We start from the raw sequence: 50315 nt of genomic DNA on the forward strand, positions 1-50315 counted from the left end.
AGTCGGACCGAGTTTCGGAGCAGAAGATATTTCTGCGCTTGGCGGAATGCGTCACAAGGTCTCTTCCTGGCCCATCGCGTCGATCCGGGGATCGATCAGGCCGCGATCGAGGAGTAACCGTACCACCCGGCGAAATTCGGAAGACAGCTGCTGCCTTTGAGGCGTAGCGAAAGATCACAGAGGATCCCGGATTATGCGGCGGGAGCGCGTGGTCGGCCATAGCATCATAGTGTCACGGCGAAGCACTAGTACCCACCTTCATCGGTCGTGTCGTGCGTTTTTGCGGCCCAGGTTTCAAGGACCGCCGGACCCGGTTAACCATGCGGGCTGGCGTACATGTCACCGCTCTTTCAACTCTCCACGATGACAGCTCTTCGGCCTGATTGGTGATGGTTGGCTGGGTGGCCTGCCTAAAACTGGAAAGAACGTCACCCTTCGGCGATTACATGCGCGATCGCCTCGCGCGCCGTATGCGTGATGCTCAAATGAAACACGCTGATGTTTTTCTTGCGCGCGAACGCCGCCGATTTCCCATGCAGCACGAGAGTGGGCGCTTTGCCGCGCTCGCGCACCACTTCGATTTCGCTCCAGCCGACGTTGCGGTTCCAACCGGTCCCCATCGCCTTCATCGCGGCTTCCTTTGCGGCAAACCGCGCCGCATAGCTCTGATAGCGTGGCACGCCGCGCGATTCGCAATACTTGATCTCGCCTTCGGTGAACACACGCGCACGAAAACGCTCACCGGTGGGCTCGCGTAAAAGCGCGCGCTCGATGCGATCGACTTCAATTGCGTCAATGCCGGTGCCCAAGATTTTCGCCATCAGCACATCCCGCCGAAAAGTATCGACTCCCGCGCCGCGCGTTTCAATCGGGGTTCGTGGCCTCGGTTCGCTTGCCGGCCGGCGACGCGCAATTCTAAGCTGCGGGTGAGTCGATCGCAGCATGGAGAACCTATGGCAAGCCTCAAAGTGACTGTAAATAAAACGCGCTGCATCAGTAGCGGAGATTGCGTCGAAACCGCGCCCGCGGTGTTCCAGCTCGATGCCGACGAAAAGTCCGAGGTGGTGAACCCGGGCGGTGCACCCGAGGCAACCATCCTGGCCGCGGCCCGTTCCTGCCCCGTGAAAGCCATCACGGTCGTGAATGAAGAAACCGGGGAGCAGCTCTTTCCCCCACCCAAAAAGTAGGCGGCGAGCGGATTGGCATTGAGAAAGCATCGTGCGGGTGAAATGACTATTGAGCAGACGCGCGACCTCAAGTGCGTCCGTAAACTGCTCGAGCAGGGCAAGATGCCCGCCGACGGCGTCGAATGGCCACCCGCCTGCTATCTGCTCGCCTTCGACGGGGATGCCGCGGTTGGAGTGGTGGGGGTCGAACCGATTCTCGACTCCGCGCTGCTGCGATCGCTTTACGTGGTAGAGCACCATCGCCACCGCGAGATTGGCCGACGGCTGGTCATGGCGGCCCGCCAGGCCGCCCACACTCGCGGAGCGCGCCAACTGTATCTGTTTGGCATCAGTGCGGAGAGTTTTTTTTCCCACTTGGGATTTAAGCGGGCGGCGCTAGAGGAGCTGACCGCGGCCCTGAAGGGCAGCCCTCAGACCGATTACTACCTGGCGCGACCGCAGGAGTTGGCCGGAGCGGTCGCATACTGGCTCGACATTTCGCGCGACGGCATCATCGAGCGATAGACATTAAAGTATTACTTTAGCTTTGCCGATTCCTGGCGCATTTCGGCCAAATTGGCGAGGGCCAGATGGACCAGCAGTTCGCCGCTGCCCTGGGCCACCCGGGAGGCTTCTACCTCGTATCCTCCGACCTCGTACGCCTCGCGAGTTGGAATGTAACCCACCAGATCATTGCAATAGCCCATCACAAAGGTGTGGCGGAAGTAGGGATTCGCTTTAATCGCGATTCCGAGCTCCGCGAACAATTCCCCCGGCACACCTACCAGGACAAGGTCGCCGATCGCGAGCAACGTCATATGGGTGTGTAGCTCTCCCCCGCCTTGATCAACGCGCCGGTCGCGACGATTCGCATCCGCGAGCGCTTCCACCGCGCCCAGCTCCTTGAGTGACAGCTGATGCTGATCGGTCAACCGCTTTTGCTGAATTCCGCCGACGCCCGCGTGGTTCTTAAGCGCGAGCTCGGTCTGTTGGGCATTGGCGCGCGCGATGGCGAGCCGCGCACTCAAGTCACGTAGTTTCATCGGAACTGGCAGGCGGCGCGTGACCACCCGGGCGGAACCGGTTCGCGGTGCGCGGGCGAGCGCCCCATTCGCAAGCGAGGCCGCGGCGTGCCCCCACTCGCAGCCGGTCGAGAAGTCGCCGCGGCGTACCGGATCGATGTTGCCGCCGGCTCCTTGCGTAAACAGCGCAATGGGAGATCTCGCGGAGTCCGATCTACCGGTGTCCTGTTGCAGCGCATCTATCGCGAACCCCGGCCAGTCACGCGAATAGAGCAGGTTGTCTTCACACAGCACCACCCCGTGACACGGGTAGTTGAGCATGAAAGCAATCGCGCCCGCCCCACGCATCGTGGTGAACAAGCCGAGGACCTTAAGCTCGTGATCGACGGCACCCGCATAGTTAGGCGCGAGCTGAATCGTTCCGTCCGCGCGCATGAGTCGTCGGTTGGTGCCCAGCCCGAACTGCGCGCCCGCCGCTGCCACGGCGGCCGGGCGCAGGTGCGCGTTCGCCTCAACCACCGCGCGCGCGATCCTGTCGGGCAGACTGCGTTCCCAATTCAGATCGCGCCCGGAAGCATCCGGCGACGAATCGCCGCGCGGCGTCGCGAAGATGTTGAAATGCGGACCTGAATGGGTATGGGTCGCGCAGACCATCACGGCTTCAGGCGGAATGTCGGTGTGCGCGGCGACCTGCTCCGCGATCGAATCGCAAATCCGGATTCCTAGCGCGAGTACCTCCACGCTCACGATCGCGGCCTTGCGGGTTCCGTCGGAAACCACTAGTGCGGCCGCGGTGAGGTCATCATGGATACCGGTCGAGCGCCCGGCGCGGCGGCCGTAACCTGCCATCGCGATGCCCACCGGCGGATCCAGCTTCACTCGCGCCGCGCCTGCGTGAAGGTGAGCCGACACCTCAGGATTCTCGCTCCAGGGTTGCGGTCGAAAGCTGCGCCGCGCACGAAGCAACTTTGGCCGCCGCGGCGATAATATCGTCAACGTCGGTGTCGTTGCCGAGCAACAGCTGATGTGGGAGCGCAACCTGTTGCTGCTCGAATAACCGCTCGGCGTTTGGGCACTCGTGCAGCTGTGCTGCCTCGGTACCCGCCAGGCGGCAGGCCGTGCGGTAGGTCGATGAAGCGATCGGAAAAAGGGCCGAGCGATAAACCGGCTCGTTAGCAACCCCGCAAGGAATTCCCTCCGCGCGCAGCGCGCGCAAGAAGCGATTGCGCGAGATACCCAGCCTCGCCTCGTCGACCTGGAAAAGAAACAGGTAAATGACCTCGCGCGTCACTCTGCGCTCGCGCGCAAGTACGATGATTCCCGGGATGGCGCGCAGCCCGGCGCGCAGGCGCTCGGCCTGACGGCTCTTGTGCTCGATCTGCTCAGGCAGCCGATCCAGCTGCGCCAGCAGAACCCCGCACTGCCACTCCGTCATCCGGTAGTTAGCGCCCAGCAAAGGTGCGTCGAAGGTGTCGCCGGGGCGCCGTCGCCCGCAATTGATCAGCGACTGGCAGCGCTGCTCGAGCTCTGGATCGTTGGTCGTGATCATTCCGCCTTCGCCCGCCGTCATCGGTTTGCTCGTCTGAAAGCTGAAACATCCGAGGTTCCCCCACGCGCCGGCTCCGCGTTCGCGCCATCGTGCTCCGGGAACGTGCGCGCAATCCTCGACAATTGCTATCGAGTGCTTGCGTCCTATCTCGGACAGGGCGTCGAGGTCCGCAAGCGTAGCGCCGTAATGCACCGGGATGATCGCCTTGGTGCGCGGGGTGATGAGCTGCTCGGCACGCTGTGGATCGATGCATGCGGTAGCAGGCTCGACATCGGCGAATACCGGACGTGCCAAAGCAGCAACCGCGGCATAGGCAGTCGCCGCAAAGGTGATGGCGGGGACGATAACTTCATCGCCAGGGCCGATCCCCAACGCTTTTATCGCCACTTCCAGAGCGCTGGTGCCCGACGAGGCCGGGATCGCGTAGCGGACCCCCTGGAAGGCTGCGAATCGACCCGCCAGTTCCGACGCTTTGCGATTGGGCGATGGGTGCCCGCCCCACGTGGTGGAGCACAGCACGTCTTCGAGTTGCGCCCGTTCGCGATCGTCGAATTGCGGCCAGCGCGTGAATGGCCGTTTGCGCAGCGGCTCACCGCCCAGCAATGCGAGAGAGGAGGCCATGAATCAGCTTCAAATCTACGCCGCTCGATTTGCCTGCGAAAGCTCTTCGATGGCTAGGATCGCCGCACGCAGGCCGTGCCTTTGACGAATTCCTTGCCGCTGTGAAATTCTTTCATTTTCCGAGCGAGGAGAGACGCCATGTATACCGAACTCAAATATGAACTGAACGATCACGTCGCAACTATCACTCTGCAGCGCCCCGAGGCGCGCAACGCGCTGACCTTTACCACCTATCGGGAGTTGGAGGATGCCATCCGGACTTCCACTGCGCGCTGTTTGATCATCACCGGCGCCGATCCCGCCTTTTGCTCCGGCGACGATGTGAAGCAGATCATGGCCAATGCCTCCGCCCGCCCCGCCGTCACAAATCTCGCGCCGCGCCTTACCCCCGCCGCGGATGCCTTATTGCATACCGACATTCCGATCATCGCCGCGGTCAACGGCGCGGCGATCGGATGGGGGATGGAACTCTCTTTGATGGCCGATCTTCGGGTCGCGTCGGAGAAAGCGCGCTTCGGTGAGCTGTTTATCAAGCGCGGCCTGTGCTGCGACGTGCCGGGCATCGGCCGGCTAGCGCAGGTGGTCGGGCGCGAGATGGCCGCCGAATTGCTCTTCACCGGCGATATCATCGACGCTCCTCGAGCGCATCAGATCGGCCTCGTGTCGCGCGTCGTTCCGCACGACCAGCTCCTGCCGGCGGCCGGCGAGCTCGCGCGCAAGATCGCATCAAATCCCCCCCTGGCGGTTCAGAAATTGAAAAACGGTTTGCGCCGTGCGCTCGATCCCGATTGGCGCGAACTCGGCGCATGGGTGAGCTCAAGCTTGGCAGAGCTATTTAAGACCGAAGACCACAAAGAAGGGGTGGCCTCATTCCTGGAAAAACGGGAACCGCATTTCGTGGGCCGCTGATCGTAGCTCTGCTTTCGCAACAATGATCGGCCCGGGCCCGACTACCAGCCCGGGTCGAATTTCCGGGATGTCCGCAGCAATGGGAAATTAAACCGGCAGCGCGTCGATCAACACCCCCGCCAGTAGCGCCGGCTCGTTACCGTTGTTTCTCCAGGCGTGATTCGTGCCTCGTTGCACGACCACTCGAACGGCTTCAGTCTCACCTCGTCCTGCTCGAGGACCTGGCTGGCATCGCCCTTAAGCAGGACAATGTAATCGACGGTCCGGGTCGTATGCATCGCAGGACCTCGTGTGGTATCCACCCGGCAATGCTCGCCGCCGATTGCTCTGAATCCCTCGGTGGCCTGTTCTTCCAGCTGCTGGCGCGAAAGCTGTTTGTTGGTCGGCGCCAGGATAAAGAACCCGAAAGATACTCGCGTTGACGGGCGGCTCTAGACGAACCGGGCGCGCGCCCGCATCGGCGGGATTTCGGTTGTCCGCGGGGGTCCGGTCGGCAATCCATATTTCACCAAGTCCAGCGCGTTCGGTTCCGACGATCGATCGCGGAGGTCCGTCGAGCGCGACGATGGACCTGCCTTCCGCGTTGTGTCCGGTGACGACCCTGCGGAATTTATCGATCATTGATGGTTCTCCTGCCGCATTTAACCTCGACTTGCTTCACCCGAGAGTGTAGGTGGTTTGCTCGCGAAGACCGCAGGAGCCATCAAGCGCCGATCCTTGCAACGGCGCTGTTTGCTCCCAACCTTAACGAGAAGCGGCAATGATCGGCGAGATTTTCGAGAACCCCTCGAGGACCTCGAAAGAAGTCTGCGAAGGCCCATTTGGTCGGAGGGGCACACGGTCATTCTCCCCCCGTGAGCGCCCCTGAGGGACGGTTACCAAGGCGGCTTGGTTCATCCCGCGCTGCGCATCGGCAATGGCCCAAGAGGGGAGCAGCCAGCAGCTAGCTCAGCAATCGATGCGTCGGCGCGGTAAGCCTGTCGATTGCGAGGCCGTGAGGGCAGGCGCCCGCGCAGGGTTTTGCGGTGCACGTGAGGCACGCTTCGGCATTGCGCTCCAGCAATGAATACTCAGCGCGCGCAAACCGCAGGTCGCCATAGTCTTTCGCATACATCCGCGTGCGCATCACGTCGGCAATCGGAACCTGCTTGGGACACGAATCCTCGCACGCGCTGCATGCCTGGCGGCAATATGAAGTACCGTTGATCTGCGCATAGCGCCGCAGAAGCCGCAGGTCGCCCACCGCGGTGCCTTGCCATCCCGAGGCGCCCAGGTACTCGTCGATCATTTCCTTGCTGGTCATCGAAACGATCAGCGCATTGACGTTCTGGTTCGACAACACCCAGCGAAACGCCGCCTGTGAGAAGGTCGCGCCGCCTTGTTCGTAGGGCCGCATGTCGTTGAGCCGTGCCCCCATCAGGGTCTTCATCACTACGACCCCGACATTTTTTTGCTTCGCCTTGGCCATGATGCGAGGCAGATCGGGCTGGCGCGCAACGAAATCGAAGCCACCGAGGAAGCGTTGGTAGAAACGGGGGTCCTGCCCGAAATTGTGCGCCGCCAGGAAGACATCGATTCCATCGGAATCGAGCGCGTAGTCGAGGCATTCCGCGAGATGCCCCGCGTGACCGGACATGCCGACGAAACGGAGCTTTCCCTGTTTACGCGCAGCGGCGGTGAATTCGAGCCACTCCGGATTCTTGAGTCGAGCCACATCGTTCACCGCGTGATTGAAGTAAACATCCACGTGGTCGGTCTGCAGTCGTCGCAGACTCCCCTCGAGCGCTTCCATCATCATCGCGCGACTATCGGTCGGGCTGGTGATTACCTTGGAAGTGACGAAGACCTTGTCGCGCTTGCCGCGTAGCGCATTGCCAATCGTCTGTTCAGACTCGTGGTCGGTATAGGTCTCCGCGGTATCGAAGTAATTGATTCCGCGGTCGTAGGCGTGAAGGACGATATCTTCCTCGCCGCTATGGAGCCGGCTGCCACCGAACGAGATGTCCGAAATCTTGAGCCCGCTCCGCCCCAGGGTGGTGTAGCGCCGCACCTGCGGGGGACCGGCTGGCGGCGTCGATGCGCTCACCTCTGCGAGCGGGATCAGTCCGACCCCGATTCCGGCCAGCGCGCCACGCTTGATAAATTCCCGCCGATTGAGAACCTCTCGTCGCGAATCAGCCATAGACCTTAGTCCTCCGGACTTGTGCGCGAGCTCGCAACAGGCGCTTTGAGTCTATCGAACTATCTGGTCGGGCGGAACCACGCTCGGTTTGTGCTTCCCGATTGAACCGACGAACCGCGCACAACCCCGCGGACGGGGGCTTGCCCCAACGCCGGACTGCTAACTACTCGGTTACGGAAGACAGCGGCTTGGCGATAGCTTCCAGCCCTGCGCGCTCGGCCGCCACCCCGAACCGCAATTCCACCCCGGCGGCTGCCAGCATCAGGCCCGACGCAATCAAGTAACCCACGTTGAGAGCCCTTCGCGATCCAGTATCGATGAGTACGCCGAAAAACCACGGCGCCGCGACCCCGCCCACGGCGGTTCCAATCGAGAAGAAGATTGCGATTGCCAGCGCGCGAACCTCGAGCGGAAAAATCTCACTGACGGTCAGGTATGCAGAGCTTGCTGCCGAAGATGCAAAGAAAAACATCACCGTCCACAGCACCGTCTGCGAGGTCGCCGTCAACGCACCTTTTTCAAAAAGATATCCGGTCACGATCAGGATCAGCGCCGACGCGGTAAAGGTTCCGGCGATCATCGGACGACGTCCCACCGTGTCAAAGAAGTGCCCGAGGACCATCGGACCAATAAAATTCGACAGCGCGAACGGCATCAGGTAAAGCCCGGTACTTTCGTACGAGACTCCATAGTAACGGTTGAGAACCAACGCGTAGGTAAAGAATATCGCGTTGTACAAAAACGCCTGCGCGGTCATCAGCGAGAGCCCCAGCACGCTGCGCTCGCGATATTCCTTGAGCAGAGGACGTACAATCACCTCGAGTCCAAAATCATGGCGTACCTTGATTCTCAGCGGCTCCACGCCCTCGAGCCCAGCCAGCCGGGCTCTCTCCACACTCCCCAGCTCCGCCTCAAAGTCGCGCACCAGTTCCTCGGCTTCCTCGCGTCGACCGTGCGTCATCAGCCATCGCGGACTCTCGGGTATGAATCGACGCAGGTACAGGATCACCAGGCCGATGATCGCACCGATGCCGAAGCCGAGGCGCCAGCCCAGGTCGATCGGGAAAATTCTGGTGTCGAGGATCAACCCGGTCGAGGCCGCCCCGGCCAGCGCGCCCAGCCAGAAGCTGCCGTTGATCATCAGACCGATTCGTCCGCGAAGGCGCGCTGGAATGAGCTCGTCGATCGCCGAATTCACCGCCGAATATTCGCCGCCAATTCCCGCCCCGGTCAGGAACCTAAACAGCGCAAAGCTAGTCAGGTTCCACGACAGCGCGGTCAGCGCCACGCCGATCAGGTAGGTCCCGAGGCTGACAAAAAAGAAGGTGCGACGCCCATAGCGATCGGTTAGATGGCCGAATACCAGCGCGCCAAGCACCGCCCCGACCAGATATGCCGAGCTGATCGAGCCGATCTGCGCCGCCGTAAAATGCAGTACGTCGTGCCTTTGCAAAACCGCGCTGATCGCGCCCATCAGAGTTACTTCGAGCCCATCGAGCACCCACGTGATCCCGAGCCCCACTACCAACAGCAAGTGGAAGCGGCTCCACGGCAGCCGATCGAGCCGGGCGGGAATCAGGGTCTCGAAAACCTCAGTGGCTTCCTGATTCGTGGGCGATGAAGAAGCGGAAGGCTCGGCCATAACGTTTCTCCAGGAGATCGGTTATCGTTGGCGACTGTTGGAATTACAGCCTATCGGGGTCGCGATCTCTAGCAGAAGATGAGCGCTGCGCGCCTCACGCGTGGAAACCACCGCGGTTGGCAGGGGGCATTTTCCACCCAAAAATGGGCGCTCGGTCGCGTTGTTGCGGTGCGCTGCGCGTCGCATGCGGGTATCGCCGGTTGGAAAGTGGGTGCGGGTCTTGGTCCGTGGGCCGCGTCACCGAGCAGTTACCGCCGAGTCGAAAATTCAACGCGCGGGCGCCTTGCTCGTATGGAGCAACTCCTGCGCGAGCTCCGCCAGTAGCCGCCGCACCTCGCTCGGGCTCGCTACCCGATAGCGGGCCCAACTGGGTCGCGCCGAACCCACCAGCACCCCGATACCGTCATCGCGAATTTCCTGAAACGCATCTTCGTCGGTGGTGTCATCGCCGAAATAAACCGGCACGGATTTGGGGTAAGCGCACTCCTGAAGAAGCGTGCGAATTGCCCTTCCCTTGCCGCCGACTCCTCGCGGAAGCAGTTCGTCGATCATCTTGCCTCGCAGGATCCGCAACCCGGGTGTTTTGGCTTCCACGAAGTTTCGCAGTGCGGCACACCGCTCGTGCGCAAGCGCCGGGTCTACCATGCGATAGTGCACCGCGATGGCGACCCGCTTGTCTTCGATAACGAAACCCTCAGTGGTCGCCACGTTGCGAGCGAGCCATGCACGCGCCGCGACGAGATCGGCTTCGGCAGCTTCGACGCCGGGCGCCAGGCGGCTGACTCCGTCGGCGCTCATGATCTCCAGACCGTGGGTCCCGGCGAAAAGGATTCCGCGCTCGACTCCGAGCATGCGGCGGACCTCTGCAATCTCGCGCCCGCTTATAATTGCGACTGTAATCCGCGCCGGGTCGCGCGCCAGGGCGCTCAATACTTCGCCGACTCCGCTTAGGGGACGTGCATCGGCCGGGTGGGGGACTATCTCGGAGAGCGTGCCATCAAAATCGAGACACAGGAGCAGCGAACCCCGCGCCAACACCGCCGTCAGCAATCCACGCGGAATCGGCTCTGGCTGTTCAGTCGGCGGTAAGCTCGGCGGCGGGCTGCTCAAGCGCGCGTCTTCCGATGAGCGAGTCGAGGAAGGTGGTCGACCAGCTTTCCAGGTCATTAGCTCGCAGCTTCGCGCGCAGCGAGCTCATCCGCGTGATCTGCTGTTTGGCCGGCATCTCCAGCGCTTCCTCGATCCGCGCTGCTATTTGATCGAGGTCGTATGGATTCACGAGCAGCGCTTCGGTCATTTCCTCGGCCGCTCCAGCGAATTCACTCAGGATCAGCACCCCATCGTTGCCGGGACGGGACGCGACGTATTCCTTGGCGACCAGGTTCATACCGTCGCGCAGGGGGGTCAGCAGAGCCACGTCGCTGGCCTGGTAGTAGGGCACCAGCTCCTCGGTTTCGAATTGCGTGTATAGATAGCGAATCGGCACCCAGCCTTCCGAAGAGAAGCGTCCGATGATGCGCCCAACCTGCTCGTCGACCTGGCGCTTTAGCTCGGAATAGTCCCGAATGCGGGTGCGCGAAGGTACCGCTATAAGGACCAGTGAGACGTTGCGGTGTGCGCTCGGATTGCGCTCCAGGAAGCGTTCAAAGCCCAGAATGCGCTGCAGCAAGCCCTTGGTGTAATCAAGCCGGTCCACGCCGAGGATGATTCGATGGTTCTCGCCGAAGCTACGACGCAGTCGCATCGCCCGATCGCGCACCCGCGGACTTTCTGCCAGTTCTTCGAAATAGCTGACCGCGATCCCGAGCGGAAATGCGCCGACTTTTACGGTCCTGCCGCCGAAATGGATTTCCTCGCGGTCGAAGTCGACCTTCGCTCCCAGGATGCGCTCGCACGAGCGCTCGAAGTGAGTCACATAGGCCGGCGTGTGAAACCCGATCAGATCGCTGCCCAGCATCCCCGCGAGCAACTCGCGACGCCAGGGAAACACGCGGAACAATTCCTGCGGCGGAAACGGCACGTGCCAGAACAGCCCGATCGGTAGCTCCGGGCGGCGCGCGCGAATCATCATCGGCGTGATCGCCAGGTGAAAATCCTGCACCCACACCACGCTCGACGACGAGGCCTCGGTCGCAGCCAGGCTGGCGAAGTTCATGTTGACCCGCTGATAGTTGTTCCACTGCGCGCGATTAAAGTGACAGATCGGCGCCATGTAGTGCATCAGCGGCCACAACCCCTGGTTACACATGCCATAGTAGAAGTTGGAAACGTCGCGCTCGCTCAAATCCGCAAACACCAGGTCAAAACTCGGGCGGTGCGGCGGCATCGCCACGCGCTTCTGCATGGTGCGGCCCCCTGGCCACGCGATCCAAGTCCCGCCGTGCTCCTCGAGCAGGCGCTGAAAGGTGCTGCCCACTCCGCCGACCGTCGGCTCGATACGCTCACCCGCGAGGTCCCGAACGATACGAATCGGGGCCCGGTTGGACATGACCACGAGGTTGTAGCCCCGCTGTGGGGTGTGGTGCGCGCGGGCGCGCACCGCATCGTGGAAAATAGTCCGCGGATGACGTGACGGAACGATTTTGTTTCCGGCGGACATCAGCAAACCTGATCGCGGCGCGACCTCGGTTGAATCGTTGGAGGAAATGTAGGAGTTAGATACTTGATACACCCGATCATCTCGCCTGAGCAACCGAGCGGGCGCGCGGGCTTCACCACATGGCTTCGACTGCTCAGCATACCGCCGATCCCTTTGAGTTCCGTTCGTTGCTGAATTTGACCCTCCTGACGGGCCTGCGGGCACGCGATCTAGCCGAATTGGTGCAACACATGCGCACCGTTCCGGGTGCTGTGATTTACCATCATACTCACCATTTTCTGGTTCAGCACCAATTTCTTTCGCCGGAACCGCCAAATGATTTCGCATATTGGGTCTCAAACATCCTGCTCGAGGAGCGTTTAGGCGAGGAATTAGCCGCGGTCGACCTGCTTCGGTTTCCTACCCTGCGTGACCTGCGGAATGCTTTGATCAAGGTCATCCAAGGCTTCCTTGACCGGAGCAGCAATCTCCGTACCGCCCCGCCCGGCGAGGAGTTTCACTTCATGGAGTCCGTATCCTACGTGATGCCAACCAGCGTGCGCGCCACCAATCTGGCGGAGTTCCGCGAGGGCCTGGCGCGCGTCTCGCTTAGCTCCATTGCCTACCACATGTTCGACGCACGACTGCGATTGGAGAGAGCTGACAACGACTTCTCAAGATGGCTCGAGCATTCGCTGGGTGAGGCGCAAATCGCGGAAGCGTTCCGCAAGGTCGATCCGTATACCTATACCTGGGATGGGTTGCGCCGCCGCTTGCTCGGGATGGTCGGTCAAAAGCTAGAAGAGAACAGCCGTGGCCGGGCTTGAGGAGTACCGCCCCATCGTCGGCGAGGGCGTCGTCGCCGAGCTGAGACTCTTGGGCGAGCGCCTAAGCGGTCGGAGCATTCTGAACGTCAACTCGACCCGCGTCGGCGGTGGGGTCGCCGAGATTCTCAATCGGCTGGTACCGCTCCTCCAGGAAGTTGGGGTCGATGCGCGCTGGGACGTCATTCGTGGGACCCAGGAGTTCTTCGATCTCACCAAGCGCATGCACAATGCGCTCCACGGCAAGCACGACGTCTTCAGCGCGCAGGACCGCGAGATTTTCAATCACGCCACCGAGCAGAATCTTGCTTCGCTCGACCTGGGGGCGGACATCGTCTTCATTCACGACCCCCAGCCCGCGGGCCTGATTCGCGCCAAGCGTGACCTTTCCAACAAGTGGATCTGGCGATGCCATATCGACGTTTCGGCACCCGCCCCCGGGGCGTGGGAGTTTATCGCGCCCATGGTCGAAAAATACGACCTCAGTGTGTTTTCGGCGCCGCAGTTCAGCCGCGAGCTGCCGATCCCGGAGGTACTGATCGCACCCTCCATCGATCCGCTCTCGGACAAGAATCGGGAGCTGCGCGATTCGGAGATCGAACAGGTCCTCAAGCGAATTGGGATCCGCAGCGATAAGCCGATCGTCACCCAAGTTTCGCGCTTCGACCGCTTCAAGGACCCGATGGGGGTGATCGATGCATTCCGCCTGGCGCGTGAGCGCGTCGACTGTCAATTGATTCTGGCCGGGGGCGGCGCCACCGACGATCCCGAGGGCGCCCAGGTGCTCAGGGAGGCCCGAGAACGCGCGTCCGACGACAACGACATTCATATCGTCGATTTGCCGCCAACCTCCAATGTCGAGATCAATGCAATTCAGCGCGCGTCGACCGTAGTGATTCAAAAGTCGCTTAAAGAAGGCTTCGGCCTGACGGTTTCGGAAGCGCTCTGGAAGGGAAAGCCCGTGATTGCCGGGGCGGTGGGAGGTATTCCCCTCCAGATCACGCACAAATACTCAGGCATTCTGACCCACACGGTAGAAGGCACCGCGTTCTGGATCAAAATGCTGCTCTCGGCCCCGGAGTTCGCGGCCAAGCTCGGCGAGAACGGCCGCGAACACGTGCGTAACAACTTTCTGCTCACGCGTCACATGCGCGACTACCTGCTGGCGTTTCTCTATCTGGAAAGTCCGCATGAGAGCGTGGTCGAACTCTAGGGCGCACCGCCATCCGGCACGCCTTGACAATCAGCGCAGCAGAGAAGTTCACTCGTTCTCAGCCTGTTAGGGAGGTCATCCCGGTCATGCCGCGAATAATCGATTCGGACGGTCACATCGTGGAGCCGCCCGCGCTCTGGAAGGATTACACCGAGTCTGCCTATCGGGAGCAGATGATCCAGATTCGCCGCAACCGGGACGGGCAGGACGAATTGTTCATCATGGGTGAAAACCGCAGCCGTCCAAACCTGCCGGTTGCGGCCTCGGTGATCCCCGGCGGACTGTCCGATCTGAAGCAGGCGCGCCAACTCACCTGGGACGATGTACCGCCCGGCGGCTTCGATCCGCACGCCCGCATCAAGGTCATGGACGCCGAGGGCATCGATGTCGCGGTTCTCTATCCTTCGATGTGGCTGCTTTACGGTGATTTAACCGAACCAAAACTACAGGCTGCGGCGTGCCGCGCCTACAACAACTGGATGGCCGACTTCTGCAGAGCCTACCCGAACCGGCTTTACGGCGTCGCCCCGATGCCGCTGCTGGAGGTTGGTGAAGCAGTGCGCGAGCTGCGTCGCGTGGTCCACGAGCTCGGCTACAAGGCGGTGTTCGTCAGACCCAATCCCTTCGGCGGACGTCGACTCAACGATCGCGCCTACGATCCCTTCTGGCGCGAGGCCGAGGAACTCGATGTTCCGGTCGCCGTCCACTCGAGCTTCGGTACCCGGATGCCGACCATGGGAGCCGACCGCTACCATGATCCGTTTTTTTTCCACATGGTCTGTCATCCCTTTGAACAGCAGGCCGCCTGCATGGACGTGATTTGCGGCGGGGTACTGGCGCGATTCCCGCGTCTTCGGGTCGCATTCCTCGAATCCGGAATCGGATGGCTCGGATATTGGCTGGATCGCATGGACAGCCACTACGAGAAGATGCACGACTACGTGCCGTGGATGAAAAAGAAAGCGACCGAGTATTTCATCGAGCAATGCTACCTGACCCTGGATCCCGAAGAGCGCACCCTCGCCGCGATGGTCTCGCTGGGCGTGGAAGGTAATGTGCTATGGGGATCGGACTATCCGCACTTCGATTGCACCTTTCCGGGCGTGCTGAAGCAGGTGCGCGAGGCGCTGGGGGTGCTGCCGGAGACCTCGCGCACGAAAATACTGACCGAGAACGCGATCAACTTCTACCGACTCGGCTGAAGGTGGTCCCGTTGGCGCCGTAGGGCGGCGGCGCGAAGATTCGGCGGCGAAGTTTCCCAAAGACGCCGATGTCCCGGGTGCGCCGTTGGTCACACCGGGCACCTCTCCAAGCCTCGTCCGGCGAGGCTAAAACATGACCAGGACGCCTTCAGCGTGGGGTGTGCGACTTCAAGAACTCGCATACCCGCTTCACCGTCTGCGGAATCAGCTCCGGAGTCTTCCATTCACGAACCAGCGTCGCGTTGGGCGCCAGCAGGGCGATCTCTTCCGAGGTCGGCGTAGGATGATAATCGTCACTGCCCATCAGAATGAGCAAAGGCGTCTTCACCGACCGCACAAAGTCGCGCGAAACGTTGAAGACAAAGTCGGTTCCGTACATTCGATCGCGAAACGCCCGCAGACCCGCTGCGTCAATCTCGGGATGGTTCGGTTTGAGCGCGTCCGCCCATCCGTCAAACATGGCGTAGAACATCTCTCGATTCTTCGGCGACAGCCCGATCGGGTTCTGCAGCACTGCCGCGCTGATTCGATTGGGCGCAGCCTGAATCGCCCCTAGGCTGTAAGAACCACCGATACACCCGCCCATCACGTGGCAACGATCAATCTTCAGATGGTCGAGCAGCGCAAGATGATCACCCGAGTAGCTATGCCACCCGTCCGAAGCGGAGAATGGGGCCCGCGACTGACCGGCGTTGCGTTGATCCATCGCGATGACCCGGAAATCCCCGGCCAGCTCTTTGGTCGGATCGAATGGACTCTTGCTCCAGAATTCGATGCTCGACCGCATCCCGCCTGGCGCGAACAGCAAGATCGGAAAGCCTGAGCCATACTCTTCGTAGTAAAGCGAAACTCCATTGCGTTCGAATGTTGGCATGCTTCAGCACCTCGATGCGGCCAGAATGCTGCGATGCGGGCCAATCTTCAAGGGCGTGCTCGACCCTGGCGCCGAGCGCAAGTTTCTGGGGCGCCGTTGGGCCAGACCCTCTGTGGGTAACCGTGACAAAGGTGATTCGGTGGTGCCGACCCGCGCTGCTTAGTCTCACCTCGAACTGAGCGGTGACGCAAACAAAAGGCCCGCCTACGAGGCGAGCCGTCGGCGGTCGGCCTCGCTCTCGCTGCCGTTGATCGCTGCGGGCTCTGCTCTCGGCACGTACTGCTCGCCGGTCCGCCACGCGTGGTACCGTTCGATGAACACTTCCATGTAAGTGTAGAAGACTGGCGTGATGTAGAGGGTAAGGAACTGCGAGAAAAAGAGTCCGCCCACCACCGCTACGCCGAGCGGACGGCGCGACTCTGCTCCCGCGCCGATTCCCAGCGCGATCGGCAGGGTACCCATCAATGCCGCCGCCGTGGTCATCATGATCGGCCGAAAGCGGATGATGGCGCCCTCGAAGATCGCTTCAGCCGGGCTCTTGCCTTCGTTACGTTGGGCGTCGAGAGCGAAATCGATCATCATGATCGCGTTCTTTTTCACCAGGCCCACCAGCATGATGACGCCGACGAATGCGAACAGGTCCAGCTCCATTCCGAATAGCCAGAGGGTCAGCAGCGCCCCGAAGCCTGCCGAGGGGAGCCCGGACAGAATCGTGACCGGATGGATAAAGCTTTCGTAAAGGATGCCGAGCACCAGGTAGATGACCAGGATCGTCATCAGCAGCAGCATCCCGAGGTTGCCCATCGAACTTTCAAAGGCCTGTGCGGTCCCCTGGAAGCTCGAGGTGACCGTGTCTGGCAGGGTGTTCGCGGCAAGCCGCCGCACTTCGTTCAGCGCCTTGCCCAAAGAAGCGCCGGGCGCCACGTCAAACGAAATGGTCGCCGAAGGCAGCTGTCCGAAGTGATTGATTTGTAAGGGCCCCAGCGACCGCGTGAACTTGACCACGGTGTCGAGCGGTACCAGGTCGCCACTGCTGGAGCGCACGTAGAGTAGCGAGAGCGTGGACGGATCGAGCTGATATTGCGGCTCCACCTCCATGATCACCCAGTACTCGTTGTTGGGCGCGTAGATCGTGGAAATCTGGCGCGCACCGTAAGCGGTGTAGAGCGCGTCCTCAATCGACTGTGCCGAGACTCCTAGCACGTGCGCCTTGTCACGATCGATGTCGACCGTGACTTGCGGATTCTCGACTTGGAGGTCGCTGTTCACCCCGCGCAAGTCCTTGAGCTCATGCATTTTGCCTTCGAGTATCGGCGCGTACTTGTACAGACTGGCGGTGTCAGGGCTTTGCAGCGTCATCTGGTACATCGACCGGGTGAATTGAGCGCCCAGCTGAATTGGCGGCGGGTTCGACAAAAAGGCGCGCAGCCCCGGTACCGAGTTCACCAGTGGCCGCCACTTGGCGATCAGCTGGTCGACCGAGAGTTTGCGCTCCGCGCGCGGCTTCAAATGCAGAAACAGAATTCCGGTATTGGTCGAACCGCCGGGGCCGCCAACTCCCACTCCGGCGAAGAAGCGCCGGATGTTGGGATTATTTTTGAGCAGGCTCACCTCCGCGAGTTGATGCTTGACCATTGAGTCGAAGGAAATGCCCTGCGCAGCCTGCGTGAAGATGATTAGTTCCTCGTTATCCTCGCTCGGCAGAAAGCCCTTCGGAATCAGGTAAAAAAGCAGCAGAGTCACCAGCAAGATGATGCCCGAAACGACCATCGTTGCGGGCCGATGCCGCATGACCCAGGACAGGCTGCGCTGGTAAACGTCGAGCGTCGCATCGAAGTACCTCTCGGTGACGGCGTAGAGGTGGCCGTGATGCTCACTCTTCGGCGGTTTGAGAAAGCGCGAGCACAGCATCGGGGTCAGCGTCAGCGACACGAATCCCGATACCAGGATCGCCGCGCCGATGGTGACCGCAAATTCGTGCAGCAACCGCCCCAAAATCCCGCCCATGAACAAAACCGGGATAAACACCGCCGCCAACGACACCGTCATCGACAGGATCGTGAAGCCGATCTCGCGCGCGCCATCGAGCGCCGCCGTGTAGGCGTCCTTACCCATCTCCATGTGACGCACGATGTTTTCCAGCATCACGATCGCGTCATCGACCACGAAGCCGACCGCCAGCGTGATCGCCATCAGGGAAAGATTGTCGAGCGAATAGTTCAGCGCCCACATCACCGCGAAAGTGCCGATAATCGACATGGGGAGCGCCAGGCTCGGGATAATGGTGGCCGACAGGTTGCGCAGGAACAGGAAGATGACCATGACCACCAGCGCCACCGTCAGCAGCAGCGTGAATTGGACGTCATTTACCGATGCGCGAATCGTTTCCGAGCGGTCCCCCAGGATGTCGATGTGCATAGCCGCCGGGACCTGGGCGTTGAACATCGGGAGCAGCTTCTTGACGTTGTCGACGACCTCAACCGTGTTGGTTCCAGGCTGGCGCTGGACCGCCAGCACCACCGCCGGCTCTCCGCTCGACCAGTTGGCGCTTTTGTCGTTCTGGACGCTGTCGAGCACTTGTCCGAGGTCCTCGAGACGGACCGGTGCGCCGTTGCGATACGCTACCACCAGGGGTCGGTACGCCGCCGCGCTGGTCAGTTGACCATGGGTCTCAACCGTGAAGGCCTTCTGCTTGCCGTAGAGCGTGCCGGTGGGGATGTTGACGTTGGCGCTCTGGACGGCTTGCGCGACTTCCTCGATACCGATTCCGCGCGCCGCCAGTTTTTTGGGGTCGAGCTGAATGCGCACCGCGTACTTCTGCGAACCGTATACCTGCACCTGCGCCACCCCGCTGACCATCGAGATGCGCTCGGCTAAAAACGTTTCCGCGTACTCGTCGACCTGTGAAATCGGCATGATGGTCGAGCTGAGCGACAGGTAAAGAACCGGAGAGTCGGCTGGATTTACCTTGCGGAAGGTTGGCGGACTCGGCATGCCCGGAGGCAATTGGGAAAGCGTCGCGGTTATCGCCGATTGTACGTCCTGCGCGGCTGCATCGATGTTGCGTGAAAGATTGAATTGCAGGGTAATCGAGGTCGATCCCAGGATGCTGGTCGAGGTCATGGAATCGAGGCCGGCGATCGTCGTGAACTGCTTCTCCAGAGGCGTTGCTATGGAGGACGCCATGGTCTCTGGGCTGGCGCCCGGCAGCGATGCGTTCACCTGGATGGTCGGAAAGTCCACGTTCGGCAAATCGCTTACCGGCAGCAGCCGGTAGGCCATAAAGCCGAACATTACGATCGCCAGCGAACACAGCGTCGTCATCACCGGCCGGCGTATGAACAGCTCGGCAATACTCACGACGCCACTCCGGGGCCCTGCACCAAGCCGCGCTTGATGGTAACGCTGGCACCGGGAATCAGGCGCAGCTGACCGTCGGTCACCACCGTCTCCCCGGACTTGAGTCCCCGTTCGACCACCGTCTCGCCATCGTAGGCCTCGCCGACCACGACTGGGCGGGGTTGCACCTTCATATTCTTGCCGACCACGAACACATACGACCCATCGAGACCGGTCTGAATCGCCTGCGAGGGAACCAGCACGGTGTTCGGCCGCTCATCGAGGATGAGCGTGGCGTCGACGAATTGCCCGGGCCACAGCTTGTTGTCGAGGTTGGAAAAAATCCCCTTGAGTTCGATCGTGCCGGTCTTGGCGTCCACGGTGTTGTCCACGAAGCTCAAGTTCCCGCGTTCGATGACGCCTTGTTGTCCGGGAATGGCGGTGTCGACGGTCAACGTCCGGTCCGCCATGTAGCGGCGGACTTCGGGCAGGCGCTGCTCTGGAATCGAAAAATCAACGTATACCGGTTTGATCTGATTAATCACGACCATCGCGGTGTCGGCGTTCGCTTTTACCAGATTTCCCGGATGAACCAGCAGATTGCCGGTGCGCCCATCGATTGGCGCGCTGATCTTCGTGTATGCGAGGTTGAGTTGCGCCGTTTGTACCGCCGCATTGTCGGCGTCGATGGTCGCGCGATACGCCTCGGCCGCCGCGTGGGCCTGGTCGTACTGCTGCGGCGAGCCGACGCTTTCCTTCAGGAGAAGGCTGTAGCGCCGCTCATCGGCCGCGGCCTGCGCGAGTTGCGCCTGATCTTTTGCCAGGGCGGCTTTGGCTTGCAGCAGCGCTGCCTCGAACGGCCGCGGATCGATGGTAAACAGCAACTCGCCCTTTTTTACGTCCTGCCCTTCCTTGAAGTGGACCTCGGTGACCTCGCCGTTGATTTGGGCTTTGATCTCGACGGTCGAGTAGGCTTCGACCCGTCCGATCGCGTGAATGTGGCTCGCCACGGTTTTCTGTTCCGCGGTGGCGACCAGCACCGGAACGGCCTCACGCGTGCCAAATGGCTGGTCCCCGGACCCACGCGAACACGCGGCTGCGGAAAAAGTCGCGAGCAACCACAATGCGATTACCGCGCCTGCTGACAATCGCCGCTTCAATCGTGTCGCGCCCTTCCAGTGACCGACCCCACCCGAAACTTATCGCTCCGGAGTTGCCCAAGACATAACCTCGAGGTCACTGGAAAAGTTATGTCCTCGTATAAGGGTTCTCCGAACACCCGTTGCCTGACCGAACGTTCAGGACAGCTAATCTTATCAGGCCCGCAAGACCCGAGGAAAAGGCCCCTGCTTATCTCTGTGCTGGCCTCCGCTGCGAGAGCCGCAGCGTAGCCCGCGCAGAGCGGGGAGGGGGCGGGCGCGTGCGATTAGTTTGAGGCTGCGTGTTGTGCGGCGGCCGCTTTCAACGCCGGATGGTTCGCGGGCAACTGGCAGAGCCCATCGGAAGGTACTTGCAGCGCCCGATTGAAACGCGCACGAAAATTCTCGAGCGCGATAGTTGCGGTCAACTCGACGATCGCGGCTTCGCCGAAATAGCGGCGCAACTCTTCGAACACCTGATCGGGCACTTCAACCGGGCCGCGGCAGATCTCCTCCGTGTAACGTAACGCGGCTTTCTCCGCCGGAGAGAAGAGCTCGCTCGACTGGTAGTCAGCAACCGCCGCCAGTTTCTCGAAGCTCAATCCTGCCTCCCTGCCACCGGCAGAGTTGATATCCATTCAGAACGGACATCCGATGAGCTGGGCGGCGCGCAGGCACACGATTCGTTTGAGCGGGTTCGGAATGCCCTTGGAAAATTCGAGGCAGAGATTGGCGACCAGGAAGCCAAACGCCACCGGGGGCCGATGCGCCAGCACCGTATATGGCGTTAGCACCTTGCCGAATTGCCGCTTCATCGCGGCGTAGATCCATCGAATCGTCCAGTGCGCTTCGCGCTTTTCAAGGCCTCTGATCCTCATCGCGCAGACCTCCTACGCAGCGTGCACCGCGGCGCGCGCCGATTCCTGCGCCGGGCGCATCAGCACGAATACGAGGAGCCACAGCACGATCGTGGGAAGGTAGATTCCCACTATCTCGGTCGTAATGTGCTGAGATGACAGGAGACCTGCCGCGTGCGAGTAGATGTGCAGAATCGAGTGGATGGTGCTGGCCACGGCCGCGATCAGCACCGCGACTGCATGACGCTGCGGATGAAGCGCCGCCAGCACCAGCCCTGCCGCTATTCCCAGGTTGAAGGTCCCGCTGTCGGCGACCAGGTGCGCGTTGAAGGGCCCCGTTTCCGGAACTCCCGGAACGAGTCGGAAGAACCAGGTCGAGGGCAAGAAAAACATCTCGATCCCGTTGGCCAGGTAGAATGCTGCGAATAGCCAAAGCAGGATGGATATCCAGCGTGGGGTCTTGTTCATCGTGACCCTCCGTTGCGCGCCGCCGGCACGATGGTGGTGGGCCGTACGTGCGCGGGGACTATTATCGCCAAGGCCGTCGCCAAGCCGACCACCAGGCCGACCGCTGCTATCCGCAGCGCGCTGGCGACGCCCGCAATCCACAGGGCGAGCCCCAGCGGAATTGCGATTACCGCAACCTCGCTCAAGACCACGCCGATGCCGATAACGAAGCTGAGGGCGCGCATTTTGAAAGGCCAGGACATGGGCGTCTTCTTTTTACTCGCTGAGCTCCCCGCAGAGCGGGAACACCGATTCGACCGCAACCGGTCCTGCAACCCGCGCCTGGCAGGCAAGCCGCGTCCGTGAACTGATGGAGAGATGATAGCGCAGCGACAGTCGCTCCAGGGGACTCATGGGAGCCAGATTTTCGGCGCCTGCGGTTACCCTGACACGACAGGTCGCGCACAACGTTCGTGCCCCGCACAGATGCATCAGCCGGGTGCGGCTTTTCAATGCCGCCCCTAGCAGCGTGCCTCCGCGTCGTGCGACGATCTTCTTGCCATCGAATTCGATCGGCACCAGGTCCGGGCGCGAAGCCACATCACGCAATCGCGCCGCGAAGCGCTCGCGCAATCCGGCACTGGGTGCTTGCGCCATTACGTCCGCGCTGCTGCGTAGCCGGACGGCGATTGCCATTTCATCTGCTGGCCGGTTCATGGTCGTTCTTGCAATTTCCTTCTAAGCGCGTCCCGTGCGCGCTTGAGTTTCGACTCGACCGCGTGTTCGGTTGCCGCCACGACAGTCGCGATTTCGGCGGTAGTCGCTTCTTCCACGTATTTGAGGTGCAGTAACTCGCGATACTGCGGCTTCAGCGCGGCCAGCGCACGGTACAAAGTTGCGTCGCGCGAAAACGGATCGTCTGCGGCGGAACCCGCGGGCTCGAGCGTCGAAACAATTCGCGCGCGGCGCGCGCTGGTGCGCAGGAACGACATGGTCTTCCGATGCGCGATCGCGCAAGCGAAGGTGAACAGCGCCGCGTCGCCGCGAAAGAAAGGCAGAGCTTCGGCCAGGGCGAGAAAGGTTTCCTGCAGCAGATCGTCGGCATCCGGGGGCGAGGAAAACCCGCCCAGCGCTCGCGAGATGAAGCGATGGATTCGTGGCGCGTAGCGGTCGTAGAATTCGCCCGCCGCGTCGCGATCACCGCGGCGCAGACGCGCCAGTAAGAGCGTTTCGTCGACCGGCGATGGCCGGGATTCATCCACAGCCAGCCACGCACATGCCGGCGCATTCGCCATTAGATCGACGTTGCTGCCCTCCCGTCGCGATTCTCGATCTTTAGTCGCCATGAGGGTCCGAGATCCGTCGCCTGGCCGATAAAGAGCCGGATAAAACCCCAAAACACCCTAAAGACAGCCGATTCTAGCCTGGGGGTCCATTTGGCGCCCGGGCCGGCTGGCTGATTCTGATGCAGGTCCCGCTCGCCAGAAAAGCGAAGGCCGAGTAAGCAATGGCTCACTCGGCCCTATGGCTCAATATCGGCAGCGTGTCAGATCGCCAGCCGGTACAGCTCCGAGACGTTGTCATGCAGGATATAATTCTTTTCCTGCTCGCTCAGGTTCGCGGTGTGCTTCCTCAGCAGGTCCTGCGACCACGGCCAGGTCGAGTCGCTATGCGGGAAGTCGTTCGCCCACATCAGGCGGCGGACATTGCACATATCTTTCATTTTGAATGCGACCCAGTCGTCCTGGAAGGTGGTGTACACGTTCTCGTAAAAGTACTCGCTCGGCATCTTGCTCAGGGTTCCCGCCGGCAGCCAGTAGCGATGCCGGTCGTAGGCATGATCCATTCGATACATGTAATGAGGTACCCATCCGGCGTCGGCTTCCACGCACACCACTTTGAGTTTCGGATGGCGCTCGAACACTCCGCCGAGTACGAACGTACCAATAATGTCCTGGCAGCCACGGATAATCGCAAGGAAGTTGTTCAGGCGCGGTCCGCGCGAGCGGAAGTTGTCGTCGCGGCTGGTGAGAATATGGAAGCTTAGCGGCAATTCGAGATCGATCGCGGCCTGGTAAAAATCATCGTAGATGGGGCTGTCGTAATCTTCGACCTGCGGATTGCCGGACATCATCACGCCTTTGAGCCCCAACTCCTTGATCTTGCGCAGGTCTTCGATTCCCTCCTGCGGCGAGCGCATCGCGGTCTGGCCACACCCGATGAGCCGGGTCGGATTGTCCGCGCAATATTCAGCGATCCAGAGATTGTAAGCGTCAAAGCAGGCTTTCTTGTAGTCGTAGTCCTTGTGATTGCAGAGCAGCATCCCGACCGTGGGGTAGATAATCTCTGCGGCCACGCCATCGCGATCCTGGTCGGCGATGCGTGCCTTGGGGTCCCACCCACCCCGGTGCATGTCCTCGAATTTAACGCCGCCCATCGCCAGTTCCTTGGCGCTTTTACCTGCGGCCGCTGTGAGCCCGAGCATCAATGGGCGCTCGAAATCCTTGATGATGAATACGTCACCCATTTTCTCGTCGCGAACCATGCGCGGCGCGGAGTCTTTGTACTTGTGGTCGATACGATCCACGTACGTGCCGGCCGGCTCGGTAATGTGCGAATCTGCGGAAATAATCGGCTTTTGCATTGCTTGCTCCTCGTATGGTTCCGCGTGCGGAATCCTCGGGAATTTTCGCTCTATTTGCTTAATCTTTATAACGAAACGCGGCGGGGCTTTACAACGTATGGTCTTGCAGCGAAGAGCCCCCGGTCCCAGAAAATGCGCGGGCTCGGCAGCTCCACCTGAGCTGTTGCGCCACTTCCTTAGGGACGAGCGGTTCTGCGGAGACTACTGAAGGTTCCGGTTGCGATGAGGGGCGGTCGCTAGCGGTGCCGCAGAGCGCCCAAGCGCGCACCTTCTCAGTTTGTATGTATAGCGCGACGTCCTCCTTTTTCGTGTTCTGCAAGCCACGAATAAAGCTCTGACCTCAAGGTTCCGCCCTGAACCCGATTTGGCATTCTTTGGCGGGCATGGCGCCATTACTCGCGGCATGGCAAACTTGGGGGTCTTATCATGACCGAGCCCGTTCATAGCCTGTTCGACCGCACCGCCGAAACCTACGATCGCGCGCGGCGACGGCTGATTCCGTGCTTCGACGAGCTCTATCGCGCGACCGTCGATGCGCTGCCGTTTGAACGTGATGATCTCATCGAGGTGCTTGATCTCGGTGCGGGCACCGGCCTGTTGTCGGCGTTCGTGGCGTTTTCCTTTTCCCGGGCGCGGATCACGATGGTGGATGCGGCGGAGCAAATGTTGGTACAGGCGCGCGAACGGTTCGCGCTCGGTGGCGATCGCTTCCGGTTTGAAGTCGCCGACTATAGCCAGGGCCGCATCACCAGCCGCTATGATGCAATCCTGTCGGCGCTTTCGCTGAATCATCTACCCGACGAAAAAAAACGCATGCTCTTCGAGCAGTCCTACGCGGGCCTGCGTGACGGCGGAATTTTTGTCAACGCCGATCGCGTGCTCGGCGAGACGCCTGAGCTCGAAACGCGGCTCCATACATCATGGATGAGGCGCACGCGCGAACTCGGCGTTGGCGAGCGCGACCTGAGGCAGGCGCTGGAACGGATGGAATTCGACTCCGCCGCCACGGTTTCGGATCAGCTCGAATGGCTGCGCGCCTGCGGTTTCCGCGAAATCGGGCTCCAATATAGGAACCTGATCTTCGCGGTCTACTCCGGAATGAAGTAGCCGCGACTTATACAGTCCGGACTAGTTCGGGTGATCTCTTTCGACGTTTTCCGCCCAGCGTCGGAGGTCTGATTCCTAAACCCGCCACGCGGGCACCGCTCACGCCAGAGGTCCATCCCAGCCGCTGCTTGGCTGCCGGAGACACAATCGTCAGCGCCGCAACATGCCCGACGCGTGGTGCGCAGCAAGCAGATACTCCGGCTGCGGATTCAGCTCGTACTCGCGCAGGCAAACTTCCGTGAACTTGATAGCATGCTCATCGCCAGACTCGATCGCACGCGCTACCAAATCCTCACGATCGTAACTCGGCGATGCGAAGCAATTTTTCGGCACGACCGTAAGCCCATAAACCGTGAACAGCGCGGCCGCAGCCTGCCACCCATAACGTAGCGCAACCGCGGCGTCTTGGGCTGACAGGTAAGGAAGCATCGGCCGCAGCGCGGACGGGCCCGTGACCGAGTGGACGAAGACGATAGTGCTTAAGACGCTCTTGGCGTTGGCCAGGTACGCGCGCGCAAAGGTGGCAGTCAGGTCCGACAGGAATGCGCTGCCATCGCCCGAGCTGTCGACCAGATCGAGGATGTTGGCGAAGGGCGTAAACGCGTCGAGCTGCGCAAGCGCCTGACTGATCAGCGCGAAATTCCCGCGCTGCTCCAGCGGCAGGACCTGGAGCGTGGAAATCATCTTCGACGGCAAGCCCCCGGTTCTGGACGATTGCACGGCGGCGCGCCCCGGAAGCACGTGAAAGGTGGCGGCCCAATAACCCAGCCCCTCCGCCAACTCGCGGCGTCGCTGCGCCGTATCTGCATGCGCCAGACCGCGCGCGGCGTGTCCAACCCGTATCGGCCCGTGGGTAGCCGCCGCAATGAGGCCGCCGGCCAGTCGCGGAACCCAGGTTGTCAGGACCTCCCGCCACGGCTGGTCTCGCATTTCGTTTTGGAAAAACGCCATCCAGTCCGCCACTAAAGACTCGCGCCCGAGCAGATCGCGCCAGGCTTGCGCGCCAATTCGTCCGGTGGGAAGGGATCGCGGCTCGAGGCCCTTGCGATATTTATCAACCCACGGGATCACCGCATCCGCACGGCCGAGTGCGCACAACGCTTCCACCGCCATCGGGCCGTGATTGGTAAGCCCGCCGCGGTACTCGGGCCCGTAAGGTTCCAGGATTTCCAGCGCCTCATCGAGCGCCGAGTAGTCGACCGGAGCCATCAACTTCCTCCTAGGCGCTAACCAGTGATGCTTCGCTGGTTGAGTTCTTCCGCAGAGGAAATGGTGCGGATCTCGAGCAGATGGTTGGCCAGGTCGCGGAAATACACCTTACGGCCGTGTCCCAGATCATCCACTTTCATGTCGGTCAGCGACCAGGGCTGGCTGCCGTAAACGAGTCCCGCCTCCTTGACCCGCCCAAAAATCGCGTCGAACTCTGCATCGCTGACGCGAAAGGCATAGTGATGGACCCCAAAACCCTTCCAGCGATCGTCGAAGTCCATGGTCAACGTTTCGTTGACCCGCACCGGAGCAAACGGTCCGATGGGTCCGTCGTAGTTCAGTCCGAAGAGGTTGGCGAAAAATTTTGCCGAAGCAACTTTGTCGTGAGCGGGAACGATCGTGTGATCCAATACGATGCTCATAAATCACCTCGCAGCGAAAAGAATTTCTGCGTCTTTTTCTATTCCTCGAACAGGCGCTCGCCGCGGAACAGCCGCTGCGCGATTTTAAACGTCTGACCCTGTGCACGCGGAGTCGGGGAGTGCGCCGCCAGGTAGCGCGCGGTCGCGATTAGCACGTTGGTGCCTGCTTCGCCCCTCCCCAGGTACGCATATTGCCGAATTGCCGCTTCGAAACTTTGAATGGAATGGAAGTCACGATCCTCGCGCAGCAGCGCGCGGCCGAGAGCGGCGATCAACGCGCGATCCTCATCCCCCGCGGCGAAATGTTCCGCCACCAGGGTGGCCACCTGGTTTACCTGCTGCTGATGGTCGAGCAGCCCGAGAAGCGCCGCGAGCGCTTCGGGTGCCGGACGCGACCCACCATTGGGATGAGGAATCTGCGCGGAGGGGATATTTAAGAATCGGTTGCGGTACACGCTCATCGCCGCGTCGAAGGCGCCGCGCAGGAGTTCAACCGAGGGTGCGCGACGCAGCGCCTGGTGCACCGCGCTGGCAAAGGTGAAGCTGTGGTGCGCGACGTCCCAATCGCCAAATTCGTTGCTGGTATGGAAGCGCGCCACGCGCATGGCGGCGGCGTACGCTACCGCGCCGCCCAGTTCATCGGGCGTGCATCCCTCACCAAGCGCTGCCAGCATCGCCTCCACAATCGCTTCCGGGTCGTCGCCCAGGATTAGGCTTACCAGCGCGCCCGCTCCGATCCACGGACGTTTCCCGTTTCGTCCGGCTTCGAGCGCCGCGGAAATCTTCTCGAAGGTCTGCTCCAGGATCGCAATCAGGTCCACCGGATGACGCCACGAATTCGATTCCTCCATTCGCTCGCCACCCGCGTATCCGCGGGCGAGGGTGGCGAGCACGGCCTCGGCGCGCTCCCAGCCGGCGTGATCGAGCGCCTCGAAGGCCTTGTTGGTGAAGTCGAACAGATGCCCGATATCGACGTAGCGATGGTCGGTGACGGCCGCGAACATCATTTGTGCCAGTTCGCGTGGTGAAGCGCCTGCGTGCACCGCGCTGGTGATACAACGCTCCGCGCCTTCTGCGTCGCGGACCTCCACGAACTGGCGAAACCATCTGTGCAGCTTGTCCAACTCGCCGCCCACCGGACCTGGCAGCGAACGGACCGTGAAATGCGGCGGTTCGCCCGCGCAATCCTCGGCGGCGCTCGCAAGACCGTGGTAGAGCGCGCGCGTGCGGTCCCCCGGGTCGAGCCACGGCAAAAGATTCATCATGCAGGTGAGGGTAGTAAGTCCCGAACCCCATCCCGCGCGTCGATAACGCACGCCGAAATCGAGTCCGGCGCGAAACGGCACGATCGGGTCTGCCTCGCCGCGCTCCAGAATTGCGATTACAGATTTGGCAATGACCAGCGGAATGTTGCGCTCCAGTCCGTCCCCAAGGCGCTGCTTGTGTTGCTCGACGGGATCGCCGTGTTCCGCGAGGTCCACCAGGATGATCCCGGCGTCGATCCGCACCGGGAATGCGCGGAGATCGTCGGCCCACTGGTCAAAGGTTCCCCCGCTGGCCAGGTCGAAACGCGCGTGATGCCAGTGGCAGGTGAGGATGCAGTCCTTCACACTGCCGCGATCAAGCGGGAACCCCATGTGAGGGCATCGATTGTCTACTGCGAAGATTCGGCCACCGGTGTTAAAGAGCGCGATGACGTGGCCTTCCAGGGTGACCACGCGGCTCTTGCCTTCGGGAAGGTGCTCGATGTTAAGGGCGCGAACGAAGCGGGCTGAATCGCGATGCTCTTTCATGGCACCCAGCCTCCTGTCGGAGCGGATAGTTTGTAAAGTACAATCTTTCATAATTAAGTCAAGAGAGACCTTGATTAATATTTGGGCTCGGCTAGCATGGTGCTTATGGCCTCGAATCCGACCGGCACCGATGTGCGCACCGGCGAGCGCATCCTCTACCTGTTGAAGACCAAGGGTCCCCAGGCAGCCAGCGCACTAGCGCAGCGCTTGCACCTCACGGCGATGGCGGTTCGGCAGCATCTGTATCGCTTCCGCGAGGAGGGCCTCGTGAAGTTCAGTAACGAGCGCCGCCCGGTGGGGCGCCCCGCGCAGATCTGGCGGCTCACCGAGCGGGCGGCAACGCGCTTTCCCGAGAGTCACGCGGAACTGACGCTGGAAATGATCAGCGCGATTCGCGTCGCGTTCGGCGAAGAAGGTTTGGACAAGCTGCTCAAAGAACGTACTCGCCGCCAGCTGCGCGACTACAGCGAGAAAATCAGAAGCGCTGGAAGCGGACTGCTCGAGCGCGTGCGAGCGCTGTCCGAAATTCGGAGCGCGCAGGGCTACATGTCGGAATGCATGGCGCGCCCCGACGGAACTATTCTACTCGCCGAGAATCACTGCCCCATCTGCATAGCAGCCGAGTCGTGCCAGGGGCTGTGTCGAGAAGAGCTATCTCTGTTCCGCGAAGTGCTGGGCAAAAAAACCAGTGTCGAGCGCACCGACCACATCCTCGCCGGTGCACGCCGCTGCGCGTATGTCATTTGTCCCGCGCGGGGCACCGCATTCAACCACTCAGGCATAAGGACTCCCGGTCAGGACTAAAGCTGGGCACGACTTCGGGCACCGGCGGATCCCCGCGCGAGTCACAAGGCCTTTTTCTCGCTGGGCATGCAGGACTCCGCGGGATGGCTTTCCGCCCCGCTGCCAACTTGCCAACCGGGGCGGGTTTCCTAGGGCGCCTCGGTACTGAACGCTACCTTCAAATCATCGCTCTGAAACGGATACACGTGCACCATCCATCCGAAGATCTGCGGATGGAAATTGCCCCCCACCGCTTCGCAATCCGCCGCGCTCGAAATCGTTCCGACAAACCCGAAACGTGGATCCGCCATGTAGCCGAAACGCATCCGCGCGCCTGAACTTGCACTGAATCCCATCGGATTGGTGGGAATCGAGGCTCTGACGTGGCCCCGGATGTCGCCATTCATGACGTCCTGCTCGGTCACGCCCGCCGGCAGACATATGTTGGTGTGCGCGTGCCAGTGAGTGAGACTTAGCGGAATGATCGCGTCGAGCTGGTCGAGGGTATAGTTGGCCGGCGCCGAGTACATCGCGCCTACCAACTTGTAGCCGCCGAGGGTCTTCCGCTCGAAGAGGAGCGCGCCCGGCCGCTCGATATTTACGTCACCGAGGTACTCGTCTGCGCTCAATGCGCGGTTGGCGAAGTGGTAGACGTCCTGCGGGACCGTCGGCATGTATGGAATGTAACCTGCCGCCACTGCGGCCTCGGAGTCCTGGTACCTGGCCAGCACCCGCCGCATCGTGGCGATAATCTCTTCGCCCCGCTGCGCATCGGCTGGGGTTTGGGGGCGTGTCGGAGTCATGGTCATGTGGTCGCCGATCATCATGTGCTTGCCCATTGCGCCCATCGCACCGCTATTCGAGGATTGACCCGATTCCGCCGACATGTCCATTCCGTTCATGTCGTGGGCGCCGACCATGGTGGCAACTGTCAGTAGCACGGCGCAGGTAGTTACCAGCGATGCAGCTTTCAAATTCGGGTTCATTGCGCTTTCTCCTGCAATGGGTAACAAGCCCAATCATCCTACCAGACCGTGTACGTCAAAAGCATACAAATAGCGAGTGCTCTCCTCCTTGCGATCCGCCGGTTCTTCGCGGTGCTTTCAGAGCGCCCGCATGCACCAAGCCCGACTGGACGGCTGGGCTCTCTGCGCCGTACGCAACGCTTTTGTGTCCATGGCGCTGAAATCTGCCTTGAACCCGAGCGACGTCGTCGCGCACCAGCATCCCGTGCCACGGCGCTGATTTGCGTCGGTGAGGACGTCGCCCGCCCTCTCCAACTGAGTGCAGCCGTTTGAGCGAAGCGGGCGCGGGAACGGTGCGCCTTGCAGGCGATGCTGAATGCTCGGTTTGTAGCATCGCGTGGTTCTCCGCTAGTTTGGGCCCCGTCAAGACACCGAAACGCGCACGGAGACACGCCATGGATCGCAATCTGAAACTGCAAATCTACCGCAATATGATCCTGAGCCGGCGCCTGGAAGAACGGATCGCCGAGCTCATCAAGGCCGGACAGGTCGGTGGGTTCATGCATCCGGGCGTCGGCCAGGAGACCCTCCAGTGTGCCGCCATCGCGGCCCTGCGGCGCGACGACTATATGCTCTATGCGCACCGCGGCGTGGCCTACTGGGTCGCGCGTGGCATCCCGCTTGAAAAGGTCCTCTGCGATCTTGCCGGCCGTGAGGGCGGAACCAATCGCGGCAAGGGCGGCGTTATGCGCGTGGTCTATCCCGAACTTGGAGTGTTAGGCGAAAGCGGCACCCTCGGTGGATGCTTTCCCATCGCTAGCGGGGCCGGTCTCTCGATCAAAGTGAAAGGTGGTGACCAGGCGGTCCTGTGCTTCTTCGGCGACGGCACCTCCAATCGCGGCACCTTCCACGAAAGCATGAACTTCTGCGCGGTGCGCAAGCTGCCCGTGGTATTTCTGTGCGAAAACAATGGCTGGGCGGTGTCGATGCCGACCGAACGCTCGACCGCCGTGAAGGACATTGCGGACCGCGCGAAGGGTTATGCGGTCCCGGGAAAGGTCGTGGATGGTAACGATCCGGAGCAGGTCTTCGCTACGGTCAGTGAGGCGCTGCAGCGCGCCCGCACCGGAGCGGGCCCGTCCTTGGTTGAGGCCAAGACTTACCGTCTCTGGGGCCACTGGATTGGGGACCCGGAGAGTTATCGCTCGCGCGAGGAAGTCGAAAAGCAATGGCGGCGCGATCCCATTCCGATCTACGAAGCCAAGCTGGCCCAGGAAGGCGTCCTCAACGACTCGCTACGCTCGGAGGCCGATGCCGACGCCCGCACCAAAATCGATCGCGCGATCGAGTTCATGCAGAAGCAGCCGTTTCCGAAGCCCGAGTCGGCGCTCGAAGACGTGTTTGCCTGAGCCGACAACCCGGCGGGGTTTTTTTGGGCCTCGGCGTCACACCCTGGAGAGAAAGGCGATGCGAACGATTACGTACGCGCAAGGAATCAAGGAAGCGTTGGTCGAGGAGATGCGCCGCGACCCCACCGTCATTCTGTACGGCGAGGATGTCGCCAACTTCGGCGGAATTTTCCGCATCACCTCGGGACTCAAGGAGGAGTTCGGCGAGGAACGCGTCTTCGATACGCCGATTTCCGAGAATGCGTTCGTCGGTGCCGGAGTCGGGGCTGCGCTCACCGGGCTCAGGCCGGTCGTCGAACTTCAATTCGCCGATTTTTTGTTCACCGCCGGAGACGAGATCGTGCTGAAAGCGGGGATGTGGCGCTACGCTCACGGCGGAGCCTATCGAGTACCGCTGGTGGTGCGATGCCCCTCGGGCGCGGCGGGGGTCGGTCCGGAGCACGGTCAGTGTCCGGAGGCATTCTTCATGCACGCGCCGGGGTTGAAAATCGTCTCTCCTTCCAACCCCGCCGATGCCAAGGGTCTGCTCAAAGCCGCCATCCGCGACGACAACCCGGTGCTCTACTTCGAACATAAGCTGTTGTACGCCGCGAAAGGCGAAGTGCCCGAAGATGCCGACTATCTCGTTCCCCTGGGGAAAGCCGCGGTGGTGCGGCCAGGCGATGCGCTCACGCTGGTCGCGATCTCCGCGATGGTTCCCAAGGCGCTCGCGGCCGCCGATCGGTTGGCCAAGGAGGGCCACCATATTGAAGTCATCGACCCGCGTTCCCTGTGTCCGTTCGATCGGCCTGCGATTGTCGAGTCGGTAAAGAAAACCGGCAAGATCGTAGTCGCCGAGGAAAGCTATCGAACGCTGGGCGTCGGAGCTGAGATCGGCGCGCTCCTGATGGAGGAAGCGCTTGAATATCTCGACCGGCCGCTGCGCCGCGTGGCAATTCCGGACGTTCCGGTTCCGACTGCGGCGGTCCTCGAGAAATTTGTGATTCCGAGCGAAGAAAAGATTTACCAGACGTGCCGGGAACTACTTTCGTGATTCAGCTGAGCCTCACATCGGGCGCGCCAAAGTCTCACCCCTCGGCGGGCCCATCGGCGCAGCGGACTAAGGGCCCCCCCTGGCTAGAGATGTTGCGGGCTTTTTCGTAGAACTCGAAATTTACCATGCCAGTCGTTATCCAGATGCCCAAGCTCGGTCACGCCATGACCGAGGGGACCGTCCTGCAATGGCACAAAGGCGCCGGAGAAACGGTCACCCGGGGCGACCTGGTCCTCACAGTCGAGACCGACAAAGCTGAAGTAGAGGTTGAAGCTCCGGCTTCGGGCGTGCTCGCGCGCCTAACCGCCGCGCAGGGCGAAGTGGTGCAGGTCGGCGGCGAGCTGGCGGTGATCGCGATTAATGGTGAGTCGATCCCCGCGGCGACCGCCTCGACCCCCGCGGCGCCGGCTCCCACCGTCGCCGCGCCGCAGGTGACGGCCGCCCCCGCCCCGGCGCGCTCGAGCAGGGTAGCCGCGTCGCCCCGCGCAAAGCGAATTGCAGCGGAAGCCGGAGTTGACCTCGGCAGAATTTCCGGCAGCGGTCCCGATGGAATGATCACCGAGGACGACGTGCGTCGTGCGGCCGCCGCGTCCATCGCCGGGCCGCAAGCATCCGTCGCGCTCATGCCCGCGCGTCGCGAAAAGCTCACCCGCATCCAGGCGGTCGGCGCGAAGAATCTGACCCAGAGCTGGCAGCAGGTTCCCCACTTTGTGCAGATGGTGCGGGTCGACATGTCGCGGACCCTCGAAAAACGCCGCGCTATGAGCGCCGGCGGTGCAAAAACCACGATCACCGATCTCATTCTCGCCGCAGTCGTGCAGGCGCTGCGTGAAAATCCCCGCATCAACGCCAGCTACCGTGATGGCGAGATGCTAATCTACGACCGCATCAACCTCGGTATCGCCGTCGATACGCCGAGCGGTCTCGTCGTTCCCGTCATCCGCGACGCGCAAACACTCGACCTCGGAGCCATCAGCACCCGCGCCGCCGAGCTCGCCGCCAAGGCGCGCGAGAAGAAACTGTTGCCGCAAGACCTGGAAGAATGCACATTCACGGTTTCCAATCTGGGCGCCTACGGCGTCGAGAACGGGACGCCGGTCATCTTTGCGCCGCAGTCCGCGCTGATGTTTGTCGGTGCGATCCGCGACGAAGTCATCGCGATAGATGGAAAGCCCGAAGTCCGTCCCGCGATGCAGATCGCGATCGCGTACGACCATCGCGGAATCGATGGCGCGAGTGCGGCGCGCTTTACCACCCGGGTCAAACAGCTACTCGAGGACGGCGCGCAAGCGGCCAGCGGCGAAGAAACAACCAAGCCTGCTCCCTTTCGCAAGCACGAGGTGACGTTGTCGGCGCGCGGCGACAACCTCAAGGTCGAGGTTAACTACGGCCCGATGCGTTGGTCACTCGATGGCGACGACGTTGCGGGGCCCGATCCAGTGTCCGCTTTTCTTGGCGCCCTCGGCGGATGCCTGCTCATGTCGCTGCGGGTCGCCGCCCGTGTACGCAAGGTTTCCTTGGGGCGCGCCTCGGTTCACGTGCAGGCCAACGAAAAGGGGCACGTAAAGGAAATTCAAGTGCAACTTGAGGTTGAGAGCACCCTCGATGACAAGCAGCTGCATCACCTGGTCGAGGTCGCCGAGCGCGGCTGCCACGTCCGCGCGCTCATCAAGCCCGAGATCGATCTCCAGCTGACGGTCCGCCGGTACGGCGCCGTCTGAAGCACGGAGCGCGCGATGGGAGATATCAATCTGTACCAGTATTCGATCTCGCCGTTCTCCGAAAAACTGCGGCGGGTCCTGGTTCACAAGGGCCTCAAGTGGAACCCGATCGACTGCCACTACGAGGACAAGACCAACCTGCTGAAGCTAACCAGCGGCAAATGGACGCGCGTACCAGTCCTTGAGTGGAACGGCGAGGTGGTGTGGAATTCCGCGGATATCATCAAGTGGATCGACCAGAAGGTTCCCGCCCGCCGGGTGATCCCCGAGGGCCTGCTCGGCCTGTGTGAGATTATCGATCAGTGGGCCGACAATACACTTTTCACTCCAATTCTGTTGCTGGTCATTCCTGATCTTCTCGATGCCGCCGGCGACGCCAAGCTGAGGGCGAATCGCGAAAAACTCATCGGGATGAGCAGCGCTCAGATGCGCTCCGGCGCCGTCGCGTACCGCGAGCAGCTGCTTGTTTATGCCCGGATGATCGATACCCAGCTTCAGGGCAAGGAGTTCTTTCTCGGCGGCGGGTTCACGATGGCCGATGCGTCCTTGTACCATCCGTTTTTCTTTCTCGCGCTTAACCCCGGCAATTTCGAAGAGGTGCGCGAATTCAAAAATCTGATGCGCTGGTACGAGCGCGTCCGCGATCTCAAATAGTACGGAGGGACTCGAACATGGCTCGCAAACTCACGGTCGGTGTCAATTGGCAGGGAAAGCTCGACTTCAGCGGTCTCATCGAACGCGCAAAAATTGCCGATGCCGCCGGCATTCATTCGATCTGGGTCGCCGAAGCGTGGGGCCGCGATGCCTTCACCCTGCTGACTGTGCTGGCCGAGCACACCAAGAAGATTCAGCTCGCCACTTCAATCGTGAATATCTATTCGCGCACCCCCGCCGCGCTGGCGCAGCATTTCGGCACCCTCGATGAGCTTTCTGATGGCCGCATGATCATCGGGCTGGGGACCAGCGGCCCGCAAGTCATCGAGCATTTCCACGGCGTGAAGTTCAATCCGCCGCTGACGCGCATGAAAGAGTGCGTCGAGATCATCAACACCCTCATCGCGGGGACGCCCCTCAATTACCAGGGCCGGCTGTTCAAACTCAGCCGCGGCTTCACGCTGCGCTTCGAAACGGTTCGCAAGCACATCCCGGTTTGGATCGCGTCGCTCAATCCCAAGAGCGTCGAATTCACCGCCCGCCAGGCCGACGGATGGCTCCCGGTCATGATCCCGCTAAGCGGCCTCAAGCGGGCGATCGACGATTTCCGCGCGGTAGCACGGGCAGCGGGACGGGCGCCCACCGCGGTGGAAGTTAAAGCCCCCGGTAACGTGACCGTTACCAACAATCCCGACCGCGCCCGCGCCGGACACGCTGGCACCGTCGCCTTCTACGCGGCTCGGATGGGCACCTTCTATGCAGAGCAACTCACCCGTTACGGGTTTGGCGGCGACGTCGCGAAAGTCAAGGAAGCCTGGAATAAAGGGGGCCCCAAAGAAGGAACCGCGGCGCTCTCCGAAAAACTTTTGAGCGAGCTTGGCTACATCGGCGGAATCGAGGGAGCGGTCGAGCGCCTGAAGGCCCAGGACCAAGCCGGAGTCGATTTGCATCCGGTAGAAATCGACGCCTCAGGGCCCGCCGAGTTCGAAAAGATCGTGGCCAAGATGCTGTGAGAAGTCCGACCGCTGGAGGGCTTTCTGGCGCGGGAGAAGGAGACGCGACGGATGAAGGAGTTCACTCCGGCAAATTCCTTGAAGAGAGCAGTGCGTTTGCCGCCAGCGCCAATCAGGCGCTATATCGAAGACGTGACCGACCGAGAACCTTTGATCAAAAACCGCCGCGCTGCGGCTGCCGGATGACGCATCAAGGAGGAATGACACCATGAGAGCAGCGGTATTCGAAGCAACCAAGAAGCCGCTTGTCGTGAAAGATGTTCCCGACCCGCAATGTGCGCCCAACGGCGCGATCGTTCAGGTCGAAGCTAATGGCGTGTGCCGCTCCGATTGGCATGCCTGGTCGGGCGACTGGGGCTGGATGGGACTGGCGGCCCAGCCCGGTGCGATCCTCGGCCATGAGTTCTGCGGGGTGGTCCAGGAAGTCGGCAAGGAAGTGCGCAACTTCAAAAAGGGCGACCGCGTCGTAGTGCCGTTCAGCCAGGGCGATGGGACCTGCGAATTCTGCCGCAATGGGTCCTCCAACGTGTGCCTGACGCCGTTGCTCCCCGGCTTTTCCTATCCCGGCGGCTTCGGCCGTCTGGTGGGCGTGCCGTTTGCGGACCTCAACCTGGTGAACCTCCCCAACAGTATCGACTTCGTTGAGGCCGCCTCGATGGGCTGTCGCTTCATGACCTCGTTCCACGGCATCGTCGACCGCGCGCAAGTGAAACCGGGTGAGTGGGTGGCCGTATTTGGATGCGGCGGAATCGGTCTGGCTGCGATCAACGTGGCAGCCGCTTGCGGTGCCAACGTAATCGGCGTCGATCTGGACTCCGCCAAACTGGAATTGGCCAAGGGCGTCGGGGCGGCGCACGTCATCAATGCAAAGAAGACCGATCCGGTGCAGGCCGTCGTGGATATCACCAAGGGCGGCGCGCACGTGGCCGTCGATGCACTTGGAATCGCGACCACCTGCCGCAACGCGATCATGAGCCTCCGCAAGCAGGGCCGTCATCTCCAGATCGGTCTCACCACCTCGGCCGAAAAAGGCGAAGTATCGCTGCCCATCGATCGAATGGTCACGATGGAGCTGCAGGTGATTGCCTCGCTAGGCATGCAGGCATCGCACTACCCCTCGATGCTGCAGATGGTCGAAGCCAAAAAGGTGTCGCCCAAGGCCATGGTGACCGGAACCTGTGACCTCAACGGCATCAACAAGGTGTTCGAGGAGATGAACACCTTTCAGAACGTCGGCGTTACGGTCTGCAATCAGTACTGACGTAGCCGCGCGGGAGTTTTCTGTCAGCTTGAGAGAGGGTCCTGCGGGACCCTCTTTTTTTTGGAATGGGAAGAAGCATTCGGTCGGTGGTACAGGCTTCGGTCTGGTGCTGGTTGGTCCCGCGCGTTTCGCTGACGGTGCTAAGCGTGTGCCTTCTGTATTCGCCGGTCATTCGCGCGGGGCCGACCGCGAGTCCCAGCCAATCGCCAAATCCGACGACCGTACCAACCCCGATCGCGCTGCAGCGGCCGGCCTTGCAGGTTGCGGTGGTGGGACTCCGCAACGACCAGGGACAGGTCTCATGCAACTTGTTCACCGATCCCCGGCAGTATCCGCGCGGCGCCGCATTCAAGGAAGTTCGGACCTCAATACACAAAGGGAGCGCGCTCTGCGTCTTCACGGAGGTGCCAGCGGGCAAATACGCGATCGTCGTCTACCACGATGAAAACAACAACGGGCATTTCGATCAGAATGCGTTCGGAATGCCGATGGAAGGGTACGGGTTTTCCAACAACGCGGCGCCCCTGTTCGATGCCCCGAACTTCACCGCCGCCGCTTTCGATTACGACGGCCGTCGCCTCTACACCGTGATCGACATCAGATACTAGGAAACCTGCGGAGTGCGGGCACTTTCAAAGGGTTGACAGCTGGTCCGACCGCCGTGCCTATCCGCTCGTTTTCGGGTTCAGGATCTTGGATTTCTGTAGATCGCGAATAGCACCTTCCTTGCGATGACCGAGCACCTCTGGTCAGCTCATGCTATGAAGTTCGCAATCGATACACCGCAGTTCGGCTCTTACGCCGATCCCCGCGTCCTCGCTCAGCTTGCGCGCGAGGCAGAGGATTCAGGATGGGACGGGTTTTTTATCTGGGATCACATCAACGTCGGATGGCCGGATCCGGTGGCCGATCCATGGATCGCGCTGGCCGCGATGGCATGTGCAACCAAGCATATCCGCCTCGGTCCGCTGGTGACTCCGCTGCCGCGACGCAGCCCGTGGAAGCTCGCGCGCGAAGCTGTGACACTCGACCATCTTTCCGACGGGCGAGTCATCCTCGGCCTGGGTCTTGGTGCCGACGTGTTCGGAGAGATTTCCAGCTTCGCGGGACCACAGGACGATCACCTGCGTGCGGCCATGCTGGAAGAGGGGCTTGCGATTCTAGTCGGGCTCTGGAGCGGCGAGAAATTCTCTTTCGAGGGCCAGCACTACAAGGTTAGCCAGACCCAGTTCTTGCCCGTGCCCCAGCAAAAGCCGCGCATTCCGATATGGCTGGCGGGAACCTGGCCCAGAAAAAAACCGTTTCGCCGCGCGGCCGGCTACGACGGCATCGTGCCAATGAGCGGCAACATCGAAAAGCTGCTGACCCCATCGGATATCCGCGACATTGCCAGGTTCATCGCCGACTGTCGCACCAGTACCGACCTGTTCGACGTAGTCATATCGGGCGAAACCCCCACCGACGATCCCGCGCGCGCCCGCGACTTTGCGGCCGCATACGCGGAGGCCGGCGCAACCTGGTTCCTCGAATCGACCTTGCCATGGAAGCAACCGTACGAAGACTTCCGCCGCCGCGTCGCGGCGGGCCCTCCGCGCTGACCTATTCGGGTTCCCAGGCCGACCCTTTAGTCGAGTCAGTCCTGGTGGATTTCCGCCCCCGAATTGTGCAGGCTCTTCGCCCATGAAGGCAGTAGTTGTCGAGAAACCCGGGGACGAGTCGGTCCTCAAAATCAGTGAGGCTCCGGATCCGGTTTGTGGAGACGACGATCTTCTAATTCACGTGAAGTGCGCGGCCCTGAACCGTGCCGACATCATGCAGCGCCAGGGCTTCTATCCGCCTCCCCCGGGCGCCTCGGAAATTCTCGGGATGGAATGCGCCGGCGAAGTGATCGCGCGGGGGAAGAACGTTACTGGATGGGGTCTCGGCGATCGCGCGATGGCACTGCTCCCGGGCGGTGGTTACGCCGAAAAGGCGGTCGCAAACTACGGCTCTGCCATGAAGGTGCCACCCGGGCTGAGTGACGAGGAGGCAGCCGCGCTGCCCGAGGTTTTTCTAACTGCTTTTCTGAATCTCTTCTCGCTGGCCCAGGTGCAGCGCGGAGAAAACGTACTCATCCATGGCGGCGGCAGCGGGGTCGGCACCGCGTCGCTGCAACTGCTGCGCGAAGCAGGCGCGCGCGCGATTGTTACTGCAGGATCCGACGAGAAGTGTCAGCAATGTCTCAAGTTCGGCGCTGACGTTGCGATCAACTACCGCAAAGGCCCATTCGCGCCCCTGGTCAAAGCCGCCACCAACGACCGCGGTGCCGACATCATTCTAGACAGCATCGGCGGGGCGTACCTTGCTGAAAATCTCGACGCGCTCGCACCCGGTGGCCGCCTGGTCTTGATAGGCCTGATGAAAGGCGCCACCGCCGAGATTAACCTCGCTACAGTTCTGCGACGTCATCTGAAAATCTTTGGCTCCACACTCCGCGGCCGCCCGGTCGCAGAGAAGGCCCAAATCGTGCGTGACTTCCTGGCCCGTTTCGGCGCGGTGCTCGAGGCTGGCAAGCTGCGGCCACCCGTCTACAAAACGTTTCCGCTAAGTCAGGTGAGAGACGCACATCGCATGATGCAGGCCTCCGAGCACTTCGGCAAAATCGTCTTGCGATTAGCCTAACGAGGAACCCGTCGGTTTCGCCGAGTGAAGCCGGGAACCCGTCGGCGCGCGCATGCGGGAGCGGTCGCCCCGGAGGAAGCGTATCGAGCTTGTGCTTGTTCTCCGCGACCGGTCGATTTGCGCCCGTTTTCTGTTGACTGTATAGAGGGGCAGCACTACCCTGAGCGCCAACTGGTTGCGAAGATCCGATGAAAGCCTACCCAATCACATCGACGAGCTCTCCTTAAGGAGAGAATCCCTTCGTAAACCGGCGGAAAAACGCCTCGGGCTGCGAAGCCCGAGGCGTTTTTCTTTGTGCACGTTGAGAAGACACATGCGCAAGCAAGCCCAAATCGACAATTCTGGCGCTCTGGCCATCCAGCCGGCGAGTCGCTCCCTCTATCGCCACGCGGACTTCATGAAGCTATGGACCGGCGAGACCATTTCGCTCTTCGGCACCCGCGTCGGCAGCGTCGCGATGAGTTTTGCCGCGGTCATTACCCTGCGAGCGACTCCGTTCCAGATGGGCTTGCTGTCTGCCGCTGGGTATGTGCCCAGCGTGGTTTTCAGCTTTGTCACGGGAGCGTGGGTGGACCGGCTTCGCCGACGCCCGATCATGATACTCGCTGACCTGGGCCGCACCGCCGTACTGGCGACTGTGCCGCTCGCCGCCATCTACGGCGTGCTCACCATGCGCCACCTCTACTTTGTCGTGCTGCTGGCCGCTCTGCTCGACCTTTTGTTCGACGTTTCGTATCGGACCTATCTGCCAACGCTGGTCGATCGGGAGCAGCTCCTCGATGCAAACGGCAAACTCAGCGCGAGCAGCTCGCTTGCCGAAGTTGCTGGCTTCAGCATCTGCGGATGGCTGGTGCAGTGGATTACCGCACCGTTCGCCATCCTGATCGATGCGGTTTCCTTCCTCGCGTCTGCCATTGCAATCGCGAGTATCAGGACGCCGGAACCGGTTCCCAGCCGCCATCGCGGCGCGCGGGCGCTGGTCGGCGAAATCGCCGCGGGCGGCAGAGCGATCTGGTCCGACGGCCGCCTGCGCGCGCTTGCTGTGGTCGCGTTGGTCGGAGGCTTTTTCCCTAGTCTCTGGAACACGCTCTACATGCTGTTGGTCGTCGACGCCCTTGGCCTCAAGCCGGCCGGGTTGGGGATGATCTTCGCGGTCGGCGGCGTAAGCGCGCTCCTCGGAGCGCTGGCCGCGCAGCGCGCGTCCGATTGGCTCGGCACTGGGCGTGCTATGGTCCTGGGCTTGGCCGTGGGAGGATTCGCGATGGTGCTGCCCCCACTGGCGCGCGGCGCCGGCGCAAGTTCGGTGGCCTTGCTGGTTGCGCACCAACTGATCGGCGATGGCGCGCTAACCATCTATTTCATCAACAGCGTGACTCTGGTGCAGACCGTCACGCCTCCCGTGATTCTCGGCCGCGTGAACGCGAGCTTGCGGTTCCTGAGCCATTCCTCAATTTTGATCGGTCTTCTGGTCGGGGGCGTAGCAGGCCAGCTCGTCGGCCTGCGGCCGACCATGCTGGTAGGTGCCGCGGGGGTGTGGCTGGCGGCAGGGCTGCTCGCCGCCTCGCCAATTCGGAACTGCCGCGCAGTCGGCGCGGGCCTGGAAAATCGGGAGGACGCGCAACGGTGACACACGCGACTGAACACCCCGACGTCGGACGTGATTTTCTGATTCCTTTGCGGGTGCTAATTTTTCTTCTTCTCGATGCGTCTTTCCGAACTCAACTACGATCTCCCCGCGGAGCTTATCGCGCAGCACCCGCTCAAGTCCCGCGAGCAGGCGCGCATGCTGGTCGTTAACCGCAAGCTTGGAACCTACGAGCATTCGCGTTTCTACAAGCTGTATCAGTACCTGCGCGAGGGTGATCTCATCGTTCTCAACGACACTCGCGTATTGCCCGCGCGCCTGCTGGCGCGAAAAGAAAGCGGCGGTCGCGTCGAACTGCTATTCGTGCGACCGGTCGATGATCCGCCCGGAGCGTGGATGGCACTTGCGCGGGGACACCGGGCCCTCAAAGAAGGCGCGCGCCTGCGCCTTGAAAACGGCGGCGCGCTGCGGGTCGTAGGATACGTGCGCGAAGGGCGTCCGGTCTTCGCCAGCGAGGACGGCACACCGATAGCGGAAATACTCACCGGGTCGGGTCTGCTCGCGCTGCCTCACTACATCCGCCGTGAAGTCGGGTCCGAAGATCTCGATGACTATCAGACCGTGTACGCTCGCAGTCCCGGGGCGATTGCCGCTCCGACTGCGGGATTGCATTTCACCGCTGCCCTGCTCGCCGAATTGTCGCACTACGGCATTCGCAGCACGAGAATTACCTTGCACATCGGACCCGGAACCTTTGCGCCCTTGCGCGCGCCCCAGGTCGAGGCCCACTCGATGGAGGCCGAGTGGTTCACGATCCCAGACGGCGCCCGTGCGGATCTCGATCACGCTCGGCGTACCGGCGGTCGTGTGGTCGCGGTCGGAACCTCAAGCGTACGCGCGCTCGAGTCGTGGGCAATTACCGGTGACCCTGAAGGGTTTACCGGGTTGTTCATCTTCCCTGGGTTTCGTTTCAAGATGGTGAACGCGATGATCACTAACTTCCATATGCCACGGACCACGGTGTTGGCGTTGGTGATGGCGCTGGCGGGACCCGAGTTGGTCCTCGATGCGTACCGCGAGGCGGTCCGCCGCCGTTATCGCTTTCTAAGCTACGGCGACGCGATGCTGATTCTCTGATGACGCTGCCAATCGAATTTTCCATCACCGCCAACGACGATCTGGCCCGCGTCGGATGCCTTCGCACACCTCACGGCACGGTTGCAACTCCGGTTTTCATGCCGGTGGGCACGCGCGCGGCGGTAAAAGCCATGTCTCCGGATGAACTCTGGAACATCGGCTATCGGCTAGTTCTGGCGAACGCCTACCATCTGCTGGTGCGGCCGGGTCACGACCTGGTGAGGGCGCTGGGAGGGGTCGGGCGATTCATGGCATTTCCCGGCGCCATCCTCACCGATTCGGGCGGCTTCCAGGCCATGAGCCTCGCAAAGATCAGTTCCGTTTCGGAGGACGGCCTTCGCTTTCGCTCACACCTCGACGGGGCTCCCGTGATGCTTACGCCGGAAAGCGCAATCGAGGTGCAGGAGGCACTGGGTGCCGATATCATGATGGCGCTCGACGAATGCACTCCCTATCCGGCCTCGCACGAGCAGGCACGCAAATCGCTGGAGCTGACGGCGCGCTGGGCCGAGCGCGGGCTGCGCGCACGTCAGAGCAGTACGCAGGCCCTGTTCGGAATCGCGCAGGGCGGCACCCACGCCGACCTGCGTCGCGCCAGTGCACGGCAGATAACCTCGCTGGGTTTCGATGGCTATGCTGCCGGGGGACTATCCGTCGGCGAGCCTAAGGACGAGATGCTGGAAATGGCGGCCTTGTCCGCCTCGCTCCTTCCGGCGGACCGCCCCCGTTACCTGATGGGAGTCGGGATGCCTGCTGACCTTCTCGCCGCGGTGGGAATGGGCTACGACATGTTCGATTGTGTTATTCCCACCCGCAATGCCCGCAACGGCTCGGCCTTCACCAGCGCGGGACGGATCTCGATCAAGCGGGCCGAGTATGCCCGCGATGCGGGTCCGCTCGACCCGCATTGCGAATGCCGCCCCTGCCGGACTTTCTCCCGCGCCTACCTGCGTCACTTGTTTTTGTCGCGCGAGATACTCGCAGCGCGCGCACTGACGGAGCATAATCTGTTTTTCTACGCGCGCTTGATGCGTGAAGCGCAAGCTGCTATCGCATCTCGAACTTTTCGCGCGTATGCAAATTCGATGACCGCGGCCCTAAAAGGAGGCGACGCGGGCGACAAGGACACTGACTGATGCTGTTTGAGGGAATTGCGTGGGCGCAAGCTGCCGCCGCCCAACAAGGTTCGGAAGCTTCGACCTTGCTGCAGATGGCGCCCATAGTGGGGGTTATCGCAATCTTCTATTTCCTCCTGATTCGCCCCCAGACACAGAAAGCCAGGGAGCATTCTAAAATGCTCAAAGAGCTCAAGCGCAACGATGAAGTCGTTACTACCGGTGGCATCGTTGGCAGGATTACCGACCTTGGCGAGAAGCTGGTGACGGTCGAAATTGCCCCCAACGTCCGCGTGAGAGTGGAACGTCCCCAGATCGCTTCGATATCCTCTTATGGCAAAGCGCCCGGGAAAAAAGACAAGGAATAAGGTCGCGCCGGGTCGCTGCGGGATCAATTAAGTTGGACACCCAAGCCTTTGCGCCCCTCCTCATTCTGATCGCGCTGGCGGTTGCTTTCCTGTACCTGCATTTCAGCGGGGGCGACGGTCGCACGCGGCTCTACCTGGCCGCAATCTTGACGGTCGTCGCGATAATCATTCTGCTTCCGAGCCTTAACCTGAACCTTCCCGATTGGATGTCCGCAATTATCGGCGGCACCAAGATTCAAATGGGCCTCGACCTCCAGGGTGGAACCCATCTGCTGATGAGTGTGAAACTCGACGAGGCGGTGAAAACGCAGCTCGGACATCGCGCCGACGACATCAAGCGGCAGCTCAAGGAGAACAAGATCGATTTCGACAACGTTGCGCAGGATGAGTCCGGGAACATCATCGTCAAGCTCAAGGGCAGCGACGAGCGCAGTGCGTTCCTGGATTTGGCCAGCAAGTCATTTCCCGACCTGGTGGTTAACACCGCTCCTTCCACCGGGGGAGGACCAGCCTTCAGCCTGGGCTTCCGGCCGCGCGACCTGTCGCAGATGAAGGCCGACGTAATGGACAAGGCGCTCGAGACGATTCGCAATCGAATAGACCAGCTCGGCGTGCGCGAAACCACGGTGGTGCGCGAGGGCGACAATGAAATCCTGGTCCAGCTGCCCGGAATCCAGGACCCCGAGCGCGCCAAAGAGCTGATTGGCAAAACCGCCGTCCTCGAATTCAAGCTCATTGACGACTCGCACAATCTGCAGGATGCAATTCAGAACGGGCCGCCGCCCGGCTATGAAATCCTCTATGGCGCGCCCGCCCGCGGCGGGCGCACGCCGTATCTGGTGGAATCTCCCGTGCTGATGAAGGGCGACGTGGTCACCGATGCTCGTGTCCGCCCCGGCGGCCGGCTTGAAGGCCCCTACGTCTCCGTTGATCTCGACTCACGCGGAGCCGAGATTTTCGACGCGCTCACCGCCGCGAATGTAGGCCGTCGGCTCGCGATCGTGCTCGACGGCACGGTCTATTCGGATCCCGTCATCAAGGAGCGCATTCCGGGTGGCCATGTGCAGATTACCGGGCGATTCTCGCTCGACGAGGCGCACGACCTCGCCATCGTGCTGCGATCCGGTTCACTACCGGCTGCGGTCGAATTCGAAGAGGAACGCACGGTCGGCCCGTCGTTGGGTCGCGATTCTATTCGTCAAGGTGCACTTTCCTTCATCATTGGCGCCGCCGCCGTGCTGATCTTCATGCCCTTCTACTACAACGGCGCGGGCATCGTTGCGGACTTCGGCTTGACCCTGAATATCCTGCTCTTGATCTGCGTGATGGCGGCGATGCAGGCCACCCTGACCCTCCCCGGCATCGCCGGAATCGTGTTGACCCTCGGAATGTCGGTCGATGCCAACGTGCTGGTGAATGAGCGGATGCGCGAGGAATTGCGCGCCGGCAAGTCTCCGCGGGAGGCGGTCAGGTTGGGCTACGAGCGTGCATGGTCCGCGATTCGAGACTCCAACATCTCGACCTTTGTAGCGGGGTTGATCCTGTTTCAGTTCGGCACCGGACCGGTCAAAGGGTTCGCCGTCACGCTCTGCGTCGGTGTTCTCACTGGTCTATTCTCGTGCATCGTCGTGACCCGCGCTTGGTACGACTATCTGATCGGCGCAAGAAAGCTAAGCACTATCAGCGTGTAGCCTCTTAGCCTGGAGAAAGGTTGGTTCCGGGGGTGTGCTTGGGGCTTGGCACCGTGCGCCAGGTCGCGTGGATCCGCTTTCCCATTTTCTGGCGCGGGCCCCGCGTTCGCCCCTTAAAATTGGTCTGTCCGCCGACGCCACGGAGATAAACTTGACTTGCATGAGGTGAGCAGGTTACAAGAGTCCGTTCTAACTATCAGACCAGAAAGGCGTCTTTTGGACGGAAAGATGGCCGAAAAAGACGACGTTTTGCTGAATTCACGTGAGGTTGCTTTCTTGCTCGACCTCAGCCCCGACACAGTCAACGAGTTCGCGCGCCGTAACATAATTCCGGCCTTCAAGAAGGGGCGGCAATGGCGCTTTCGCAAACGCGATATCGCTTCCGTGAAGCGCCAGCTTCGGGGGGTTAACGCCGCCGCGTAACGGCGGTCAGTCAGCTCTTGGCGGTTTGGGGCAGGGCGGGTGACATCGTCTCCCGCCCTCGGACCCAGCACAATCCAGAGGATTCTTAACGAAATGGCCGAACCGCACGAGAGCCGCATCTATTCCGATTTGTCCCACTTTTACGATGCGGTCTTCAGCCGCGCATTTGAAGACCACGAGCACGAAGTTATCGAGTCGCTAAACCTCCGGCCCGGGCAGCAGGTGCTTGAAGTAGGGGTCGGCACCGGCATGGCACTCGATGCCTTCCCGCCCTACGTTCACGTGGTCGGTATTGATCCGTCCGAGGCGATGCTCGCGCACGCGCGCGACAAGATTCGCGACAACGAGTGGGGCCACGTCGAGGTGCGAAAGGGCGATGCGCTCAATCTCGACTTCCCCGACAATAGCTTTGACGACGTGGTCACGTTTCACGTGATTACGGTCGTACCCGATCCGCTGCAGATGATGAGTGAGATGGTCCGGGTGTGCAAACCGGGCGGCAGGATCGTGGTCGTCAACCACTTCGCGAGTCCCAATCCGGTGCTGTATTTTCTGAACACCGTGGTCAATCCAATCACCAAGCTGCTCGGATGGACCACCCGCTTGCGGGCCCGCGACGTCCTCAGCGGCTACGACATCACCGTCGAGCAACTCCGCCCGGTAGCCCGCTTCTCGATTCATTCGTTGATAGTCGCGCGCAAGAACCAGTAGCGGGAAGGCTGTCGTAGTCGGGCTCCTCGGCACGGCGGGATTTCTCGCAAGCCGAACCTCGACCTCACCGGATTCCGACCAAAGCCCTCTTAGTGACGATGGACGACCCATCGCCCGGGCTGGCAATTGCAATTCTGCACGCACCGGGTCGACACCCAGGACCGATCTGGTCAGAGCGGTCCCTGAGCTTCCCGATTTGATCGGAGCGCCTGACTCGGCTATTGCTCCCTCGGGAGTGCTTGAATCGCCGTGTCAGATTCGGATCGCGACGAGAAAGAGTCGCCGACACCATCCGACGACCAGACTATCGAAGAAATCGCGCGCACCCTCGCCGATCGGCTCCGGGCGATGCCCAACCGCCAGGAAATGACCGACTACGCCGTGTCGTTGCTGCGCGAAAGCAACGAGGAGGCGGATCAGGCGGAGCTGGCGCGTGATACCAAGGCCAAGATCGCGCGGGGCGATCCGTTTAATCCGATCGCGTTCGGCATCCCACTGTTCGTGATTGGAGCCGTACTGCTGGCGACCGGAATCCTCGCCGGGCCGGGTATCGGCGTCATGGCCATCGCCGTGCTCATGGTATTGTACGGTATTGTGGTCTCCTTCTTCTCACGCGGCCGGAAAAGCGCTGGAGAGAGGGGCGGAGAAGAGCGATAGCGAGCGCACATGGAATCAGCCCTTCTTCTTGCGAAGTCGTAGTACAATTAGGTAGCCTTACATGGTTCGGGTTTTGCCCACTACGTACCCGCGCGGCTGCGGAGCAGAGGTAGTAATTTAGTCGGGGGTGGCGGTCTGAGCCGCCCGGGAGTCTCGGTCAGATGGCGAAGTTGGACTGGAACGAAGTCAAACGCCAAATTACGGAATCGCAAGCCTGGCAATCGATTTTCCGCCACGGCTATGAAGATACGCCGCGCAACCGCATCTTGATGGTTTCCGGCAACGTATGGCTCCATCTGCATCCTTCCAAGGTCCAGAAGCACGCGGTCCGGATGCGTTTCACATGGTGCATGGGTGGTATCACTTTCCTGCTGTTTCTGGTGACCGTGGTCACGGGCATCTACCTGATGTTCTATTACCGACCCACTGCGGAATACGCATACGCGGACATGAAGTATCTCGAATTCGACATGCCGTTCGGCATGCTGATGCGAAACATGCATCGTTGGGCCGCGCACGGCATGGTGATCGCGGTCTGGCTGCACATGTTCCGGGTCTTCATGACCGGTTCGTACAAGCCGCCGCGCGAGTTCAACTGGGTAGTCGGCGTAATCCTGCTCGTCCTCACGCTGTTGCTCTCGTTCACCGGCTATCTGCTGCCCTGGGATCAGCTGTCGATTTGGGCGGTTACGGTCGGTTCCAACATGGCGCGCGCCACGCCGCTGCTGGGTCACGGCGGACCGTTCCACGAGATGTTGGGGGTCAACCCGATTTACGATGCCCGCGCGTTTCTGTTCGGCGGTGCCGAAATCGGTCCGCACACGCTGCTGCGTTTCTATATCCTGCACTGCATCTTCTTCCCCCTGGTCGCAAGTATCTTCATGGCAGTGCATTTCTGGCGAATCCGTCGCGACGGAATGTCGGGACCCCTTTAGAACATCATGGGTGACCTGATCTCCTGGCTGGCGCACAATCCGATCGTGCGAGTGACGTTCGTCCCGACGCTGATGGGGTTGGCTATCTATTGGATGTGGCGTCTGGCCGCACCTCCGCCGTGGGAGGATGATGCGAATCACACATAGTGCAAGCGGCCTGCCGCGATACTTTTCGCCCCAAGTCCGGGCGAGGAACTAAATCATGGCGAGCGAAGAAGGAAGCGGATCGAGAAGCGGCTCAATGATGATGGCCGCTGCGGCCGGTGGCGCCGTTGGCGCTGCGCGCGCTCCCAAGGGTGCCCCCGCCGGCAAGCGTATCGAGGTGCCCATCAAGAAGGCCGGGAGCGGCATCGAAGACAAGCTGCACACCTGGCCGTTCCTGGTGCGCAATGAGTTTCTGGTCGCGATCGTGGTGACGGTGCTGCTGACGGTATGGTCGCTAACCATCAACGCGCCGCTGGAAGAGCCGTCCAATCCCACCCGGACCCCGAATCCGTCCAAGGCTCCCTGGTACTTCCTCGGCCTTCAGGAAATGCTCGTGTTCTTCGACCCGTGGTACGCCGGTGTGGTGTTGCCCAGTTTCATTATCGTCGGCCTCATGCTGGTGCCGTATCTGGATATCAATCCGAAGGGGAATGGTTACTACACCTTCCGCGAGCGGATGTTCGAGATTCTGACCTTCTTCATCGGATTTCACGTACTGTGGGTTTCCTTCATCATCATAGGCACGTTCTTTCGCGGCCCCGGGTGGAACTGGTTCTGGCCTGGCCAGTACTGGGATCCACACATGGTGGAGGCACTGACCAACGTCGACCTTCCATACATGTTCGGGTTCCGCGACTATACGCTGTCCGCCCTGTTCGGACTTTCCCTGATTGGCGGCTACTTCGTGGTCGGAATGGCGGTGTTCTACTGGTGGGTGCGCCGGCGCCCAGCCAATGATCCGTGGTCCGCGTTCCCGGGCGGAGGTCCTGAGTTGTTGGAGAGGTGGGGCCCGGTGCGCTTTGGCATAATCGGGTTTCTGCTGCTCGCGATGGCCGGGGTCTTCATCAAGATGGTCATGCGGCACGCGCTCAACATCAAGTACATACTGGTAACCCCCTGGATTAACATCTGACGGCGTGACAGCAGCGCAAGTGTGTACATCCTGGGCAAAGTGCTGGAGGCGTTGGGATGCGCCGACGTAGGATTCGCGCTCTACGTCGGCATCACCCAGCCGCGCGGGATGGGTAACGAGTTCAAGCTGACGGGCATCGGAATCTTGGTGTTCCTGGTCGGCTACATTGTTGAGAATTTATCCGGCGAGCGCTCCTGACCGCGCGAGGGGGGAGGGCGCATTGACCACGGTTATCAAGGGCAGGGTAAGAATAGATGGCTGGCAGACCGGGGCTTGATCCCAGCGAAGAAGCAAAATCCTACAGCGCGATGTTCGTGCTGATGGTCGCACTGTTGCT

Annotated in this window: 51 protein-coding genes; 29 read left to right on the forward strand and 22 right to left on the reverse strand. The window is 61.4% G+C overall.

Going from position 1 to position 50315, the window contains the following annotated elements:
* Positions 1 to 428 precede the first annotated feature (428 nt).
* On the reverse strand, positions 429 to 821 hold the full coding sequence (acpS, locus tag VGI36_07445; GenBank protein HEY2484967.1) for a holo-ACP synthase: 393 nt from the start codon (positions 819 to 821) through the stop codon (positions 429 to 431).
* Positions 822 to 953: 132 nt separating this feature from the next.
* On the opposite strand from acpS, the gene VGI36_07450 reads away from it, so the two are divergent.
* Both VGI36_07450 and VGI36_07455 read left to right on the forward strand, forming a co-directional pair.
* Positions 954 to 1187: a ferredoxin gene (locus VGI36_07450; GenBank protein ID HEY2484968.1), complete on the forward strand. Its 234-nt coding sequence runs from the start codon at positions 954 to 956 to the stop codon at positions 1185 to 1187.
* 42 nt (positions 1188 to 1229) lie between these two features.
* Positions 1230 to 1691 (forward strand): GNAT family N-acetyltransferase, encoded by a 462-nt coding sequence (locus VGI36_07455; GenBank protein HEY2484969.1) that lies wholly within the window; start codon positions 1230 to 1232, stop codon positions 1689 to 1691.
* An 11-nt stretch (positions 1692 to 1702) separates the two neighbouring features.
* On the opposite strand, the gene VGI36_07460 is transcribed toward VGI36_07455, so the two are convergent.
* On the reverse strand, positions 1703 to 3100 hold the full coding sequence (locus tag VGI36_07460; GenBank protein HEY2484970.1) for a neutral/alkaline non-lysosomal ceramidase N-terminal domain-containing protein: 1398 nt from the start codon (positions 3098 to 3100) through the stop codon (positions 1703 to 1705).
* A gap of 1 nt (position 3101) precedes the next feature.
* Positions 3102 to 4358 (reverse strand): DegT/DnrJ/EryC1/StrS family aminotransferase, encoded by a 1257-nt coding sequence (locus VGI36_07465; GenBank protein HEY2484971.1) that lies wholly within the window; start codon positions 4356 to 4358, stop codon positions 3102 to 3104.
* Positions 4359 to 4496: 138 nt separating this feature from the next.
* On the opposite strand from VGI36_07465, the gene VGI36_07470 reads away from it, so the two are divergent.
* The gene (locus VGI36_07470) at positions 4497 to 5267 is read left to right on the forward strand and encodes an enoyl-CoA hydratase-related protein (GenBank protein ID HEY2484972.1); all 771 of its coding nucleotides are present in this window, start codon (positions 4497 to 4499) and stop codon (positions 5265 to 5267) included.
* 107 nt (positions 5268 to 5374) lie between these two features.
* On the opposite strand, the gene VGI36_07475 is transcribed toward VGI36_07470, so the two are convergent.
* From VGI36_07475 to VGI36_07495, 5 genes are all read right to left on the reverse strand, one after another.
* Positions 5375 to 5569 (reverse strand): hypothetical protein, encoded by a 195-nt coding sequence (locus VGI36_07475; GenBank protein ID HEY2484973.1) that lies wholly within the window; start codon positions 5567 to 5569, stop codon positions 5375 to 5377.
* A 641-nt stretch (positions 5570 to 6210) separates the two neighbouring features.
* Entirely contained in the window at positions 6211 to 7449 is a 1239-nt protein-coding gene (locus VGI36_07480; protein ID HEY2484974.1) for an aldo/keto reductase, read from the reverse strand.
* Positions 7450 to 7612: 163 nt separating this feature from the next.
* Positions 7613 to 9091: an MFS transporter gene (locus VGI36_07485; protein ID HEY2484975.1), complete on the reverse strand. Its 1479-nt coding sequence runs from the start codon at positions 9089 to 9091 to the stop codon at positions 7613 to 7615.
* 267 nt (positions 9092 to 9358) lie between these two features.
* Positions 9359 to 10201: a trehalose-phosphatase gene (gene otsB, locus VGI36_07490; protein HEY2484976.1), complete on the reverse strand. Its 843-nt coding sequence runs from the start codon at positions 10199 to 10201 to the stop codon at positions 9359 to 9361.
* Positions 10167 to 11762 carry a trehalose-6-phosphate synthase gene (locus VGI36_07495; protein ID HEY2484977.1) on the reverse strand — a complete coding sequence of 532 codons (1596 nt, stop codon included), beginning with the start codon at positions 11760 to 11762 and terminating at the stop codon, positions 10167 to 10169. The genes otsB and VGI36_07495 overlap by 35 nt, the downstream gene beginning before the upstream one ends.
* A 47-nt stretch (positions 11763 to 11809) precedes the next feature.
* On the opposite strand from VGI36_07495, the gene VGI36_07500 reads away from it, so the two are divergent.
* From VGI36_07500 to VGI36_07510, 3 genes are all read left to right on the forward strand, one after another.
* The gene (locus VGI36_07500) at positions 11810 to 12496 is read left to right on the forward strand and encodes a DUF5752 family protein (GenBank protein ID HEY2484978.1); all 687 of its coding nucleotides are present in this window, start codon (positions 11810 to 11812) and stop codon (positions 12494 to 12496) included.
* Positions 12483 to 13706, forward strand: a complete 1224-nt coding sequence (locus tag VGI36_07505) for a glycosyltransferase (protein ID HEY2484979.1) — start codon at positions 12483 to 12485, stop codon at positions 13704 to 13706. Before VGI36_07500 ends, VGI36_07505 begins: the two co-directional genes overlap by 14 nt.
* Before the next feature lie 86 nt (positions 13707 to 13792).
* Positions 13793 to 14908 (forward strand): amidohydrolase family protein, encoded by a 1116-nt coding sequence (locus tag VGI36_07510; protein HEY2484980.1) that lies wholly within the window; start codon positions 13793 to 13795, stop codon positions 14906 to 14908.
* Positions 14909 to 15056: 148 nt separating this feature from the next.
* Here VGI36_07510 and VGI36_07515 read toward each other — a convergent pair whose 3' ends face one another.
* The 10 genes from VGI36_07515 to VGI36_07560 form a co-directional block, all read right to left on the reverse strand.
* Positions 15057 to 15782: an alpha/beta hydrolase gene (locus tag VGI36_07515; protein HEY2484981.1), complete on the reverse strand. Its 726-nt coding sequence runs from the start codon at positions 15780 to 15782 to the stop codon at positions 15057 to 15059.
* Positions 15783 to 15986: 204 nt separating this feature from the next.
* Positions 15987 to 19142 carry an efflux RND transporter permease subunit gene (locus VGI36_07520; protein ID HEY2484982.1) on the reverse strand — a complete coding sequence of 1052 codons (3156 nt, stop codon included), beginning with the start codon at positions 19140 to 19142 and terminating at the stop codon, positions 15987 to 15989.
* The gene (locus VGI36_07525; GenBank protein ID HEY2484983.1) at positions 19139 to 20281 is read right to left on the reverse strand and encodes an efflux RND transporter periplasmic adaptor subunit; all 1143 of its coding nucleotides are present in this window, start codon (positions 20279 to 20281) and stop codon (positions 19139 to 19141) included. The genes VGI36_07520 and VGI36_07525 overlap by 4 nt, the downstream gene beginning before the upstream one ends.
* Positions 20282 to 20547: 266 nt before the next feature.
* The gene (locus VGI36_07530; protein ID HEY2484984.1) at positions 20548 to 20898 is read right to left on the reverse strand and encodes a hypothetical protein; all 351 of its coding nucleotides are present in this window, start codon (positions 20896 to 20898) and stop codon (positions 20548 to 20550) included.
* Positions 20899 to 21138, reverse strand: a complete 240-nt coding sequence (locus VGI36_07535; protein ID HEY2484985.1) for a hypothetical protein — start codon at positions 21136 to 21138, stop codon at positions 20899 to 20901.
* A gap of 12 nt (positions 21139 to 21150) precedes the next feature.
* Positions 21151 to 21585, reverse strand: a complete 435-nt coding sequence (locus VGI36_07540) for a hypothetical protein (protein HEY2484986.1) — start codon at positions 21583 to 21585, stop codon at positions 21151 to 21153.
* The gene (locus VGI36_07545) at positions 21582 to 21827 is read right to left on the reverse strand and encodes a hypothetical protein (protein ID HEY2484987.1); all 246 of its coding nucleotides are present in this window, start codon (positions 21825 to 21827) and stop codon (positions 21582 to 21584) included. Before VGI36_07545 ends, VGI36_07540 begins: the two co-directional genes overlap by 4 nt.
* 13 nt (positions 21828 to 21840) lie before the next feature.
* Positions 21841 to 22281 (reverse strand): 2Fe-2S iron-sulfur cluster-binding protein, encoded by a 441-nt coding sequence (locus tag VGI36_07550; GenBank protein ID HEY2484988.1) that lies wholly within the window; start codon positions 22279 to 22281, stop codon positions 21841 to 21843.
* The gene (locus VGI36_07555; GenBank protein HEY2484989.1) at positions 22278 to 22910 is read right to left on the reverse strand and encodes an RNA polymerase sigma factor; all 633 of its coding nucleotides are present in this window, start codon (positions 22908 to 22910) and stop codon (positions 22278 to 22280) included. The genes VGI36_07550 and VGI36_07555 overlap by 4 nt, the downstream gene beginning before the upstream one ends.
* Before the next feature lie 200 nt (positions 22911 to 23110).
* Positions 23111 to 24208: an amidohydrolase family protein gene (locus tag VGI36_07560; protein HEY2484990.1), complete on the reverse strand. Its 1098-nt coding sequence runs from the start codon at positions 24206 to 24208 to the stop codon at positions 23111 to 23113.
* A gap of 426 nt (positions 24209 to 24634) precedes the next feature.
* Between VGI36_07560 and VGI36_07565 the strand changes: the two genes are divergently transcribed.
* Positions 24635 to 25315, forward strand: a complete 681-nt coding sequence (locus VGI36_07565; protein HEY2484991.1) for a methyltransferase domain-containing protein — start codon at positions 24635 to 24637, stop codon at positions 25313 to 25315.
* 150 nt (positions 25316 to 25465) lie between these two features.
* Here the strand turns inward: VGI36_07565 and VGI36_07570 are convergent, their stop codons facing one another.
* Genes VGI36_07570 through VGI36_07580 form a run of 3 tightly spaced genes read right to left on the reverse strand, consistent with a single transcriptional unit; the run spans position 25466 to position 28739 of the window.
* Positions 25466 to 26524 carry a questin oxidase family protein gene (locus VGI36_07570; protein HEY2484992.1) on the reverse strand — a complete coding sequence of 353 codons (1059 nt, stop codon included), beginning with the start codon at positions 26522 to 26524 and terminating at the stop codon, positions 25466 to 25468.
* A 17-nt stretch (positions 26525 to 26541) separates the two neighbouring features.
* Positions 26542 to 26946, reverse strand: a complete 405-nt coding sequence (locus tag VGI36_07575; GenBank protein ID HEY2484993.1) for a VOC family protein — start codon at positions 26944 to 26946, stop codon at positions 26542 to 26544.
* A gap of 38 nt (positions 26947 to 26984) precedes the next feature.
* On the reverse strand, positions 26985 to 28739 hold the full coding sequence (locus VGI36_07580) for a Rieske (2Fe-2S) protein (GenBank protein ID HEY2484994.1): 1755 nt from the start codon (positions 28737 to 28739) through the stop codon (positions 26985 to 26987).
* Between the two features lie 105 nt (positions 28740 to 28844).
* On the opposite strand from VGI36_07580, the gene VGI36_07585 reads away from it, so the two are divergent.
* A complete protein-coding gene (locus VGI36_07585; GenBank protein ID HEY2484995.1) occupies positions 28845 to 29543 on the forward strand; it encodes a metalloregulator ArsR/SmtB family transcription factor in 699 nt (232 codons plus the stop codon).
* Between the two features lie 128 nt (positions 29544 to 29671).
* On the opposite strand, the gene VGI36_07590 is transcribed toward VGI36_07585, so the two are convergent.
* Positions 29672 to 30508: a hypothetical protein gene (locus tag VGI36_07590; protein HEY2484996.1), complete on the reverse strand. Its 837-nt coding sequence runs from the start codon at positions 30506 to 30508 to the stop codon at positions 29672 to 29674.
* 434 nt (positions 30509 to 30942) lie between these two features.
* Between VGI36_07590 and VGI36_07595 the strand changes: the two genes are divergently transcribed.
* The 21 genes from VGI36_07595 to VGI36_07695 all read left to right on the forward strand — a co-directional run bounded on the left by VGI36_07595 (position 30943) and on the right by VGI36_07695 (position 50176).
* Positions 30943 to 31896 (forward strand): thiamine pyrophosphate-dependent dehydrogenase E1 component subunit alpha, encoded by a 954-nt coding sequence (locus VGI36_07595; GenBank protein HEY2484997.1) that lies wholly within the window; start codon positions 30943 to 30945, stop codon positions 31894 to 31896.
* 58 nt (positions 31897 to 31954) lie between these two features.
* Complete coding sequence (locus tag VGI36_07600; GenBank protein ID HEY2484998.1) at positions 31955 to 32929, forward strand: alpha-ketoacid dehydrogenase subunit beta; 975 nt, start codon at positions 31955 to 31957, stop codon at positions 32927 to 32929.
* Positions 32930 to 33054: 125 nt separating this feature from the next.
* Positions 33055 to 34650, forward strand: a complete 1596-nt coding sequence (locus tag VGI36_07605) for a 2-oxo acid dehydrogenase subunit E2 (GenBank protein HEY2484999.1) — start codon at positions 33055 to 33057, stop codon at positions 34648 to 34650.
* A gap of 15 nt (positions 34651 to 34665) precedes the next feature.
* Positions 34666 to 35304, forward strand: coding sequence for a glutathione S-transferase family protein (locus VGI36_07610; GenBank protein HEY2485000.1), 639 nt, complete (start codon positions 34666 to 34668; stop codon positions 35302 to 35304).
* Positions 35305 to 35321: 17 nt separating this feature from the next.
* Positions 35322 to 36317, forward strand: coding sequence for an LLM class flavin-dependent oxidoreductase (locus tag VGI36_07615; protein HEY2485001.1), 996 nt, complete (start codon positions 35322 to 35324; stop codon positions 36315 to 36317).
* A 208-nt stretch (positions 36318 to 36525) separates the two neighbouring features.
* Positions 36526 to 37578 carry a zinc-dependent alcohol dehydrogenase family protein gene (locus tag VGI36_07620; GenBank protein HEY2485002.1) on the forward strand — a complete coding sequence of 351 codons (1053 nt, stop codon included), beginning with the start codon at positions 36526 to 36528 and terminating at the stop codon, positions 37576 to 37578.
* A gap of 86 nt (positions 37579 to 37664) precedes the next feature.
* Complete coding sequence (locus VGI36_07625; protein HEY2485003.1) at positions 37665 to 38186, forward strand: DUF2141 domain-containing protein; 522 nt, start codon at positions 37665 to 37667, stop codon at positions 38184 to 38186.
* A 153-nt stretch (positions 38187 to 38339) separates the two neighbouring features.
* Positions 38340 to 39176 (forward strand): LLM class flavin-dependent oxidoreductase, encoded by an 837-nt coding sequence (locus VGI36_07630; protein HEY2485004.1) that lies wholly within the window; start codon positions 38340 to 38342, stop codon positions 39174 to 39176.
* Positions 39177 to 39258: 82 nt separating this feature from the next.
* Entirely contained in the window at positions 39259 to 40239 is a 981-nt protein-coding gene (locus tag VGI36_07635; GenBank protein ID HEY2485005.1) for an NAD(P)H-quinone oxidoreductase, read from the forward strand.
* Between the two features lie 313 nt (positions 40240 to 40552).
* Complete coding sequence (locus tag VGI36_07640; protein ID HEY2485006.1) at positions 40553 to 41866, forward strand: MFS transporter; 1314 nt, start codon at positions 40553 to 40555, stop codon at positions 41864 to 41866.
* Positions 41867 to 41941: 75 nt separating this feature from the next.
* On the forward strand, positions 41942 to 42961 hold the full coding sequence (gene queA / locus VGI36_07645) for a tRNA preQ1(34) S-adenosylmethionine ribosyltransferase-isomerase QueA (protein ID HEY2485007.1): 1020 nt from the start codon (positions 41942 to 41944) through the stop codon (positions 42959 to 42961).
* A complete protein-coding gene (gene tgt, locus VGI36_07650; GenBank protein ID HEY2485008.1) occupies positions 42961 to 44097 on the forward strand; it encodes a tRNA guanosine(34) transglycosylase Tgt in 1137 nt (378 codons plus the stop codon). The genes queA and tgt overlap by 1 nt, the downstream gene beginning before the upstream one ends.
* Positions 44097 to 44444, forward strand: a complete 348-nt coding sequence (gene yajC, locus VGI36_07655) for a preprotein translocase subunit YajC (GenBank protein HEY2485009.1) — start codon at positions 44097 to 44099, stop codon at positions 44442 to 44444. The genes tgt and yajC overlap by 1 nt, the downstream gene beginning before the upstream one ends.
* Before the next feature lie 32 nt (positions 44445 to 44476).
* Positions 44477 to 46135, forward strand: a complete 1659-nt coding sequence (gene secD / locus VGI36_07660) for a protein translocase subunit SecD (protein HEY2485010.1) — start codon at positions 44477 to 44479, stop codon at positions 46133 to 46135.
* Positions 46136 to 46363: 228 nt separating this feature from the next.
* Positions 46364 to 46558 carry a helix-turn-helix domain-containing protein gene (locus VGI36_07665; protein ID HEY2485011.1) on the forward strand — a complete coding sequence of 65 codons (195 nt, stop codon included), beginning with the start codon at positions 46364 to 46366 and terminating at the stop codon, positions 46556 to 46558.
* 93 nt (positions 46559 to 46651) lie between these two features.
* A complete protein-coding gene (locus tag VGI36_07670) occupies positions 46652 to 47269 on the forward strand; it encodes a methyltransferase domain-containing protein (GenBank protein HEY2485012.1) in 618 nt (205 codons plus the stop codon).
* A 249-nt stretch (positions 47270 to 47518) separates the two neighbouring features.
* Positions 47519 to 47926, forward strand: coding sequence for a hypothetical protein (locus VGI36_07675; GenBank protein ID HEY2485013.1), 408 nt, complete (start codon positions 47519 to 47521; stop codon positions 47924 to 47926).
* Between the two features lie 161 nt (positions 47927 to 48087).
* On the forward strand, positions 48088 to 48861 hold the full coding sequence (locus VGI36_07680; GenBank protein ID HEY2485014.1) for a cytochrome b N-terminal domain-containing protein: 774 nt from the start codon (positions 48088 to 48090) through the stop codon (positions 48859 to 48861).
* Between the two features lie 6 nt (positions 48862 to 48867).
* Complete coding sequence (locus VGI36_07685; GenBank protein ID HEY2485015.1) at positions 48868 to 49008, forward strand: hypothetical protein; 141 nt, start codon at positions 48868 to 48870, stop codon at positions 49006 to 49008.
* Positions 49009 to 49063: 55 nt separating this feature from the next.
* Entirely contained in the window at positions 49064 to 49978 is a 915-nt protein-coding gene (locus tag VGI36_07690) for a hypothetical protein (GenBank protein HEY2485016.1), read from the forward strand.
* 21 nt (positions 49979 to 49999) lie between these two features.
* On the forward strand, positions 50000 to 50176 hold the full coding sequence (locus tag VGI36_07695) for a hypothetical protein (GenBank protein HEY2485017.1): 177 nt from the start codon (positions 50000 to 50002) through the stop codon (positions 50174 to 50176).
* Positions 50177 to 50315 lie beyond the last annotated feature (139 nt).

Source organism: Candidatus Binataceae bacterium (assembly GCA_036495685.1).
In the GTDB taxonomy this organism is placed as follows: domain Bacteria; phylum Desulfobacterota; class Binatia; order Binatales; family Binataceae; genus JAFAHS01.

Bases quoted from the DNA above. Each gene is read 5' to 3' on its own strand.
- acpS (HEY2484967.1), bottom strand. From the start codon at position 821: ATGGCGAAAATCTTGGGCACCGGCATTGACGCAATTGAAGTCGATCGC.
- VGI36_07450 (HEY2484968.1), top strand. From the start codon at position 954: ATGGCAAGCCTCAAAGTGACTGTAAATAAAACGCGCTGCATCAGTAGC.
- VGI36_07455 (HEY2484969.1), top strand. From the start codon at position 1,230: ATGACTATTGAGCAGACGCGCGACCTCAAGTGCGTCCGTAAACTGCTC.
- VGI36_07465 (HEY2484971.1), bottom strand. From the start codon at position 4,358: ATGGCCTCCTCTCTCGCATTGCTGGGCGGTGAGCCGCTGCGCAAACGG.
- VGI36_07470 (HEY2484972.1), top strand. From the start codon at position 4,497: ATGTATACCGAACTCAAATATGAACTGAACGATCACGTCGCAACTATC.
- VGI36_07480 (HEY2484974.1), bottom strand. From the start codon at position 7,449: ATGGCTGATTCGCGACGAGAGGTTCTCAATCGGCGGGAATTTATCAAG.
- VGI36_07485 (HEY2484975.1), bottom strand. From the start codon at position 9,091: ATGGCCGAGCCTTCCGCTTCTTCATCGCCCACGAATCAGGAAGCCACT.
- VGI36_07500 (HEY2484978.1), top strand. From the start codon at position 11,810: ATGGCTTCGACTGCTCAGCATACCGCCGATCCCTTTGAGTTCCGTTCG.
- VGI36_07510 (HEY2484980.1), top strand. From the start codon at position 13,793: ATGCCGCGAATAATCGATTCGGACGGTCACATCGTGGAGCCGCCCGCG.
- VGI36_07515 (HEY2484981.1), bottom strand. From the start codon at position 15,782: ATGCCAACATTCGAACGCAATGGAGTTTCGCTTTACTACGAAGAGTAT.
- VGI36_07530 (HEY2484984.1), bottom strand. From the start codon at position 20,898: ATGGATATCAACTCTGCCGGTGGCAGGGAGGCAGGATTGAGCTTCGAG.
- VGI36_07535 (HEY2484985.1), bottom strand. From the start codon at position 21,138: ATGAGGATCAGAGGCCTTGAAAAGCGCGAAGCGCACTGGACGATTCGA.
- VGI36_07540 (HEY2484986.1), bottom strand. From the start codon at position 21,585: ATGAACAAGACCCCACGCTGGATATCCATCCTGCTTTGGCTATTCGCA.
- VGI36_07545 (HEY2484987.1), bottom strand. From the start codon at position 21,827: ATGTCCTGGCCTTTCAAAATGCGCGCCCTCAGCTTCGTTATCGGCATC.
- VGI36_07550 (HEY2484988.1), bottom strand. From the start codon at position 22,281: ATGAACCGGCCAGCAGATGAAATGGCAATCGCCGTCCGGCTACGCAGC.
- VGI36_07555 (HEY2484989.1), bottom strand. From the start codon at position 22,910: ATGGCGACTAAAGATCGAGAATCGCGACGGGAGGGCAGCAACGTCGAT.
- VGI36_07560 (HEY2484990.1), bottom strand. From the start codon at position 24,208: ATGCAAAAGCCGATTATTTCCGCAGATTCGCACATTACCGAGCCGGCC.
- VGI36_07565 (HEY2484991.1), top strand. From the start codon at position 24,635: ATGACCGAGCCCGTTCATAGCCTGTTCGACCGCACCGCCGAAACCTAC.
- VGI36_07570 (HEY2484992.1), bottom strand. From the start codon at position 26,524: ATGGCTCCGGTCGACTACTCGGCGCTCGATGAGGCGCTGGAAATCCTG.
- VGI36_07575 (HEY2484993.1), bottom strand. From the start codon at position 26,946: ATGAGCATCGTATTGGATCACACGATCGTTCCCGCTCACGACAAAGTT.
- VGI36_07580 (HEY2484994.1), bottom strand. From the start codon at position 28,739: ATGAAAGAGCATCGCGATTCAGCCCGCTTCGTTCGCGCCCTTAACATC.
- VGI36_07585 (HEY2484995.1), top strand. From the start codon at position 28,845: ATGGCCTCGAATCCGACCGGCACCGATGTGCGCACCGGCGAGCGCATC.
- VGI36_07590 (HEY2484996.1), bottom strand. From the start codon at position 30,508: ATGAACCCGAATTTGAAAGCTGCATCGCTGGTAACTACCTGCGCCGTG.
- VGI36_07595 (HEY2484997.1), top strand. From the start codon at position 30,943: ATGGATCGCAATCTGAAACTGCAAATCTACCGCAATATGATCCTGAGC.
- VGI36_07600 (HEY2484998.1), top strand. From the start codon at position 31,955: ATGCGAACGATTACGTACGCGCAAGGAATCAAGGAAGCGTTGGTCGAG.
- VGI36_07605 (HEY2484999.1), top strand. From the start codon at position 33,055: ATGCCAGTCGTTATCCAGATGCCCAAGCTCGGTCACGCCATGACCGAG.
- VGI36_07610 (HEY2485000.1), top strand. From the start codon at position 34,666: ATGGGAGATATCAATCTGTACCAGTATTCGATCTCGCCGTTCTCCGAA.
- VGI36_07615 (HEY2485001.1), top strand. From the start codon at position 35,322: ATGGCTCGCAAACTCACGGTCGGTGTCAATTGGCAGGGAAAGCTCGAC.
- VGI36_07620 (HEY2485002.1), top strand. From the start codon at position 36,526: ATGAGAGCAGCGGTATTCGAAGCAACCAAGAAGCCGCTTGTCGTGAAA.
- VGI36_07630 (HEY2485004.1), top strand. From the start codon at position 38,340: ATGAAGTTCGCAATCGATACACCGCAGTTCGGCTCTTACGCCGATCCC.
- VGI36_07635 (HEY2485005.1), top strand. From the start codon at position 39,259: ATGAAGGCAGTAGTTGTCGAGAAACCCGGGGACGAGTCGGTCCTCAAA.
- VGI36_07640 (HEY2485006.1), top strand. From the start codon at position 40,553: ATGCGCAAGCAAGCCCAAATCGACAATTCTGGCGCTCTGGCCATCCAG.
- queA (HEY2485007.1), top strand. From the start codon at position 41,942: ATGCGTCTTTCCGAACTCAACTACGATCTCCCCGCGGAGCTTATCGCG.
- tgt (HEY2485008.1), top strand. From the start codon at position 42,961: ATGACGCTGCCAATCGAATTTTCCATCACCGCCAACGACGATCTGGCC.
- yajC (HEY2485009.1), top strand. From the start codon at position 44,097: ATGCTGTTTGAGGGAATTGCGTGGGCGCAAGCTGCCGCCGCCCAACAA.
- VGI36_07665 (HEY2485011.1), top strand. From the start codon at position 46,364: ATGGCCGAAAAAGACGACGTTTTGCTGAATTCACGTGAGGTTGCTTTC.
- VGI36_07670 (HEY2485012.1), top strand. From the start codon at position 46,652: ATGGCCGAACCGCACGAGAGCCGCATCTATTCCGATTTGTCCCACTTT.
- VGI36_07680 (HEY2485014.1), top strand. From the start codon at position 48,088: ATGGCGAAGTTGGACTGGAACGAAGTCAAACGCCAAATTACGGAATCG.
- VGI36_07685 (HEY2485015.1), top strand. From the start codon at position 48,868: ATGGGTGACCTGATCTCCTGGCTGGCGCACAATCCGATCGTGCGAGTG.
- VGI36_07690 (HEY2485016.1), top strand. From the start codon at position 49,064: ATGGCGAGCGAAGAAGGAAGCGGATCGAGAAGCGGCTCAATGATGATG.